This window comes from Janthinobacterium sp. NFX145, assembly GCF_049810325.1.
Lineage (GTDB): Bacteria > Pseudomonadota > Gammaproteobacteria > Burkholderiales > Burkholderiaceae_D > Janthinobacterium > Janthinobacterium rivuli.
Map to the genome: position 1 here is coordinate 2,283,008 of NZ_CP187360.1, position 56,609 is coordinate 2,339,616.

52 protein-coding genes (2 of these 52 running past the window's edge) are annotated in these 56,609 nt (G+C 62.7%); 28 read left to right on the forward strand and 24 right to left on the reverse strand.

Annotated features, from left to right (window positions below; genetic code table 11):
- Nucleotides 1–1,438 carry the 3' portion of a hypothetical protein gene (locus tag ACPJXG_RS10185; RefSeq protein WP_425254803.1) on the forward strand. It extends 452 nt beyond the left edge of the window, so 1,438 of the gene's 1,890 nt are visible here — the last part of the coding sequence; its start codon lies beyond the left edge, outside the window; the stop codon is at nt 1,436–1,438.
- A gap of 51 nt (nt 1,439–1,489) precedes the next feature.
- Here the strand turns inward: ACPJXG_RS10185 and ACPJXG_RS10190 are convergent, their stop codons facing one another.
- Nucleotides 1,490–2,380: a helix-turn-helix transcriptional regulator gene (locus ACPJXG_RS10190; RefSeq protein ID WP_402718721.1), complete on the reverse strand. Its 891-nt coding sequence runs from the start codon at nt 2,378–2,380 to the stop codon at nt 1,490–1,492.
- A 261-nt stretch (nt 2,381–2,641) separates the two neighbouring features.
- Between ACPJXG_RS10190 and ACPJXG_RS10195 the strand changes: the two genes are divergently transcribed.
- Entirely contained in the window at nt 2,642–4,774 is a 2,133-nt protein-coding gene (locus ACPJXG_RS10195) for a TonB-dependent receptor (protein WP_425254147.1), read from the forward strand.
- Nucleotides 4,775–4,790: 16 nt separating this feature from the next.
- On the opposite strand, the gene ACPJXG_RS10200 is transcribed toward ACPJXG_RS10195, so the two are convergent.
- The 3 genes from ACPJXG_RS10200 to ACPJXG_RS10210 are packed head-to-tail and all read right to left on the reverse strand — an operon-like array spanning nt 4,791 to nt 7,173.
- Nucleotides 4,791–5,246, reverse strand: a complete 456-nt coding sequence (locus tag ACPJXG_RS10200; RefSeq protein WP_425254148.1) for a hypothetical protein — start codon at nt 5,244–5,246, stop codon at nt 4,791–4,793.
- The gene (locus ACPJXG_RS10205; protein ID WP_425254149.1) at nt 5,243–6,214 is read right to left on the reverse strand and encodes a D-2-hydroxyacid dehydrogenase; all 972 of its coding nucleotides are present in this window, start codon (nt 6,212–6,214) and stop codon (nt 5,243–5,245) included. The genes ACPJXG_RS10200 and ACPJXG_RS10205 overlap by 4 nt, the downstream gene beginning before the upstream one ends.
- The gene (locus ACPJXG_RS10210; protein ID WP_425254150.1) at nt 6,211–7,173 is read right to left on the reverse strand and encodes a LysR substrate-binding domain-containing protein; all 963 of its coding nucleotides are present in this window, start codon (nt 7,171–7,173) and stop codon (nt 6,211–6,213) included. Before ACPJXG_RS10210 ends, ACPJXG_RS10205 begins: the two co-directional genes overlap by 4 nt.
- 148 nt (nt 7,174–7,321) lie before the next feature.
- Between ACPJXG_RS10210 and ACPJXG_RS10215 the strand changes: the two genes are divergently transcribed.
- The 6 genes from ACPJXG_RS10215 to ACPJXG_RS10240 all read left to right on the forward strand — a co-directional run bounded on the left by ACPJXG_RS10215 (nt 7,322) and on the right by ACPJXG_RS10240 (nt 15,308).
- Nucleotides 7,322–7,534, forward strand: coding sequence for a hypothetical protein (locus ACPJXG_RS10215; RefSeq protein WP_425254151.1), 213 nt, complete (start codon nt 7,322–7,324; stop codon nt 7,532–7,534).
- Nucleotides 7,531–8,391, forward strand: a complete 861-nt coding sequence (locus ACPJXG_RS10220) for an alpha/beta hydrolase (RefSeq protein WP_051958765.1) — start codon at nt 7,531–7,533, stop codon at nt 8,389–8,391. The genes ACPJXG_RS10215 and ACPJXG_RS10220 overlap by 4 nt, the downstream gene beginning before the upstream one ends.
- Nucleotides 8,392–8,662: 271 nt before the next feature.
- Nucleotides 8,663–9,907, forward strand: coding sequence for an efflux RND transporter periplasmic adaptor subunit (locus ACPJXG_RS10225; protein ID WP_035820026.1), 1,245 nt, complete (start codon nt 8,663–8,665; stop codon nt 9,905–9,907).
- A 2-nt stretch (nt 9,908–9,909) separates the two neighbouring features.
- Nucleotides 9,910–13,110, forward strand: coding sequence for an efflux RND transporter permease subunit (locus ACPJXG_RS10230; protein ID WP_425254152.1), 3,201 nt, complete (start codon nt 9,910–9,912; stop codon nt 13,108–13,110).
- A gap of 44 nt (nt 13,111–13,154) precedes the next feature.
- Nucleotides 13,155–14,600 (forward strand): efflux transporter outer membrane subunit, encoded by a 1,446-nt coding sequence (locus tag ACPJXG_RS10235; protein WP_425254732.1) that lies wholly within the window; start codon nt 13,155–13,157, stop codon nt 14,598–14,600.
- Nucleotides 14,601–14,750: 150 nt separating this feature from the next.
- Nucleotides 14,751–15,308, forward strand: a complete 558-nt coding sequence (locus ACPJXG_RS10240) for a fasciclin domain-containing protein (RefSeq protein ID WP_219306891.1) — start codon at nt 14,751–14,753, stop codon at nt 15,306–15,308.
- Between the two features lie 61 nt (nt 15,309–15,369).
- Here the strand turns inward: ACPJXG_RS10240 and ACPJXG_RS10245 are convergent, their stop codons facing one another.
- From ACPJXG_RS10245 to ACPJXG_RS10270, 6 genes are all read right to left on the reverse strand, one after another.
- Nucleotides 15,370–15,624, reverse strand: coding sequence for a hypothetical protein (locus ACPJXG_RS10245; RefSeq protein ID WP_219306890.1), 255 nt, complete (start codon nt 15,622–15,624; stop codon nt 15,370–15,372).
- A 45-nt stretch (nt 15,625–15,669) separates the two neighbouring features.
- Nucleotides 15,670–16,011 (reverse strand): hypothetical protein, encoded by a 342-nt coding sequence (locus ACPJXG_RS10250; RefSeq protein ID WP_035820017.1) that lies wholly within the window; start codon nt 16,009–16,011, stop codon nt 15,670–15,672.
- Between the two features lie 115 nt (nt 16,012–16,126).
- Nucleotides 16,127–17,146, reverse strand: a complete 1,020-nt coding sequence (locus ACPJXG_RS10255; protein WP_425254153.1) for a serine hydrolase domain-containing protein — start codon at nt 17,144–17,146, stop codon at nt 16,127–16,129.
- Between the two features lie 207 nt (nt 17,147–17,353).
- Nucleotides 17,354–17,686, reverse strand: coding sequence for a hypothetical protein (locus tag ACPJXG_RS10260; RefSeq protein ID WP_425254154.1), 333 nt, complete (start codon nt 17,684–17,686; stop codon nt 17,354–17,356).
- 38 nt (nt 17,687–17,724) lie between these two features.
- Nucleotides 17,725–18,102, reverse strand: a complete 378-nt coding sequence (locus tag ACPJXG_RS10265; RefSeq protein WP_425254155.1) for a hypothetical protein — start codon at nt 18,100–18,102, stop codon at nt 17,725–17,727.
- A gap of 223 nt (nt 18,103–18,325) precedes the next feature.
- On the reverse strand, nt 18,326–18,649 hold the full coding sequence (locus ACPJXG_RS10270; protein ID WP_425254156.1) for a hypothetical protein: 324 nt from the start codon (nt 18,647–18,649) through the stop codon (nt 18,326–18,328).
- 213 nt (nt 18,650–18,862) lie between these two features.
- On the opposite strand from ACPJXG_RS10270, the gene ligD reads away from it, so the two are divergent.
- Nucleotides 18,863–21,352 carry a DNA ligase D gene (ligD, locus tag ACPJXG_RS10275; protein WP_425254157.1) on the forward strand — a complete coding sequence of 830 codons (2,490 nt, stop codon included), beginning with the start codon at nt 18,863–18,865 and terminating at the stop codon, nt 21,350–21,352.
- Here the strand turns inward: ligD and ACPJXG_RS10280 are convergent.
- The 3 genes from ACPJXG_RS10280 to ACPJXG_RS10290 all read right to left on the reverse strand — a co-directional run bounded on the left by ACPJXG_RS10280 (nt 21,336) and on the right by ACPJXG_RS10290 (nt 25,622).
- Nucleotides 21,336–23,645, reverse strand: a complete 2,310-nt coding sequence (locus tag ACPJXG_RS10280) for a PAS domain S-box protein (RefSeq protein ID WP_425254158.1) — start codon at nt 23,643–23,645, stop codon at nt 21,336–21,338. The genes ligD and ACPJXG_RS10280 overlap by 17 nt on opposite strands.
- Before the next feature lie 120 nt (nt 23,646–23,765).
- Nucleotides 23,766–24,641, reverse strand: a complete 876-nt coding sequence (locus tag ACPJXG_RS10285; protein WP_425254159.1) for a Ku protein — start codon at nt 24,639–24,641, stop codon at nt 23,766–23,768.
- Between the two features lie 3 nt (nt 24,642–24,644).
- On the reverse strand, nt 24,645–25,622 hold the full coding sequence (locus ACPJXG_RS10290) for an SDR family oxidoreductase (RefSeq protein ID WP_425254160.1): 978 nt from the start codon (nt 25,620–25,622) through the stop codon (nt 24,645–24,647).
- 127 nt (nt 25,623–25,749) lie between these two features.
- On the opposite strand from ACPJXG_RS10290, the gene ACPJXG_RS10295 reads away from it, so the two are divergent.
- The 6 genes from ACPJXG_RS10295 (at nt 25,750) to ACPJXG_RS10320 (ending at nt 29,228) form a co-directional block, all read left to right on the forward strand.
- Nucleotides 25,750–26,319 carry a TetR/AcrR family transcriptional regulator gene (locus ACPJXG_RS10295; RefSeq protein WP_425254161.1) on the forward strand — a complete coding sequence of 190 codons (570 nt, stop codon included), beginning with the start codon at nt 25,750–25,752 and terminating at the stop codon, nt 26,317–26,319.
- A 66-nt stretch (nt 26,320–26,385) separates the two neighbouring features.
- Nucleotides 26,386–28,026, forward strand: a complete 1,641-nt coding sequence (locus ACPJXG_RS10300; RefSeq protein ID WP_176388514.1) for a SulP family inorganic anion transporter — start codon at nt 26,386–26,388, stop codon at nt 28,024–28,026.
- Entirely contained in the window at nt 28,023–28,412 is a 390-nt protein-coding gene (locus ACPJXG_RS10305) for an Imm1 family immunity protein (protein ID WP_099400593.1), read from the forward strand. Before ACPJXG_RS10300 ends, ACPJXG_RS10305 begins: the two co-directional genes overlap by 4 nt.
- A gap of 1 nt (nt 28,413) precedes the next feature.
- Complete coding sequence (locus tag ACPJXG_RS10310) at nt 28,414–28,695, forward strand: hypothetical protein (protein ID WP_099400594.1); 282 nt, start codon at nt 28,414–28,416, stop codon at nt 28,693–28,695.
- Complete coding sequence (locus ACPJXG_RS10315) at nt 28,685–29,062, forward strand: DUF2750 domain-containing protein (protein ID WP_425254162.1); 378 nt, start codon at nt 28,685–28,687, stop codon at nt 29,060–29,062. The genes ACPJXG_RS10310 and ACPJXG_RS10315 overlap by 11 nt, the downstream gene beginning before the upstream one ends.
- On the forward strand, nt 29,040–29,228 hold the full coding sequence (locus ACPJXG_RS10320) for a hypothetical protein (RefSeq protein WP_158300013.1): 189 nt from the start codon (nt 29,040–29,042) through the stop codon (nt 29,226–29,228). Before ACPJXG_RS10315 ends, ACPJXG_RS10320 begins: the two co-directional genes overlap by 23 nt.
- 4 nt (nt 29,229–29,232) lie before the next feature.
- On the opposite strand, the gene ACPJXG_RS10325 is transcribed toward ACPJXG_RS10320, so the two are convergent.
- From ACPJXG_RS10325 to tssF, 7 genes are all read right to left on the reverse strand, one after another.
- Nucleotides 29,233–29,712 (reverse strand): GNAT family N-acetyltransferase, encoded by a 480-nt coding sequence (locus ACPJXG_RS10325; protein WP_099400596.1) that lies wholly within the window; start codon nt 29,710–29,712, stop codon nt 29,233–29,235.
- A gap of 72 nt (nt 29,713–29,784) precedes the next feature.
- Nucleotides 29,785–30,804: a T6SS immunity protein Tli4 family protein gene (locus ACPJXG_RS10330; protein WP_425254163.1), complete on the reverse strand. Its 1,020-nt coding sequence runs from the start codon at nt 30,802–30,804 to the stop codon at nt 29,785–29,787.
- A gap of 89 nt (nt 30,805–30,893) precedes the next feature.
- Nucleotides 30,894–32,816 (reverse strand): esterase/lipase family protein, encoded by a 1,923-nt coding sequence (locus ACPJXG_RS10335; protein ID WP_425254164.1) that lies wholly within the window; start codon nt 32,814–32,816, stop codon nt 30,894–30,896.
- Nucleotides 32,813–35,410, reverse strand: coding sequence for a type VI secretion system Vgr family protein (locus ACPJXG_RS10340; RefSeq protein WP_425254165.1), 2,598 nt, complete (start codon nt 35,408–35,410; stop codon nt 32,813–32,815). Before ACPJXG_RS10340 ends, ACPJXG_RS10335 begins: the two co-directional genes overlap by 4 nt.
- Nucleotides 35,411–35,422: 12 nt before the next feature.
- Entirely contained in the window at nt 35,423–35,710 is a 288-nt protein-coding gene (locus ACPJXG_RS10345; RefSeq protein WP_425254166.1) for a PAAR domain-containing protein, read from the reverse strand.
- The gene (gene tssG / locus ACPJXG_RS10350) at nt 35,707–36,696 is read right to left on the reverse strand and encodes a type VI secretion system baseplate subunit TssG (RefSeq protein ID WP_425254167.1); all 990 of its coding nucleotides are present in this window, start codon (nt 36,694–36,696) and stop codon (nt 35,707–35,709) included. Before tssG ends, ACPJXG_RS10345 begins: the two co-directional genes overlap by 4 nt.
- Complete coding sequence (tssF, locus tag ACPJXG_RS10355) at nt 36,696–38,501, reverse strand: type VI secretion system baseplate subunit TssF (RefSeq protein ID WP_425254168.1); 1,806 nt, start codon at nt 38,499–38,501, stop codon at nt 36,696–36,698. The genes tssG and tssF overlap by 1 nt, the downstream gene beginning before the upstream one ends.
- Between tssF and tssK the strand changes: the two genes are divergently transcribed.
- The 12 genes from tssK (at nt 38,448) to ACPJXG_RS10415 (ending at nt 53,625) form a co-directional block, all read left to right on the forward strand.
- Entirely contained in the window at nt 38,448–40,025 is a 1,578-nt protein-coding gene (gene tssK / locus ACPJXG_RS10360) for a type VI secretion system baseplate subunit TssK (protein ID WP_425254169.1), read from the forward strand. The genes tssF and tssK overlap by 54 nt on opposite strands.
- A gap of 158 nt (nt 40,026–40,183) precedes the next feature.
- A complete protein-coding gene (locus tag ACPJXG_RS10365; protein WP_425254170.1) occupies nt 40,184–43,261 on the forward strand; it encodes an ATP-binding protein in 3,078 nt (1,025 codons plus the stop codon).
- A 2-nt stretch (nt 43,262–43,263) separates the two neighbouring features.
- Nucleotides 43,264–45,423, forward strand: a complete 2,160-nt coding sequence (locus ACPJXG_RS10370; protein ID WP_425254171.1) for a sensor histidine kinase — start codon at nt 43,264–43,266, stop codon at nt 45,421–45,423.
- A 175-nt stretch (nt 45,424–45,598) separates the two neighbouring features.
- The gene (locus ACPJXG_RS10375; RefSeq protein ID WP_425254172.1) at nt 45,599–47,803 is read left to right on the forward strand and encodes a two-component system response regulator; all 2,205 of its coding nucleotides are present in this window, start codon (nt 45,599–45,601) and stop codon (nt 47,801–47,803) included.
- A 137-nt stretch (nt 47,804–47,940) separates the two neighbouring features.
- Nucleotides 47,941–48,807, forward strand: a complete 867-nt coding sequence (locus ACPJXG_RS10380; RefSeq protein WP_425254173.1) for an urease accessory protein UreD — start codon at nt 47,941–47,943, stop codon at nt 48,805–48,807.
- Between the two features lie 25 nt (nt 48,808–48,832).
- Complete coding sequence (locus ACPJXG_RS10385) at nt 48,833–49,135, forward strand: urease subunit gamma (RefSeq protein WP_034751936.1); 303 nt, start codon at nt 48,833–48,835, stop codon at nt 49,133–49,135.
- Between the two features lie 21 nt (nt 49,136–49,156).
- Complete coding sequence (locus ACPJXG_RS10390; protein ID WP_425254174.1) at nt 49,157–49,486, forward strand: urease subunit beta; 330 nt, start codon at nt 49,157–49,159, stop codon at nt 49,484–49,486.
- Between the two features lies 1 nt (nt 49,487).
- On the forward strand, nt 49,488–51,188 hold the full coding sequence (ureC, locus tag ACPJXG_RS10395; protein WP_425254175.1) for an urease subunit alpha: 1,701 nt from the start codon (nt 49,488–49,490) through the stop codon (nt 51,186–51,188).
- Nucleotides 51,189–51,201: 13 nt separating this feature from the next.
- On the forward strand, nt 51,202–51,726 hold the full coding sequence (ureE, locus tag ACPJXG_RS10400; RefSeq protein WP_425254176.1) for an urease accessory protein UreE: 525 nt from the start codon (nt 51,202–51,204) through the stop codon (nt 51,724–51,726).
- The gene (locus ACPJXG_RS10405) at nt 51,726–52,406 is read left to right on the forward strand and encodes an urease accessory protein UreF (protein WP_425254733.1); all 681 of its coding nucleotides are present in this window, start codon (nt 51,726–51,728) and stop codon (nt 52,404–52,406) included. Before ureE ends, ACPJXG_RS10405 begins: the two co-directional genes overlap by 1 nt.
- Before the next feature lie 23 nt (nt 52,407–52,429).
- Nucleotides 52,430–53,068 carry an urease accessory protein UreG gene (gene ureG / locus ACPJXG_RS10410; RefSeq protein ID WP_034783159.1) on the forward strand — a complete coding sequence of 213 codons (639 nt, stop codon included), beginning with the start codon at nt 52,430–52,432 and terminating at the stop codon, nt 53,066–53,068.
- Nucleotides 53,065–53,625, forward strand: a complete 561-nt coding sequence (locus tag ACPJXG_RS10415; protein ID WP_425254177.1) for a HupE/UreJ family protein — start codon at nt 53,065–53,067, stop codon at nt 53,623–53,625. The genes ureG and ACPJXG_RS10415 overlap by 4 nt, the downstream gene beginning before the upstream one ends.
- A gap of 4 nt (nt 53,626–53,629) precedes the next feature.
- Here the strand turns inward: ACPJXG_RS10415 and ACPJXG_RS10420 are convergent, their stop codons facing one another.
- Complete coding sequence (locus ACPJXG_RS10420; RefSeq protein WP_425254178.1) at nt 53,630–54,241, reverse strand: 1-acyl-sn-glycerol-3-phosphate acyltransferase; 612 nt, start codon at nt 54,239–54,241, stop codon at nt 53,630–53,632.
- Between the two features lie 249 nt (nt 54,242–54,490).
- On the opposite strand from ACPJXG_RS10420, the gene ACPJXG_RS10425 reads away from it, so the two are divergent.
- Complete coding sequence (locus ACPJXG_RS10425; protein WP_425254179.1) at nt 54,491–54,712, forward strand: hypothetical protein; 222 nt, start codon at nt 54,491–54,493, stop codon at nt 54,710–54,712.
- Nucleotides 54,713–54,848: 136 nt separating this feature from the next.
- Here ACPJXG_RS10425 and ACPJXG_RS10430 read toward each other — a convergent pair whose 3' ends face one another.
- The 3 genes from ACPJXG_RS10430 to ACPJXG_RS10440 all read right to left on the reverse strand — a co-directional run.
- The gene (locus ACPJXG_RS10430) at nt 54,849–55,913 is read right to left on the reverse strand and encodes an alkene reductase (protein ID WP_425254180.1); all 1,065 of its coding nucleotides are present in this window, start codon (nt 55,911–55,913) and stop codon (nt 54,849–54,851) included.
- 50 nt (nt 55,914–55,963) lie between these two features.
- Nucleotides 55,964–56,260, reverse strand: a complete 297-nt coding sequence (locus ACPJXG_RS10435; protein ID WP_035819965.1) for an ArsR/SmtB family transcription factor — start codon at nt 56,258–56,260, stop codon at nt 55,964–55,966.
- 123 nt (nt 56,261–56,383) lie between these two features.
- Nucleotides 56,384–56,609 carry the 3' end of a helix-turn-helix transcriptional regulator gene (locus tag ACPJXG_RS10440; protein ID WP_425254181.1) on the reverse strand. The gene runs 947 nt beyond the window's last position, so 226 of the gene's 1,173 nt are visible here — the last part of the coding sequence; its start codon lies off the right edge, out of view — the gene reads right to left on this strand; its stop codon occupies nt 56,384–56,386.

Genomic DNA, 56,609 nt, shown 5'->3' on the forward strand with positions numbered 1-56,609 from the left:
GGCTTCGCCGGCCGGCGTGTACCGCAGCCGCTTCTATGCGGGCGCCGCGTACGGCGGCGGCGAAACAAGTCCGTACGCGATACTCGACAGCTTCAAGCCCGATATCGAGGTGCTGCGGCAGGGCAAGTGCCGGCACGAGGCAGCGCCATGGCACGACGGCCACGCCAGCTTCCACTTTCCCGGCCAGGCCAAGGCGGCGCCATTGATCGCCTATTCCGCGCCGGAAGTGGCCGCGCTGGCCGCGCCGCGGGGCCGCAGCGGCGTTGCGGCCCAGGTGATGACGTTCGACCCGCGCTACCACATCCAGTTCCTGACGCCGGGCGCGGCGCGCTTCTTTGGCCGCATCGGCCGCTGGAAGGGCATGCGCCAGCGCCTGGCGCGCATGTTCTTCAACAGCGGCCAGTCCGTGAAGAAACGCAAGAACGCCGACGCCGACTGCAGCCTGTGGGTGTATCCCGACGACCGGCCGGAAGACGGCTGGCTGCTGCACGGCGCCATGTCGTCCTACGATTTTACGGCGCTGATGGCCTGCGCGGCCACCGAAACGCTGCTGGCCGGCGCGCTGGACACGCAGGCCGGCGTGTACAGCGTCGAGCACCTGGCGCCGGCCGGCCATGACGCGCTGGAAGCGGCGCTGCGGCGCTATGGCGTCACCTGCCGGCGCGCCGGCGCCCTGCGCCACCAGGAAGACCCGCTGCACTTCGGCTGGTGCCAGCCGGTCGAGGGCGGCGCGGCCAGCCTGGCCCATTACGGCGCCTGCTGGTACGACATCGTCGTGCATCCGCGCATGACGGCGCTGCAGACGCGCTACCTGACCGATTCGGCGATCTGGGGCCTGCTGCGCAGCAAGGTGCGGGGCCTGGCGTTTGCCGGCTTCGTCTGCCGCGTGATGCTGCGCTGGCGCGCCCATTACGCGGCGCTGGCGCCGATGCGCGCTGCCCATGCCGCTCACGCGGCGCAGTGGGCGCGCATCACGCGCGACATCAGCATGTTTACCTCCGGCTACAGCCGGGCGCGCGAATTGCTGGGCCAGAACGAGGCGTTTGCGCTGTACCGCCGCATGTTCCTCGAGACGGGGCGCATGGAGATGCGCTGGCTGTGGCCCGTGCCCGAGGTCATCGCCGAGACGGCCGAACCGGCAACGGCCGTGCGCGATTACTGGCTGGCGTTTGTCGGGCGCTGCGAAGAGCTGGGCCTGCTGCGCGGACGCCGCAGCGGGCATGGCTATGCGATCGAGTATTGCGCCTATGCCGAGATGTTCTTCCTGCTCGGCTGCCCCGAGCTGGCCAATGTGGTGCGCGAGATGGAGCACGAGGCGCTCGCTTACATGGCGGGACGGGCCGGTGTCGAAGTGTGCTGGCGGCCGGGTGCGAATGGCAGCGCAAATGTCTCCATCGAGGCGCTCGCCGCGCCGGGTGCGGTGCGCGGCGCGGCCTGAGGCCAGGGCGGGAGGCGGCAGGTCCTGGCCGCCACCTGTCTTAGTCCAGCATCAGGCGGGCGCCCCGGCGATGCATGCGGCCAGGTGTTGCCGCGCATTGCTGGGCAGCATGCCGAACTGCTTGCGGAAGGCGGAGCTGAAATGGCTGACATTGCTGTAGCCGAGGATCATCGCCGTTTCCGTCACGTTGTAGCGCTGCAGCAGCAATTGCGCCTGCTTCATGCGCTCGCCCTGGAAGTAGGCGTAGATGCTGCTGTCAAATACCTGCTTGAATCCCTGTTTCAGCTTGCACTGGTTCAGGCCGACCTTGCGGGCGATGTCGGCGATGGTCGGCGGCGTGCTCAGATCCAGCAGCAGGTAGTCGCGCGCTTCCTGCAGCTTGCGGCGGTCGCGCAGGCCGATCTGTTGCTCGCAGCATTCGCCCTTGAAGGCGTCCAGATGCCAGTGCAGGAAGTCCAGGGTGGCCGAGTGCAGCAGCAACTGGGGGCAGGGCGTCTGGCTGAGGTGATGCAGCAATTGCGCCGCCGCCGCCTTGACCCGGCTGCCGGCGCGGCAGGTGCGCGTAAAAAAGGCATCGGGGGCGTGCCCCTTGAGCAGCTGGCAATCTTCGCCCGCCAACTCGTTCAGCAGTCCGGAATCGACCATCAGCTCGATGGTTGACAGGTCGCCGCTGTGTTCCGCGCTGAAATGCTCGTGCTGCGCATAGCCGACGTTCAGGTCGCCAGGGGCGAGGGCGATGTCGCGGTCCCTGACCGTCGCCTCGAAGCGCCCGCGCAGCAGGCAATTGAAGTGGATGTAGGCGCTGTCATGCTGATAGGAGACTTTGGTGGCGATATTGGCCTGCTCGTTGGCGCTGGTGAGGCTCACGATGAGTCCCGGTTGCAGCTCGACGTACCGGGTGGTGATGTGAAGTGTGTCATCCGTCAACTGTTTCTGCCCCATGGTGCCTGACTCCCTGAATATATACGCAATGGTGTAAATCTAAATGATTCTCATTTATATTATCAGAGCATGGGCTTCGCTTGTGAAATTTTTAATGTAATCCGTTTCGCAAGGCATTCCGGAAGCAATGCTGCCGATGCGGGGGGCCGCGCCACCGTTTCGGGGAGTGCCGCGCGGCGCTTCCGGTGATGATGCTAATGATTCTTATTATCATCAATCAGGGGCGGCACGGACCGCTCGCTACAGGGAGTGCACACAACCATGAAGATTTACCACAAGCGTATCGATCACCAGCCGGCATGCGCGCGGCCGCGGCTGCACCGCTGCGCGTGCGCGCTGGCCGCCGCCCATGTGCTGGCTGCCGCCTTGCCGGCGGCGGCGCAGCAGCAGCAGCGCAGCACCACCATGCCGGTCATCGAGGTGATGGCTGAAAAGCGCAGCGCCAGGCTGGCCGAGGTGCCGATGAGCATCTCGGCGAAGACGGGCGAGGAACTGGCGGACGCCGAAACGGCATCGGTGACGGAACTGTCGCGCAGCGTACCCAACTTGCATATCTTTTCCTGGGGCGGACGGCGCGACACGAATATCTTCATCCGCGGCATCGGTCCCGGCCTGTTTACCGAGCCGACGGTGGGCTTTTATGTCGATGGCGTGAATTATCTGGGCAATGGCATGTTCGACCTCGATTTCCTCGATATCGAACGCATCGAGGTCTTGCGCGGCCCACAGGGCGTGCTGTATGGCGGCAATTCGCTGGGCGGGGTGATCAATGTCGTCACGCGCAAGCCGGGCAATGCCAGCGAAGGCAAGGTGGCGCTGCAGTTCGACGACCGCGGCGCGGCCAGCCTGAAGGCGATGGCGGCCACGCCGCTGATCAAGGATGAGCTGTTCTGGAGCCTGGCGCTGGGCGGCAGCCACGCCGACGGCTATGTGCGCAGCGGGTTGACGGGCAACAAGCTCAATACACACGAAGACTATACGCTGCGCACCAAATTGTGCTGGGTGCCGAACAGCAAGCTGGAACTCAACTGGATCGTCGACGCCGAACATTTCAACGGCGGTTCATATACCTATGGCCCTCTGGACGAGATGCGGCGCGACCGCTACACGACGCAAACGGTGCTGGGCGGCGTCGACCGGCGCGAATCGGCCGGCACCTCGGTGCAGCTGAAATGGTCGGGCGACAGCGTCGACCTGACGTCGGTGACGGGCTGGCGCGACTGGCGCTCCGTCAACGGCATCCACCAGCAAAGCTCTTCCTACGGCTTCTACAAGAGCAATGCCCGCGAAAACCAGACCCAGCTGACCCAGGAAGTGCGCCTGGCGTCCAAGGGGCCGGGTCCGCTGGCGTGGCTCGCTGGCCTGTACGCCTACGATACGCGCGCTGAATCGGGCTCGCTCGGCGAGGTCGACTACACCGGCGCCGTGATGGGCGGCCCGTATTTCGACCGTCTGCGCTATCACAAGGACGGCTCCGGCTACGCGCTGTTCGGCCAGGCCAGCTACCAGCTGACGCCGGCGCTGAGCGTGACGGGGGGCTTGCGCATGGACGACGAAACGCGCAAGATCGACGCCTGGTCGCAGCGCGAGACGATGGGCGTGGCTTACCCCGTCAAGGAACAGATGTCCTTCCACCAATGGCTGCCGAAGGGCAGCGTGTCGTATGCGCCCGCGCCGGGCGCCTTGTGGTATGCCAGCGTGGCGCGCGGCTACCGGGCCGGCGGCTATGACACGATTTACCTGGACCGCGACAAACCCTCGTTCCAGTCCGAACAGAGCACCAGCTATGAAGCGGGCTACAAGGGCACGTTCTGGGAGCGGCGCGCCGACTTCAGCGTGGCCGTGTTCCGCATCGACTTGAGCAACCAGCAGGTGCAGCGCGTCATCCCCAGCGCGCGCGCCTTCAATATCGTGACGGACAATGCGGGCAAGGGGCGCAGCACGGGCGCGGAGGCGGAACTGAGAATGAGCCCGGCGCCAGGCTGGCTGGTCGGCGCGGGCGCCGGCTACACGCGCACCGAATTCATCGAGTACCAGTACGACCAGAGTACGGATTACGCGGGCCGGCACTTCCCGTTCGCGCCCACATTCAGCGGCAACCTGTCGCTGCAGAACCGCCGTCCGCTGGGCGGGAACCTGAGCCTGTTTACGCGCGCCGACCTGCAGTACACGGGCAAGCATTACTTCGATGCCGCGAACACCCTCAAGCAGGATGGTTATGCCCTGCTGAATCTGAAAATGGGCGTGGAAGCGGAAAAATGGGATGCCTACCTGTGGGTGAAAAATGCCGGGAACAAGTTCTATTCCAGCGCCATTACCCAGCAGGGCGTCACGCCGCTGGCCGAGGTGGGGCCGCCGCGGCTGGTCGGCGCGACATTGACCCTGCGGTTTTAAGGGGCTTTGCCGGCTGTTACAGGCCGGCTTCCTTCCAGGACGCCAAACTGAGCCGTTTCAATAATCGGCCCGACAGCCCACAGCTCCAGCAGCTCATCTGGATTTGGCGCTGCCGCGCCGGGTCCGCATGCCAGGCTTGCCCGGCGTAATCGAGCAGCGCGTCGCTGAGCGCAGAGGTGTCGGCCACGGGCGGCAGGCGCGACATCAGTTCGAACACACCGTACGGCGTCTCCTTGATCTGCAGCAAACCGGCCAGCAAGGCGCGCAGCACGGCGCCGTCGATGCTGGTGCTCGCTTGCGTGAACCGTTGCTGCCAGCTCAGGCCGCGCTGCTGCCACAGTTGCAGCAGCGCGGGCACGTCGTCCGTCCGCAACTGCCCGATCAGCTCGTCTGCTTCCTGAAACAGGTCGAGGCGGTCGTAGTCCTCGTCGTCGCCGCACAGCAGTTCATCGAGTTCCTGCAATACGCTCATGCCACCACGTTCGTTGGCGCACCGCGCTCGAATGCTTCCACGTTGCCGATCAGGATGTCCGCCAGCTTTTGCATGGCCTCGCCGCTGGCCCAGGCCGTGTGCGGCGTGAGGATGAAGTTGGGCAGGCGCAAATTCAACAGCGGGTTGTCGGGCAGCGGCGGCTCTTTTGATAACACGTCGAAACCGGCGCCGGCGATCACGCCGTTTTTCAATGCATCGGCCAGCGCCGCTTCATCGACGAGGCCGCCCCGCGCCGTGTTGATCAACAGCGACGTCGGCTGCATGCGCGCCAGCTCTTTTTCTCCGATGATGTTGCGCGTGGTGTCCGTCAAGGGCAGGTGCAGGCTGAGCACGTCGGACGTGGCCAGCAATTCGTCAAAACTCACTTGCGTCACGCCATCCTCCTCGATGGGCGAGCGGTTATGTACGATGACTTGCATGCCGAAGGCGCGTCCCAGCTGTGCCACGGACTTGCCCAGCGCGCCGTAGCCGAGCAAACCCAAACGGCTGCCGGCCAGGTCGCGGATCGGGTGGCCGAACAGGCAGAAGCGGTCCGATGCCTGCCACAGGCCCGCTTCCACATCAAAGCGGTAGGCCACCAGCTGGCGGCGCAGGGCCAGCATCAGGGCCAGGGTGTGTTCGGGCACGGTGGCGCGCGCATAGTCGCGGATATTCGCCACGACGATGCCCTGCTCGCGGCAGGCGGCCAGGTCGATGATATCCGTGCCGGTGGCGGCCACGGCGATCATTTTGAGGTCCGGCAATTGCGCCAGCTCGGCCGCGCGCAGCGGCACCTTGTTCGTGATGGCGATGCTGGCGCCTTGCAGGCGGGACACCGTCTGTTCGCTGCCCTTGGTGTGCGCATGCTCTTCCCAGCTGTGCGCGAAGGCGGGCGGGCGCACGGTGGCGATCAGGCTGTCGCGGTCGAGGAAGACGATGCGGTGGGGCGATGTGCTTGCTGCTGTCATGGCTGGGCCTCGGTCAGGGTGGCGCGCGCGCTCGCGGGACTGCTCTTGCCTTTGAGCTGCGTGGCCGGATGGTTGGTAAACATATCGGCGACCCATTCGACAAACACGCGCACCTTGGCGGACAGATGGCGGTTCGGCGGATAGATCACGTGGATGGGCAGCGGGTCGGATTCCCATTCGCCAAGCAATTCCACCATTTTGCCCTGTTCTATCAGCGGCGCAAGCATGAAATGCGTCATTTGCACGATGCCCAGGCCCGCCAGGCCGGCGGCCGTGTAGGCGTTCGAATCGTTCAGGGCGATATGGCTGGGCATGGCAACCTGGATGCGTTCGCCGGCGCGCGTGAAATCCCAGTCAAACGTTTTGCCGGTCTTGGCGGAGAAAAAATTCACGCCCCGGTGGCGGGACAGGTCGTCCGGATGCAGCGGCGTGCCGTGGTGCGCCAGGTAGCCGGGCGAGGCGCAGGTCATGAAATGCAGCACACCGACCCGGCGCGCGATCAGGTTCAGGTCGCCCAATTCGCCGCCGCGCACGGCGCAGTCGACGCCTTCCTCGATCAGGTCGACGGGGCGGTCGCTGCAACCGAGTTCCAGCGAGATATCCGGGTAGCGGGCAAAAAAATCGGGCAGGGCAGGGATGATCAGTTCGCTGGCCAGGGCCGTGGGCGCATCCACGCGCAGGCGTCCGCTGGGGCTCAATCGCGTGCGCGACAGCGATTCCTCGGCCTCGCGCACGTCCGACAGGATGCGCACGCAGCGTTCGTAATAGGCGGCGCCGTCGGACGTGATGCTGACGTGGCGCGTGGTGCGGTTGAGCAACTTGACCGACAGGCTCGCTTCCAGCGACTGGATCAGGGTCGATACGGTCGCTTTCGGCAGCTGCATGTTTTCCGCCGCGCGCGTAAAGCCGCCCGCATCGACGACTTGGATGAAAACTTCCATGGCTTGCAGCTTGTTCACTTGAATTCCTATCACTTTATTCGTGATTATTCAGAATCCTGAACAATCAATTCGTCATTGCACTCTTTATCAGATTGTAGATCAAGTCTATAGTTGTTGTACTGCAGCATAAATGTGATGCCGCAGGCAGTACAACAGGAGAAATATCATGGGTCATCGGAATGGACACTTTGCAGTACCCGCCTTGGTTGCGGTTGCGCTCGCTCTGGCCGCGATGGTATCGACGGATGCATACTCGATGGCGGCGCAAAGCGAAGCCAGCGGGTATAGCGCCCTGACCCATGAAGTGGGCGGCGCCGCCCTGTTGTGCCTGAACGACACGGTACTCGATGTTGCGGTGCAGCCGGTGGTGGCGCAATGAGCGTTGCCGACACCGCGGCCGAACTGGCACCTGGCCAGGCGCTGAAGATACGCGACATCCAGGTGCAGGGCGCGCAGGATGCGCTCGGCGCTCGCGTCTACACGGCCGGCGTGCCGGGCGCCAGGCAGTCGAGCCTGATCGTCTTCTTCCATGGCGGCGGCTTTGTCGCCGGCGACCTGGACGACGCGGACGACTTCCTGCGCTGCCTCGTGCTGAGCAACCCCGACCACGTGGTGCTGGCCGCGAACTACACCTTGGCGAAGGTGCGGCCATTCCCCGCCGCCGTGGAAGACGCGCATGCCGTGCTGCTGTGGGCAAAAAAGAACAAGTCCAAGCTGGGCTGGACGGGCAAGCAGATGGTGGTGTCGGGCATCGAAGCGGGCGCCAACCTGGCCGCCGTGTGCGCCATGATGTCGCGCGACCGGGGCGGACCGCCCCTCGCGGGCCAGGTGCTGATCATGCCCATGCTCGACCCCGGCCTGTCGACCTGCTCGATGCGCAACTTGCCGACCTGTCCTGACCTGGCGGAAGTGGCGGACCAGTGCGCCGCCGCCTACCGCGGCTACCTGCCGAATGCCGCTGACCGTACCCATCCGTACGCGTCGCCATTGCAGTCGAGCCGCCTGAAGAACCTGCCGCCGGCGCTCATCCTGTCCAGCGAAGACGACCCATTGCGCGACGAGGCTGAACAATACGGCAGCAAACTGATCGCTTGCGGCATCAAGACCACCGTGCGGCGCATGGCCGCCGCGCCGCTGCAAGACGCTACCGCCCGCAATGAGTGCGCCTGCAAGGTGCAGGTATTGAGTGAAATCGCCAGCTTTGTCGCTGGACTGGGGCAGGAGCCCGAGTCATGACGCCGCCATCTGCGGCACTGCAAAAAAACTTACACTAATCAGTTTACTTTTTGAGTTTCGGTTGCTACACTATGCAGTGTAGTTCCCATCTTGCCTGAGTTGTGCGCTCGCACAGCCAGCTTCGTCGTCCCCGTCCGCTTTTAAGCAGCTGGCGGCCTGTTTACCTTTGATCGAGCGCCGTCGGGCGCCATGGCACCACCATTCACTTTTTCAGTTGGGTTGCTTCCTGCCGCCCATACCATTAGAAATTTTCATAAAACAGGGAAATAAAATGAAAAACGTTCAACAATTTTCCACTCTGCTGAAGCCCCTGGCTGCCTCGCTCGCGCTGGCCGGACTGGTGGCCGTGAGCCTGGCTGGCTGCGATTCGGCCAATAGCAAGGTGCCCGACGCGCCAGCGGCCGGCGGCCCGCCCATCTCGGCCGCCGCCGTCGTTGAAAAACAGATCACGGAAACGCAGGAATTCTCGGGCCGTCTGGAAGCGATCGAGCGCGTGGAAATCCGCTCGCGAGTCGGCGGCTTCATCACGGCCGTCAACTTCAAGCCGGGCAGCGAAGTGAAAAAGGGCGACGTGCTGTTCGTCATCGATCCACGCCCATTCCAGGCTGAAGTGTCGCGCGCCGAAGGCACGGCTGCCTCGGCCCGCGCCAAGGCGGAACTGGCCAAGCTGGAACTGTCGCGCGCTGAAAAGCTGCTGGCCGAAAAAGCCATCGCCCAGCGCGAATTCGACGAAAAGGCGTCGGGCTTGAAAGAGCTGGACGCGAATGCACGCTCGGCGCAAGCCGCGTATGAAGCGGCCAGGCTGAACCTGTCGTACACGCAGGTGCAGGCGCCGATCAGCGGCCGCGTCAGCAAGGCGGAAATCACCGTCGGCAACCTGATCGACGCTTCCGCCATTTTGACCTCGGTGGTGTCGACGGACCGCATCTACGCCAGCTTCGACGGCGATGAAGATACGTATCTGCGCGTGGCCGGCACGGCGCAAAAGGGCACGCCCGTCACCGTCAAGGTCGGCCTGGCCAACGAAACGGGTTTCCCGCATGAAGGCAAGCTCGAATTCGTCGACAACCAGCTCGACCCGGCCACGGGCAGCGTGCGCATGCGCGCCACCTTCGCCAACGCCGAGCGCCAGCTGGTGCCTGGCCTGTTCGCGCGCATCCAGCTTGACGGCGGCAACGGCCCGCAGGCGCAAAGCACGGCGCTGCTGATCAGCGACCGCGCCGTCGGCACGGATCAAAGCCGCAAATACGTCTACGTGGTGGGCGCCGACAACAAGGCCGAATACCGCGCCGTCAAGCTGGGCCCGACCTCGGACGGCTTGCGCGTGGTGCGCGAAGGCTTGAAAGCGGGCGAGAAAATCGTCGTCAACGGCTTGCAGCGCGTGCGCCCTGGCGCCCCGGTGACGCCGCAGATGGTGGCCATGGATTTCGATCCGACCGCGCCTGCCGCCCCCGCGAAACCTGAAGCAAAAGATGCCAAGATCGCCGCGAAAGCAGCATCGACTTCCAAGGAATAAACATGAACTTTTCCCGCTTTTTCATCGACAAGCCGATTTTCGCGGCGGTGCTGTCGATCGTCATATTCGTGGCCGGGCTGCTGTCGATTTTCGGCCTGCCCATCTCCGAATATCCCGACGTCGTGCCGCCATCCGTGGTGGTGCGCGCGCAATACCCGGGCGCCAACCCGAAAGTGATCGCCGAAACCGTGGCCGCGCCGCTCGAAGAGCAGATCAACGGTGTCGAGAACATGCTCTACATGTCCTCGCAAAACACGTCCGATGGCGCGATGATGCTGACCGTGACCTTCAAGATCGGCACCAACGTCGAGCAGGCCGAAACGCAGGTGCAGAACCGCGTGCAGCGCGCCTTGCCGCGCCTGCCCGAGGAAGTGCGCCAGATCGGCGTGACGACGGTCAAATCGTCGCCGAATCTGACCATGGTGGTGCACCTGGTTTCGCCCAACAAGCGCTATGACGATATGTACCTGCGTAACTACGCGGTGCTGAACGTCAAGGACCAGCTGGCCCGCTTGCCCGGCATGGGCGACATCCAGATCTTCGGTGCCGGCGACTACGCCATGCGCATCTGGCTCGATCCGCAAAAGGTGGCGGCGCGCGGCATGACGGCCAATGACGTCGTCGACGCGATTCGCGAGCAGAACGTGCAGGTGGCCGCCGGCGTGATCGGCGCCTCGCCAGCGAAGAACTCGGACTTCCAGCTGACCGTCAATACCCAGGGCCGTCTGCAGACGCCCGAGGAATTTGGCGCCATCATCGTGCGCACGAATGCCGACGGCGCCGTGACGCACCTCAAAGACGTGGCGCGCGTGGAAATGGGCGCCAACAGCTACTCGCTGCGTTCGCTGCTGAACAATAATCCGGCCGTCGGCATGGGTATTTTCGAAGCGCCGAACGCCAACGCGCTGCAACTGTCTTCCGACGTGCGCTCCAAGATGGACGAACTGAAAAAAGACTTCCCGCAAGGCGTGGAATACCGCATCGAGTACGACCCGACGCAGTTCGTGCGCTCGTCCATCGAAGCCGTGATCCATACCCTGCTCGAAGCCATCGCCCTGGTGGTGCTGGTGGTGATCATCTTCCTGCAAACCTGGCGCGCATCGATCATCCCGCTGCTGGCCGTTCCCGTCTCCATCGTCGGCACTTTTGCCGTGATGCTGGGCTTTGGCTTCTCGATCAACACGCTGTCGCTGTTCGGCCTCGTGCTGGCCATCGGTATCGTCGTCGATGACGCCATCGTGGTGGTGGAAAACGTCGAGCGCAATATCGAGGAAGGCTTGTCGCCGCGCGACGCCACCATCCAGGCCATGAAAGAGGTCAGCGGTCCTATCGTCGCCATCGCCCTGGTGCTGTGCGCCGTGTTCGTGCCGATCGCCTTCGTGCCAGGTTTGTCGGGCGAGTTCTATCGCCAGTTCGCGCTGACCATCGCCATTTCGACGGTGATTTCGGCTTTCAGCTCGCTGACCCTGGCGCCAGCCCTGTCGGCCGCGCTGCTCAAACCGCACGACGCGCCGAAAGACGCACTGACGCGCGGCATGGACATGGTCTTCGGCCGCTTCTTTGCCTGGTTCAACCGCTTCTTCGGCCGCGCTTCGCACCGCTATGAAGCTGGCGTAAAAGGCGTATTGGGCCGCAAGAGCGCCTCGCTGGGCGTGTATGCGCTGCTGGTCGTTGCCGCCATCTTCACCTTCAAGTCCGTGCCGGCCGGTTTCGTGCCAGCGCAGGACAAGCAATACCTGGTGGGCTTTGCGCAATTGCCTGACGCCGCTTCGCTGGACCGCACGGAAGATGTCGTGCGCCGCATGTCCGGCGTGATCAAGTCGGTGCCTGGCGTCGAATCGACCATCGCCTTCCCCGGCCTGTCGATCAACGACTTTACCAATGCGCCAAACGCCGGTATCGTCTTCGCCACCCTGAAACCGTTCGACGAACGCACCAGCAAGGAATTGTCGGGCGGCGCCATCGCGGCCGAGATCAACAAGCGCCTGGGCGGTATTCAGGACGCCTTCATCATGGTCTTCCCGCCACCGCCGGTCAACGGCCTCGGCACCATCGGCGGCTTCAAGATGATGATCGAAGACCGCGGCAATCTCGGTTACGACGCGCTGTACAACGCCACCCAGGCACTGGCCGCGAAAGCGTACCAGACACCGGAACTGGCGGGCGTGTTCTCGGGCTACCAGATCAACGTGCCGCAGCTGTTCGCCGACGTCGACCGCGTGAAAGCCAAGCAGATGGGCGTGCAGCTGCAAACGATTTACCAGACCTTGCAGATCAACCTCGGTTCGCTGTACGTCAACGACTTCAATCAGTTTGGCCGTACCTACCAGGTGCGCGTGCAGGCCGATGCGGCGTTCCGTTCGCATGCGCAGGATATCGCGCAACTGAAGGTACGCAATGACAAGGGCGAGATGATTCCTTTGTCGTCCCTGATGCGCGTCAAGGACAGCTATGGTCCGGACCGCGTGCAGCGCTACAACGCGTATGCCGCAGCCGACTTCAATGGCGGCGCAGCCCCTGGCGTATCGAGCGGCCAGGCGCAAGCCGCGCTGGAACGCATCGCCAAGGAAGTGCTGCCGCAGGGGATTTCGTATGAATGGACGGAACTGACCTACCAGGACATCTTGTCCGGCAATACGATGATCTACGTCTTCCCGCTGTGCGTGCTGCTGGTATTCCTGGTGCTGGCCGCCCAGTACGAAAGCTGGACATTGCCGCTGGCCGTGATCCTGATCGTACCGATGTCGATCCTGTGTGCTCTGTTGGGCGTGAAACTGACGGGCGGCGACAACAACGTGTTTACCCAGATCGCGCTGTTCGTGCTGGTGGGGCTGGCGTCGAAGAATGCGATTCTGATCGTGGAATTTGCCCGCGAACTGGAAGAGCATGGCCGCACCGTCGTGCAAGCGGCGCTGGAAGCGTGCCGTCTGCGTCTGCGTCCGATTTTGATGACGTCGATCGCCTTCATCATGGGCGTGGTGCCCCTGGTGTTCTCGAACGGCGCCGGTTCGGAAATGCGCCATGCCATGGGCGTGGCGGTCTTCGCCGGCATGCTGGGCGTGACTTTCTTCGGCCTGTTCCTGACGCCCGTGTTCTACGTACTGTTGCGCACCCTGGCGCAGCGTTTTGAGAAAAAACCAGCCGCCGCTGCCGCCAAGCCTGTCGCCGCGCCAGCGCTGGATCTGGAAGGAGATATATATTGAAAACCAAGGAAATCATCTGGCGCGTCAAGCCCGTCTTGAGCGCCATGGCCGCCGCAGTCCTGCTGGCCGCCTGCGCGGCGCCGGAGTTCAAGCAGCCGCAGATCGAGACGCCGGCCGCGTTCAAGGAAGCGCAAACCTTGCCCGCCGTGCAGACGGCGGCCGATGGCACGCGCTGGAAACAGGGTGTGCCAGCCGAGCGCCAGGCGCGCGGCGAGTGGTGGCTGGCCTTCAGTGATCCGGCCTTGACTACCCTGATCAACGAAGCCACGCAAGCCAATGCCAACCTGGCCGTCGCCGCCGCCCGCGTCAAGCAGGCGAGGGCGATTGCCGGCATCGCCGAAGCGGACCGCATTCCGCAAGTGGGCGTGAACGTGGGCGGCCAGCGCAACCGCGCTTCCGCCGTGTCGCTCGGCTTGCCGAACGGCGCGCCGGTGGCGGCCACGAATGTCTACCAGGCCAACCTGACGGCCAGCTACGAAGTCGACCTGTTCGGCAGGGTGGCGTCCAACGTCAGCGCCTCGCGCAGCGATGCGCTGGCCGTGGAAGCGACTTACCGCTCGGTGCTGCTGTCCTTGCAGGCCGACGTGGCGCAAACGTACTTCCAGCTGCGCGCCACGGATGCCGAACTGGCGACACTGGAACAGACGGTGCGCCTGCGCGAGGAAAGCGTGCATGTGAACCAGCGCCGCTATGACCTGGGCGACATCGGCGAGTTCGACCTGTCCCGTGCCCGCACGGAGCTGTCGACCACGCGCGCCGAAGCCATCGGCCTGCAGCGCCAGCGCGCCACCAGCGAGCATGCGCTGGCTGTTCTGCTGGGCAAACCGGCCGCCAGCTTCACGGCGACCGTCAACCCGCTGCAGGATAGCGGTTTCCTGCCCGTGATCCCGGCCGGCATGCCGTCGTCCCTGCTGGAGCGCCGTCCCGACATCGCGTCGGCGCAGCGCACCATGGAAGCGTCGAATGCGCGCATCGGCGTGGCGAAATCGGCCATGTTCCCTGCCTTAAGCCTGAACGCTTCCGGCGGCGGCGCATCCGATACCTTCTCGGACATCTTCAAATGGAGCAGCCGCTCCTGGCTGCTGGGCGCTTTGATGTCGATGCCGATCATCGACGGTGGCCGCAACAAGGCAGCCGTGAGCCGCAGCGAAGCGCAGCTGGAAGAATCGGTGGCGACGTATCGCCAGAGCGTGCTGGTGGCCTTCGCCGAGGTGGAAGACAACCTGGCCGGCTTGCGCATCCTGTCTGGCCAGACGCAGCAGATCGACGAAGCCGTCGTCTCGGCGCGCCGCTCGGCCGACCTGGCGCAAAAGCTGTACGATGCGGGCCGTTCCAGCTATCTGGACCTGCTCGACGCGCAGCGCAACCTGGCGGCCATCGAGCGTAATGCCGTGCAGCTGCGCGGCAACCGCGCCGTCACCACGGTGGCGCTGATTCGCGCCCTGGGCGGCGGCTGGGGCGAAACGGAGCCGCAGGTCGCGGCCAACTAGTTTCCTGCCTTCGGCGATAAGCCTGTCGAAAACGGCGTCGTGCTTTGCACGGCGCCGTTTTTTTGTTTTCAGCGAGTTGAATCCGTTTGCGGACCGGCTGCGTAAATACTCCTGCAATCACGCAAACGCCGTCATCCAGGAGATACCATCATGCGCACCTTCGTTCCCGCAGCACTGTTCATCACATCCATGCTGGCCGCCAGCGCCCCGTTTGCCGCCGACATGGCGACCATGGTCGGTGGCCAGAGCATGTATCCGTCCAAGGACATCGTCGATAACGCCGTCAATTCGGCCGACCACACGACACTGGTCGCCGCCGTCAAGGCGGCCGGCCTGGTCGATACCCTGAAAGGCAAGGGCCCCTTTACCGTGTTCGCGCCGACGAATGCGGCCTTCGGCAAGCTGCCGGCCGGCACCGTCGAGACCCTGGTCAAGCCGGAAAGCAAGGCGACCCTGACGAAAATCCTTACCTACCACGTGGTGCCCGGCAAATACGACTTCAAGGCGCTGGCCAGGGAAATCAAGATGCACGATGGTAAAGCCACCTTGCCCACGGCCAGCGGCGGCAAGCTGATGTTCGCCATGAACGGCATGCACAACATCGTGGTAATGGACGAGGGCGGCAACAGCGCCAACATCAGCACCTATGACGTGTACCAGTCGAATGGCGTGATCAATGTCATCGACTCGGTGCTGATGCCAAAATAAGCGAACACGGACGAAAAAAAAGACAGGGAAAACCCTGTCTTTTTCATGTATGCCGCCGTGATTACTTGGCTGGCGTTGCTGGTTCTGCAGGTGTGGCCGGTGCGGCTTTTTCTGCAGGAGCGGCTTTCTTCGCCTTGTGATGCTTGGCTTTCTTGTGCGCCGCCGGCTTGACTGCTGCCGCTGGCGCTTCGGCCTTGACGACAGGGGCGACGACAGGAATCGGTGCCACTGGAGCGACTGGCGCGACGGCTGGCGTCTGGGCGAAAGCGGCGGTGGCGAACAGGCTGGCGATCAGGGTGGCGATGACTTTTTTCATGATGATATCCTTGGTGTTTTTTCGGGTTGACGCAATGAGAGTGAATTACTTGGCTGCTGCAGGTGCGGCTTCAGCGGTGGCCGATGCCAGCTTTTCGTCAGCCTTGGCCTTGGTTTTCTTGGCCTTGTGATGTGCCTTGGCTTTTGTGGTGGCCGCTTCCGCTTTGGCGCTGGCGACTTCCGTTTTCGCGGCGACGACTGCTTTCGCTTCTTTGGCATCCGCTTTGACGACGGCTTGCGCTTCCTTGGCGTCCGCTTTCACGACGGCCTTGGTGTGGGCCGCTTCCACTTTGGCGGGTACCGAAGCTGCCGCAGGTGCTGCCGGGGTTTGGGCGAAGGCTGCGGTTGCGAACAGGCCGGCGATCAGGGTAGCAATTACTTTTTTCATGGTGCAGTCCTCAGTGGTGGTTTGTCTGGTATGTCTGTTGGTGCCGGGATGATTCCCGTATCACTGAGCATAAAACGCGCCCCGGGACGCATGCGTTGACGGCCATTACAAACGCTTACATCTGCGTGGCATCCGCTTTCAGAATCGCCTTCAGGATGTCTTCCGAACGGCGCTGTCCATAAGGCTTGCCATACGCTCTGGAGGCGATGCTCACGACCAGGCGGCGCGCGGGTATCACGTAGATCTTGTTGCCGCCATTGCCCGAGGCGAAATGCACGGCGATCTTTTGTCCTGCGATGTCCTGCGTCTTCGCATACCAGAAATAGCCGTAGCTGTCGGCATAGCGGTCGACGGCGCCGATGGCCACGCGCGGCGCCAGCGCGGCCTTGATCCAGGCACTGTCGATCACCCTCTTGCCGTCAACTACGCCGTCGTCAAGCACCATCTGGCCGATTTTCGCCGTGTCGCGCGCGCGCAGCGACAGATTGCCCTGTCCCTTCGGATGGTTGGCCACGTCGCGGCCCCAGCTCCAGCGCGTGATGCCCAGTGGCGCGAACAGCACCTTGGCGGCGACATCTTCCAGGTCGGCGCCGCTGGCGTTTTCCACCACGCGTCCGGCGATGTACGACCCCAGCGAGTTGTAGCGGTAGATGCTGCCCGGCTTTGTTGCAGCCGGCACGCCGCGCACGAAGGCGGCGGGGTCGGACGCTTCATCGAGCTTGTCTTCATTGCCCGGCGACTGCTCGTCCTCATCGAAGGCGGCCAGGCCCGAACGCATGGTCAGCAAGTCGTCGAGGACCACTTTGCCTGCAGGGCTGCCGGCGACTTCGGGCCAGTAATCTCCCACCGTCTTTGTCGTCGCCAGCTGGCCGCGCGCCACGGCCGCGCCCACCAGCAGGGCTGTGATGCTCTTGCCGGCCGAGCGGATGTCGTGCAGGGTATCGGCCGTCTCGCCGTTGTAATAGCGCTCGGCGACGACGGCGCCATCGCGCAGCACGACGACGGCGCGCAAGTCGCCATGGCTGTCGCCATCCTGGGCTTGCAGGACTTGCGCGATGGTGGCGGGGGTGTCTTGGGCACTGGCCGCGCAAGGCAGGCACAGGGCGGTAATCAGGAGCAAGGGCAGGTGGCGCATGGGATAGGCTTCGCGGCGATGGTCGGAGTGCCAGTGTCCCTCATGTGCATCGTTTTGTCGCGTGCAAGCTGGCCTGTTCGATGAAGTTTGCATGAAGGCGCGGTGGAAGAGCACCATGCAAAAAGGACAGCCGAAGCTGTCCCTGGTACTCAACGTGGTCACGCTAGCGCAGACCCGGCGGACGCGCTGGCGTGACGTCGTTCGGGCTTACTTTGCCGGCGTGGCAGCAACTGCCGCGTCTGCTTTGGCTGCATCCGCTTTCACCTTGGCCTTGCTTGCCTTGTGATGTGCTTTGGCCTTGGTGGCTTTGGCGTCGGCCTTGGCGCTGGCGACATCGGCTTTCGCATCGGCGGCGGCGACTGCTTCTTTCGCGTCGGCTTTCACGACAGCCTTGGTTTCCTTCGCTTCCGCCTTGGCCACGGCTTTCGTGTGGGCCGCTTCCGCTTTGGCAGGAGCCGATGCTGCCGGAGTCGCAGGGGTTTGAGCGAAGGCAGCGGTAGCGAACAGGCCGGCGATGAGGGTGGCGATAACTTTTTTCATTGTAGTTCCTGGCGAGTGGTAAGGGATGCTGTGGGGGATTACTTGGCTGCTGCTGGTGCCGCTACCGGTGCTGGAGCAGGTGTAGATGCTGCAGCGGTGGCCGAGGCCAGTTTTGCATCGGCCTTGGCCTTGGTGTGCTTGGCTTTGTGATGGGCCTTGGCTTTTGTGGTGGCCGCTTCCGCTTTGGCGCTGGCGACGTCCGTTTTGGCGGCAACAACGGCTTTCGCTTCTTTGGCATCGGCTTTGACGACGGCTTGCGCTTCTTTGGCGTCCGCTTTCACGACGGCCTTGGTGTGGGCCGCTTCCACTTTGGCGGGTACCGAAGCTGCCGGAGCGGCCGCAGGTGCTGCCGGGGTTTGGGCGAAGGCTGCAGTTGCGAACAGGCCGGCGATCAGGGTAGCGATTACTTTTTTCATGGTGCAGTCCTCAGTGGTGGTTTGTCTGGTATGTCTGTTGGTGCCGGGATGATTCCCGTGTCACTGAGCAGAAAACGCGGCCCGGAAGGTTACGGTTGACCTTGTTTACACTTTCTTACAATCAGATGATTTAAGCGACGTTAATGAAAGAAGAAAGCGTGAAAATGCAAAAAAGACAGCCGAAGCTGTCTTTTTTGTGTGGCGCAAAAAACGCGCTGGGGGATTATTTGGCTGCTGCTGGGGTCGCTTCAGCCTTGTCTTCGGCGGCTTTTGCCTTTGCTTTGCTGGCCTTGTGATGGGCTTTGGCTTTGGTGACTTTGGCGTCGGCCTTGGCGCTGGCGACATCGGCTTTCGCATCGGCGACGACGGCGGCTTCCTTGGCGTCGGCTTTGACTACGGCCTTGGTTTCCTTGGCTTCCGCTTTGGCCACTTCCTTGGTGTGCTTGGCTTCGGCCTTGACAGGCGCGGCTGGCGTTTGAGCAAAGGCTGCGGTAGCGAACAAGCCGGCGATCAGAGTAGCAGTCAGGTTGACAATGCGTTTTTTCATGATGCAGTTCCTCGAGAAGTGGGGTTGTAGTTCAGGAGATGTATTTCCCCTGTCACTGAGGCAAAAACGCGCCGTACGGCAATAGCGTTGACAGCGATTCGATCTAATTACAAACACTTACATTTGCCGGGGCAGGCACTCTGTTAGCTGGCGTACCGCGCCAGGGACCGCAGCGGCCTAGACTCAAGGCCATCGTTACCGCATGGGTCCGCCATGAAAGCCGCCTTGAAAACCTATCAAGCCAAGCGCAATTTCGCCGTCACGCCCGAGCCTGCGGATGGCGGCGAGGAAGCGGGCGAGGCGCTCACCTTCGTCATCCAGAAGCACTGGGCCAGCCGTCTGCACTATGATTTTCGCCTGGAACTCGATGGCACGATGAAAAGCTGGGCCGTGCCGAAAGGGCCCAGCTACGACCCGCGCGACAAGCGCATGGCCGTGCAGGTGGAAGACCATCCCATTGCATATGCGAGCTTTGAAGGCACCATCCCCGAAAAACAGTATGGCGCGGGCAAGGTCATCATCTGGGATAAAGGAACGTGGCAGCCCCAGCCGGCCACGCCCGATGCGCGCAAGGCGCTGGCGGCCGGCGAACTGAAATTCACCTTGCATGGCCACAAGATGCATGGCAACTGGGTGCTGGTGCGCATGAAGGGTAAGGGCGACAAACGCAGCGAAAAGCAGCCGGCCTGGCTGCTGATCAAGGAAAAAGACGACGATGCCCGTCCGGCAGCGGAGTTTTCTGTCGTGGACGAATTGCCCGACAGCGTCAAGCACAAGGCCATGCCCAAGCGCAAGGTGGCCGCCGCGCCGCCCGATGCCGATTTGCCCGCCGCCCTGTCGCCCCAGCTGGCCACCCTCGTCGATGCACCGCCGCCGGATGCGCAAGACTGGATTTTCGAGGTGAAATTCGACGGTTACCGCATCCTCGCGCGTTGCGATGGCGAGCAGGTCAGCTTGATGACGCGCAATGGCAACGACTGGACGGCGAAGCTGCCGAAGCTGCGGCGGGCGCTGGAAAAGCTGGGCTTGCCGCCAGGCTGGTATGACGGTGAAATCGTCGTCAACGACGCCGGCGGCCACCCGGATTTCGGCGCCTTGCAGCGCGCGTTCGATGCGGAAACGAGCAGCGAGATCGTGTATTACCTGTTTGACGTGCCGTATTTCGATGGCCACGATCTGCGGGGCCAGCCTGTCGAGGCGCGCAGGGCGCTGCTGCAACAGTTGCTGCAGAGCTTGCCCGCGTCGCCCCTGGTGCGCTTCAGCGACGCGCTCGACGCCGCACCGCAGCGGCTGCTGGCCCACGCCTGCCGGCTGGGACTGGAGGGGGTGATCGGCAAGCGGCGCGGTTCACCCTACGTCACGCGCCGCTCGGGCGACTGGATCAAGCTTAAATGCGGCTTGCGCCAGGAATTCGTCATCGGCGGCTATACGGCGCCGCAGGGCGCGCGCGAAGGGATCGGTTCGCTGTTGCTGGGCGTGCATGATGCGCAGGGCAAGCTGCGCTATGCGGGCAATGTGGGCAGCGGCTTTGACGATGCGGCCTTGCGCGACTTGCGGCGCCGCCTCGACGCGTTGGCCATTGAAACAAGTGCATTCGTCGGTAAGGCGGGCGGCGTGCGCCAGCCCATCTGGGTCCGGCCGCAACTGGTGGCCGAAGTGAGTTTTGCGCAATGGACCAGTGGCGGAGCCGTGCGCCATGCAGTATTTCACGGCTTGCGCGAGGATAAACAGCCGGCCGCCATCGTGCGCGAGCGGGCGCGGCACATCGACAGGGAGAAGACCATGGAGAGCAAATCCATGCCGGACAGCGTCTTGCCGGCCAGTTTCAAGGTCAGCCATGCGGACCGGGTGATCGACAAGGACAGCGGCGCAAGGAAGATCGACCTGGTGTGCTATTACGCGCTGGTGGGCAAGCTGATGCTCGTGCATTTGCGTGGGCGGCCCGTGTCGCTGGTGCGCGCGCCGGCCGGCGTCGGTGGCGAGCTGTTTTTCCAGAAGCATGCCGATACGTCGACCATGCCCGGCGTCAGACAGCTCGATGCACGACTGGACCCGGAACACCCGCCCATGCTGGAAGTGGCCAGCCAGCAGGGGCTGCTGTCGGCGGCGCAGTGGAATGTGGTGGAATTTCACACGCAAAACGCGCTGGCCCGCGCCTACGACACGCCGAACCGCCTGGTGTTCGACCTGGATCCGGGCAAGGGCGTGGCCTGGCCCGCCATCCGCGAGGCGGCCGTGCTGCTGCGCGCCTTTCTGACGGAGCTGGGCTTGCCCGCCTGGCTGAAAACCAGCGGCGGCAAGGGCTTGCACGTGGTCGTGCCGATCCGCCCCAAGCACGATTGGGATACGGTGAAAGCGTTTTCGCAAGCCATCGTGGCGCACATGGCGCAGCTCATTCCGCAGCGCTTCGTTTTGAAAAGCGGGCCGAGCAACCGCGTCGGCAAGATTTTCATCGATTATTTGCGCAATGGCCGGGGCGCCACCACCGTGTGCGCGTGGTCGGCCCGCACGCGTTCGGGGCTGGGCATTTCCGTCCCGCTGGCCTGGGAAGAGCTCGACGAACTGACGGCGGGCGACCAGTGGAATGTGGGCAATGTCCACAGCCGTCTCGATGTTGGCAACACACCGTGGGATGGCTATGCGCGCAGCGCGAAAGGACTCGACTCTGCCATGAAAAAGCTGGCTTTTACTCCTCCGGCTTGAACGGCAGGACGGCGCGCGCCAGTTGCAGCGCTTCCTCGATGGCCGCGTTGAGCAGGGTGATCTCGACGGGCTTGGTCAGGTAGCGGAAAAAGCCCGCGGCCAGGCCATGCCGGATATCGCCCTTCATGGCATTGGCCGTCAGGGCGATGACGGGGATGTGCGCGGTGCGCGCATCGTTGCGCAGGATGCGCTGCGCCTGGTTGCCATTCATGCCGGGCAAGTTGATGTCCATCAGGATGACATCGGGGCGGCGCTCCAGCGCCAGCGCGATGCCCTGGCGGGCGTCGGTGGCCGAGATCATGCGCAGGTGGGGCAGGAAGCTGACGATGTCTTCCACCAGCCGCAGGCTGGCCGGATTGTCTTCCACGTACAGCAGCAGTGCCTGCCCGCCGTCCTCGTCCCCAGCGTCGCCGGCGGGCTCGGGCAGGTATTCCGCTTCCGTCTGCCCGGCGGGCGGCGCGGCCATCGTATCGAGTTCGATCCAGAACACGCTGCCCACGCCGACGCAGCTGTGCACGCCCATATTGCCGCCCATCAGCTCGACCAGGCGCTGGGTGACGACCAGGCCGATGCCCGTGCCTTCCTCGCTGCCCGCCTCCTGTCCCAGGCGGTTAAACGGCTGGAACAGTTCCGCCAGTTGCTCCTCGTCCAATCCCTTGCCCGTGTCGCGGATGGCGATGCGCACGCGTTGCGGCCCGGGCTGCGAAATTTCCAGTTCCACCTTGCCGGCAGGGCGGTTGTACTTGATGGCGTTTGATAGCAGGTTCAGCAGCACTTGCTTGAGGCGCGTATGGTCGGCCCTGAGCGTCAGCGGCTCGCAGGCGGGAAAGACGAGGAGGATCTGGCGCTGCTGCGCCTGCTCTTCCACCATCACGCGCACTTCCTCGATCAGCGCGGGCAGCGTCACCGCTTCCATCGACAGGCTCAGGCTGCCCGATTCGATTTTTGCCAGGTCGAGGATTTCATTGATCAGAGTAAGCAGGTGGCGGCCCGAGGTGACGATGTTTTGCACGAAGGCGCGCTTTTGCTGCACGGTCGCGGGCAGGGCTTCGTTGGCCAGCAGCTGGGCAAAGCCGAGGATGGCGTTCAGCGGCGTGCGCAGTTCATGCGACATGCTGGTGAGAAAGCGGTCCTTCGCCTGGCTGGCCCGCTCGAGTTCGATTTTCTGTTCGTTGAGCGTGCGCTCGATGCGCTTGCGTTCCGTGATGTCGCGGATGGCAGACGAGACCAGCACGCCTTCGTCCGTTTCCAGCGGCGACAGGCTGATTTCGACGGGAAACTCGGTGCCATCGCGGCGCAAACCGTACAGTTCCAGGCCCGCGCCCATGGAGCGGGCGCGCGGCGCCGCGGAAAAGGACTGGCGGTGGTGCGGATGGTCGTGTGCATAGCGGGCCGGGATCAGCACTTCCACATTGCGCCCTAGCAACTCCGCGCGCGAGTAGCCGAACAGGCGTTCCGTCTGCGAATTGACGAGCACGATCTCGCCATCGCCGTTGACGATGACGATGGCGTCCGGCGCCGATTCGAGCAGGCCGCGGAACTTCTGCTCGGCCCGGCGGCGGTCGCTGACGTCGCGGATGGCGCTGATGACGAAGGTGCCGATCTCCGTCTGGATCGGCGACAGGCTGATTTCGACGGGGAACTCGACGTTGTCCTTGCGCAAGCCCAGCAATTCCAGGTCGGCGCCCATGGTGCGCGTGCGCGGCTGGTCGAAATAGCGCGAGCGGTGCGCCACATGCGAATGGCGCAGGCGTTGCGGCAGCAGGCTATCGATTTGCCTGCCGCTCAATTCGCCCTCCGCGTAGCCGAACAGGCGCTGCGCCTGCTGGTTGGCCAGCACGATGGCGCCCGTGGCATTGACCATGATGACGCTGTCCGGCGTCGATTCGAACAGCACGCGATAGCGCACGTCGACGAACTGGGCGTCGCGCGCCGCCTTCAGCAAGGTCGTGTCCTTCATGGTGGAAATCAGATAGCGGGGACGGTCCGGCGCCGCGTGGGCGACCTGGCATGCCACGTCGACATAGATGAGTTCACCATCCTTGCGTCGCCGCAGCGATTCGCGGTCGTAGCTGCCGTGCAGAGTCAGCTGCTCGTCGATCAGCGGGTCTGCCTCGGCCTGTCCTGGCAGCGAGATCAGTTCCCACAACTGGTGGCCCAGCGCTTCGTCGCTGGCATAGCCGAAAATGCGCTGCGCCCCGGCCGTCCAGCGCACGACGGCATGCTCTTCGTTCGTGATGACAACGCCGCCAGGGGCGCCGTTGAGGATAAGCTGATCTAACTCGGCATCCATTTTTTCCCGCACGCATGACAGGGCTTGCCGGACGGCAGGCCTGTGCATAACGTAGCGAGAAGCTTGATCAAAGTCAATTCATTTATATGATGCAAGGTTCTCCTGGCTGCGAAGCGTGCTTCAGGCCGCTTTGCGCCTGGCGGGCGCCGGTTTGCGCGCGGTGGACGCGGCCGCACGCTTGCGGGGTGCAGCGGCCGGCGCTTTCTTGCCCAGGCTTTGCTGCAGCAGAGCCATCAGATCGATGACGTTGCTGTCTTGCTCTTCTGCCGGTTCGGGCGCGGGCGGCGTGATGGTCTTGGTCTGTTTCGCCTTGATTTTCTTTTTGACCAGCGCCAGCACGTCTTCGCGGTAGCTGTCGTGATATTGCCCGGGTTCCCACGCTTCGCTCATGCCTTCCACCAGCGACAGGGCCATCTTGAGTTCCTTGTCGGAAATCCCGGCCGCCTTCAGGCTGCTGCCGGGCAAGTCCAGGTCATCCGTGGGACGGAGCTCATCGGCGTAGCGCAGGGTGTTGAGCACGATGGCGTCGCCCACGCACACGAGCGCGCACAAATGCTGCTTGGTGCGCATGACCACGCTGGCGATCCCCACTTTATTCGCCTTGCGCAAGGTTTCGCGCAGCAAGGCATAGACCTTTTCGCCACCCTTGGCGGGCAGCAAATAATACGGGTGCTCGTAAAAGGTCAGCGGCACCTCAAGCGCATCGACAAAGGCCAGTATGTCGATGGTTTGTGTGGCCTTCACATTGGCTTGCCGTAAATCTTCCTCGGACAGCACCACGTACTCGTCCGTCTTGTATTCATAGCCCTTGATGATGTCGTCCCACTCGACTTCCTTGCCCGTCTGCTTGTTGTAGCGCTTGTAGCCGATGGGGGCGAAGTCGCGCCGGTCCAGCATGGACAAGTCCAGTTCATGGTCGAGGCTGGCGGAAATCAGCTCGACGGGGATGTGCACGAGGCCGAAGCTGATGGCGCCTTTCCACAGTGCGCGCGCCATCGCTTATTCCCCCACGCTGCCGGTGACGGGCAGGACGATGCCGCTGATGTAGCTGGAACAGGCGGGCGAGGCCAGGAAAACATAGGCGGGCGACAGTTCTTCCGGCTGGGCCGGACGGCGCATGTCCGTGTCCGCGCCGAATTTCTGGATGTCCTCGGGAGACTTGTCGGCCGGATTGAGCGGCGTCCAGACGGGGCCGGGTGCGATGGCGTTCACGCGGATGCCCTTGTCGAGCAGGTTGCCGGCCAGCGCCATGGTAAACGCATGGATGGCGCCCTTGGTGGTGGAATAGTCGAGCAAGTGCTTCGAGCCTTGCAAGCCCGTCACGGAGCCCGTATTGATGATGGACGCGCCACGCTGCAAATGGGGCAGCACGGCCTTGGCCATGTGAAAGTAGCCGTAGACATTGGTTTTCATGGTCAGGTCGAAGCGCTCCTCGCTCAGGTCGAGCAAGGATTCGGCATGTTCCTGGAAGGCGGCGTTGTTGACCAGTACGTCGATGTGGGTGAATTTATCGAGCACCTGGCTGACGGCTTGCTGGCAAAATCCCTGGTCGCGCACGTCGCCGGCAATCAAGAGGCAGCTCTGGCCTTCCGCTTCCACATAGCGCTTGGTTTCGTGGGCGTCCGCGTGTTCGTTCAGGTAAATGATGGCGACATCGGCCCCTTCGCGCGCGTACAGCACGGCCACGGCGCGGCCGATGCCGGAATCGCCGCCCGTGATGATGGCCACCATGCCGGCCAGCTTGCCGCTGCCGCAATAGTCGGGCGCCAGGAAGCGTGGTTGCAACTGCATCTGCCCTTCGATGCCAGGCTTGTCCAGATGCTGGGCGGGCAGGGGCGGGGCAGGCTGGCTGCGGTGGCCCGTCTGCACGGGCTGCTGGCTTTTCTGCTCGGCGGGTTTGGCGGTATCACGTTGATCCTGCTCTTGCTGGATGCTGCGCTGCAAGTTACCGGCGGACTGGTCCTTGTTCTCGTTCATGCTGGCCTCCCTGGAAACGAAGGTTCAGTATCGACGCGGCATGCGCATCAAACGGTGCGCTTGCTAACAGAGTGGCGCAAACGGATGCAAAGTTATATGATGATTGACATAAATATGGGAGGGCAGCATGAAGGTAAGCAGGGAACAGGCGGCGCTGAACCGCGAGCGCATCGTCGAGGTGGCGGCCAGATTGTTCCGCGAAAAGGGCTATGACGGCATCGGCGTGGCCGACCTGATGAAGAACGCGGGCCTCACGCACGGCGGCTTCTATGGCCATTTCGCGTCCAAGGAAGACTTGATGATCGAGGCGTGCCAGCATGCCCTGGAGAAATCGCTGGAAGGCTGGCGGACAAAGGTCGCCAGCGATCCGCAGCAGGCGCTGCCCGCCATCGTCGGCAGCTATCTGACCACCCGGCACCGCGACCAGCCCGGCGGTGGTTGCCCGGCGGCGGCCATGGGCGTCGACGTGGCGCGCATGTCGCCCGGCGCGCGTCCCGCGTTTACGAAGGCGACGCGGCAGCAGTTCGCGCTGCTGGAAGGATTGCTGCCCGAGGGGACGCCGGAAGAGCGGCGCCAGCAGGCCATTTCGACGTTTGCCGCCATGGTGGGCGCCATGGTGCTGGCCCGTTCCATCGATGACGAAGCCTTGTCTACGGAAATCCTCGACGCCGTGAAGGCGCAATTGCTGCAAGCGTAAGCACGTCCCCCTGTCAGCCGGCCTCGTCGCATGATAGGCTTCGGTTTTCAGATTTTGGGATCATCCATGCTGCTCTGGCTCAGGCAATACCGGCGTCCTCTGTTGGCCGGAGACATTACTGCCGGTATCGTCGTCGCCATGATGATGGTGCCGCAAGGCATGGCTTACGCCCTGGTGGCGGGCTTGCCGCCCGTGGTGGGCATCTACGCCAGCATCCTGCCGCCTGTGCTGTACGCCTTGTTCGGCAGCAGCATGACGCAATCGGTGGGCCCGATGGCCATCGTTTCCCTGATGACGGCCGCCGCCCTGGCGCCGCTGGCCGACCCCGGCTCCTCTTTATATATCGTCCTGGCCGCCCAGCTGGCCTTCATCAGCGGCCTCGTCCTGCTGCTGTGCGGCGTGCTGCGCCTGGGCTTCATGGCCAGTTTTTTATCGCGCCCCGTGATCAGCGGTTTCAGCAATGGCGCCGCGATCCTGATCATCTGGGGCCAGATCACGCCGCTCCTGGGCGCGACGCTTCCCCACTGGCACACGCCCAGCCTCGTGCTGGGACTGTCCGGCCTGCTGTTCCTGTGGCTGGCCAAGCGCTATCTGTCGCGCCTGCTGCAACGCTGCGGCTTGAACCAGGTGGCGGCCGACGTGGGTGCGCGCCTGGCGCCGATGGCGCTGGTGCTGGCCGGCATCGCGTTGGTCGCCTATGGCGGCCTGGAAGCGATGGGCGTGCAGACGACGGGCCACGTGCCCAGCGGCTTGCCCGGCCTGAACCTGGCTACCTCTGGCGCCCATTGGCGCACCCTGCTGTCGCCGGCGCTGCTGATCGCCTTCATCATCTTCCTGATGAGCATGTCCGCCGCCCAGACCCTGGCGCAAAAACGGGGAGAAAAGCTGCACACGAACCGCGAACTGCTGGGCCTGGGCGCGGCCAATGTGGCCAGCGCGCTGTCGGGCGGCTTCCCCGTCACGGGCTCCATTTCGCGCTCGGCCGTCAACTTCCAGGCGGGCGCCAACACGCCGCTGGCCAGTATCATCACGGCTGGGTTACTGGCGCTGGCGCTGGTGGCGCCCACGGGCTGGCTGGCCTTGCTGCCGCTGCCCGTGCTGGCGGCTACCATCATCTTTGCCGTGTCCAGCCTGCTGGACTGGGATACCTTGAAACTGTCGTGGCGCTACGACCGCAGCGATGCGCTGGCCCTGCTGGCGACGACGGCCGGCGTGCTGGTGCTGGGTGTGGAAGCGGGCGTGGTGATCGGCGTGCTGTTGTCGATGGGTACCCTGATCTGGCGCGCCAGCCGCCCGCATATCGCCGTGCTGGGCCGCATCCCGAATAGCGAGCACTTCCGCAACGTGGAGCGCTATGAAGCACAAACCTTGCCGGACGTCTTGCTGCTGCGCATCGATGCGGGCCTGTTCTTCGGCAACGTCGAAGCCGTCACGGAGAGGGTGGAAGACGAGTTGCGCGGCCACCCGACGGCGCGCCACCTGGTGCTGGTGCTGTCGGCCGTCAACCAGATCGACAGCACGGCCTTGCTGGGCTTGATCGAACTCAACAGCACGCTGAGCAAGCGCGGCATCAGCCTGAACCTGGCCGAAGTGAAGGGCCCCGTGATGGACCGCCTGCGCCAGAGCAGCCTGCTGCACGACCTCAGCGGCAAGCTGTATCTGAGCACGGCGCTGGCCATGGATGACTTGAACGGAGAAAAAGCATGACGATGGAATTGAATCTGCATGGCGAGCCACGTGTGGTCGATAGCGTGCCCGCGCTGGAGCAGGCGCTGCTGGACGCGCGTGCGCTGGCCCAGTGCGAACTGTGGCTGACCATGGCCACGGATGCCGAGCAGGGTGCGGCCCTGTGCATGCTGCGCAATGGCGGCAATGCCTGGCTGATGTATCTGTCGGGTCAGGACGAGCTGAGCTTTCATTCCTTGGGCGACGAGGAGGAAACGGGGGAATGCAGCTACCTGCTGTCCAATGGCCAGGTGGATGTGTATCCGGACGCGTGGTGCGTGGATGTGGAACAATGCCAGCAGGCTTTCATCGCGTTCTTCAAGACAGGCGGCGCGCGGCCGGCCGGCATCGCGTGGGAAGCGGATTGAGATGCTGCAAACCACGCAAACCATCATCGCCGAGATCGACAAGGATTTGCTGGCCGCGCTGGACGCCAGGGCAGGTTTGCTCACGCTGCGCGCCATCTTGCTGCGCTACAAGGCCAGCGGCGTGACGGCGGATCAGGTGGCCGCCTTGCTGCAGGAATTGCGCCCAGCCACGCAGGAGGGGCCGCTGGAAGACGTGATACTGGATGCCCTCGACATGGTGACGGGCTGGTGTACGCCGCAGCTGCGGGTATGGGACGGGGTAGGGGAAAACCGTGCATCCTGAAAAGTTCAAGCAGGTGATGGGCCTGCCGTCCGGCGAACGCCATGCGTACTTTGTGCGCAAGGTGGCCGATACGCAAGAAGTGTGGGGCTTGTATCATGCAGGCTGGGCCACGGCGCAAGCCCATGGCCACGTCGCCATCCCATTCTGGCCGGAAGCCGCATTCGCGCAAGCGTGCGCCAGCGGCGACTGGGAACATTTCCAGCCACGCGCCATCGCGCTTGGTGATTTCCTGAGCAAGTGGCTGCCTGGCATGGCAAGCAATGGCCAGCTGGCTTCCGTGTTTCCCGTGCCGCAAGGCGGTGCCAGCATCGCGGCACCGGTTGATTTACTGAGAGATATGCGACATGAGTCAGAGCAATATGAATGAGGGCAAGGAACGCCTCGACGCCTGGTACGACGGCTCGGCCATCTGCCTGATCGCCGTCGGCGCGCAGGGCGACCCGGTGGACCTGGGCGACGACGAAGTGCGCGCCCTGATCGCGAAGCTGCAGCAATGCCTGGCCGAGTCCGAAGCTGCGGCTACAAAAGATTGACGGCTCAGGCGGCCTCCAGCGCCTTTTCCATCGCCACGCTGGCCAGGCTGATGCCGCTGGGGTGCGCATACGCTTCCTTGCGCAAGGCCGTAAAGCCGGTCGCCGCGTAAAACGGCACGGCGTTCAGCGACGCGGACAGGTGCAGGCGCGCAATGCCGCGCCCGCACGCCAGGTCTTCCAGCGCCGCCAGCAGGCGCTTGCCGATGCCGAGTCCCGCGCGCGCGGGATCGACAAAGACAGCGTCTACTTCATGTTTATCCACATTCAGCATGGCGTAGCCGGCAATGGCCTCGTCCTGCATCGCCACGATGCCGCCACCCGCAGCCAGCATGGCGGCATACGCTGGCGGTACAGGCGAGGCCGTCCACACAGTAATTTGCTCCGGCGCATAATGCGTGGCGCAACCGACGCGCACGGCCACCGTGCGCAGAGCCCACAGGGCGTCGATGTCAAGGGGCAGGGCGGGGCGCAGGGTGATGGGCATGGACGCTTTCGGGGCAAAAGGATCATGCTAGCGCAATGGCCGGCATGGCGCCAGCATGAGCTGATCCAGCCGTCACTGCGCCGGCTTGTCGGGATCGATATAGTACGAACCCGGCGGCGCACCCGGCACTTTCACCCGGAACTTCAAGCCGGACAGCAGCTTGTCCCACAAGGCGATGGCTTCTTCGTCGGTCAGTGACGCGGCTTCGGCGGCGCCGACCATGTTGTGGGCGACTTTGGTGTACATCTTGACTTCCAGTACAGATGGATTTGCGATGTCTTTCGGCTTGCCTACCAATGCCCATTCAAAATCATGTACTCCATCAGGGCGCAGGATGAGTGACTCTTCCCCCTTCCAATGCTGAACGTCCCGCTTCCCTTCGCGTAACAAGTTCCGCTTGGGATAAGTCGCCCCCTGTATGTCTTTTGCACTCTGTATGCGGTTGAGCAAGGATAATTCGCCACGCAGTCGCTTCTCAAATTCTTCTGAAGAGTAATCGCCGTATGCATCCTTATTGGAACTCACCGAAAAAGTTATATCAGGGATACTTGGAAAATGAATTCCGACGTTGTCAATCTCTTGCTCTTTATATAAATTTTCTGCCAGGAAGCCATGTTCGAAGCAAACCCCAGGGTCTGAAGGAATTTCGTCCGTATCACGCAGCCGTATGTTTTTTGCGAGAAGCAGCTGTCGACGAGCAATTTCTTCTTCTCGTTCCCCGATATCCACATCTACAGCATCTCCAGCAATAAATGTAAAATCTCCTTTTGTAATATAAGTTTTAAAAAATAGAAATTTCATTTCCTTTGCATGAATGCTGTTGTAATAGCGTAATTGCCAACTATTTTTAATTGGGCCTTCAAGGTTGTATGTGATTTCTGCGCTCTTGTTTTTTTTAAGAATTTCTTCTATGTCTTTTTCTATTTTAAAATGCAAATTATTTGTTGTTATTTTTTCCACGTCAATAGTATTGCTTCCAATAATAAGTTTCGATTCGACTGGAACTTCCAAGGCATAGCGGCCGAAACATAATAATTTAGTTTTTGAAAACATTTTTTCCAATCGCTCATTCAATTTCGTTTTTTCAGGCATAATTTCCTCCTTAATCATAGAATTTTTTGTGCAAGCAATTATGGGGAGAGATATGAAAATTATTAAAATATATTTAATAAAAATCGATTTCATTTTTTATCCCAATTTGCTAATTTTGCAATTTGAATTATGGAGTAAAGCATAGATGCAAGCACGTTTTTGTTCAAGTAACTATTTTGGTGTTCATAGCCGCTACCATCTGCTAATCCATGACGAAAAATATTTCCTGTAATATGGCGGGCAGACCGGATTGCTGGAACTGTTTCATCTCCAAGCTCTTTTGCAGGCTGCAACTTGAGTTTTAGTATGCGTGATCCAGTTTGAACGGTCAGGATTCCTTTTGCATCATCGTTGATTAGTTTCCATTTCTCTGCATGAGGAGGAGTAAATTTCTTAAAAAAATCTGTCAGTCCACCACCCATGCCATCAGTAACTTTGAAGATTACCTCGCCATAAGACAGGTAGTCTTTTGATTCGCAGTAACTAGCGTATGTTTGTTTGTGGAAGTATTTTTCGATGGAGTGTGAAAATGCAAAAGCATCTTTTATTCGCTGGGTTACATTTTTTAGTCCGCCACCTTTTTCATGGGAAATGTTTGCTGGATTTACCCACATTGGATTAATTAGACGCCACCAATTACTGCTTGGTCGTAGATAAATGCTATCGAGTGCGTTCTGACCTTCTTGCGGCCAGCTCCATAAAATTCGATCTTTGTCGTCCACGACTTTGAGCCAATTCGCGCCGTAGGCAACGCTCGGCATCATTTCCAATGCAGCTGGAGCATTTGCTACCATTGCAGTTGCATGCTCTCCGTTAATTCCCAAAACTTGTGCCGTCTTTTTATTGAATGGGTCAGATTTTTCCAGAAAACCGAAGCGCATACGTTTATAGGCGCTTGCCGCACCTATCGACGGCATGACGTTATGATAGACGCCAAGTACTTTTACTTCCTTGTCGTTAACAAGATTTCCATAACTTGGATGCATTAAGGTGCGTGCAAGCAGACCTCCCATGCTATGTGTGACGAGAATGACCTCTTCGCATTTGAATCCGCAGCCCACATAGCCTTTGACAAGTCCACGTATCCGCTCAGCGATGACACCGGCGGAGATAGCATTGCTCTGCAAGAAGTTGTAGCCCATGGCGTGAACAGGATACCAGCATGGAGATATTTTTTTTAGATCAGCCTCGGTAATTGCAGCGCCGGATGTGGCACCGAAGGCGCTGGGTGCTTGTAGCACTAATTTTGAAATTTCAGGATATGGACCTTGATTTTTCTTGGTATGAATATCTCTTATCTGCCAATGCGGAAGAATATTTTTTTCTCTGATAATGTTATTCATGAAAAATTCGGCAGTCTTTAGCATTTCACCATAAGCCCCAATAAAAAGTATCTCGCTCCAGCCGCGCCAACGTGCAATTTGTGCCGGTGTTTCACGCAAGGCTGGGGGTAAGCTGGTATCTACTATTCCTGGAATGTTGTACTTTGCATTCTCTTTTATTTTTCTTGGACTAATAGCAATCAATGGCGGCACTCCAGCAAAATCATGCGGAATGTTAGTGTGACGAAAATCGGAAAGTCCTGTGAGGCTGCCACTAGGTTCAAATCTTCCTTGACTTGTGCTGTAAATATAATATTCGACCTCGGTTTCATTTGGGTCAAGGGCCATCTGTCGATCTCTCGGTGATGCATTTTTATACCATCCACCTATGCCATAACCTTCTACGACACTCCATTTTCCGGCCACGCTCATCATGTCATCTGGCCGCCAAGAGATGTTATCGCTTTTGTCCAGCTCTTTCTGGCGTACCTTGCTCATGCGTAAATTACTACCCATCACGCCTGGTAAAAAGATGATAGGAATTATTTTTCCTGGGGGAATAGTTACGTCATGACGGATCGTGTCGTTGATTTCTGTCATATTGACGGTGTATTCAGCCCACCCACCAACAGTCTGCCGAAACTCGCCTTGATGATTGCCATGCTCATTCAAATCCGTATCGTCATTCATGGAAGTTCTCCCTTATAGCGTATTGTGTAGCTATCCATACCGTCTCCTTTCTGTACTGGGGTGTGCCCGTCACTGCTACTCTTTTCACAGATTCTGTGGCCATCTTCGCGTATTAACTCAAAAGCTATATCGGGAGCTGGTGTACCATCGACTTGCAGCAGTCGAACGGCCTGATCAAAACGCGCTACTGGCCTCTCATTAAATTCCTGCGACACGCTCTTCGGCGCCAGGGTTTCCAGGTTGCCGTTGAAGAGCACAGGGGAAGAGGTGAAGAATTGCACCTTGTCGCTGATTTCCAGCATGTGGTTGGCGCCGTGCAGGCGTATGCCTTTCTTGCCCTTGATGTTGACCCAGTCCGCTTCGCTGATCAGTGACAGCACTTTCTGGGCGAGGATTTCCACTTCGTCGCTGTGGGCCTGGATGGACACCTTGCCGCTGGCCGCGATCAGTTTCATGCCGGCCTTGTGCACGAACAGGCTGAAGGTGTTGGCGATGCTGGCAAACATGCTGTCGCCGCTGGCGAGTGAAATATGCTTGCTGCTGCTGAGCGCCACATGCTCGCTGGCGGCCAGGTGCATGGACTGGGCCGTGCTCAGCTCGATCCCGGCCGGACTGGCCAGCAGCAAATGCGCTTCGGACAGCTCGGGAAAATCGCCGCCGGCGCCCTTGATCGCGGCGTTTTGCCGCTGGATGGACTCGGCGACGGCGCCCTGTTGTGCTGCGCTGTCTTGCGCACCCGCGTCAACTGCCATGCCGGCCAGGTCTTGCTGCAGCTGGCGTGCCTGCGCCAGGCGGGCCTGTGTTTCGTCGAGCTGCTTGACTGATCCCGTTCCTGTTGATGTTTCTGTGGTGATCAGCATGCCCTTGGCTGCGCGCAGGGCGCCCCAGGCGTTGCTGGCCAATTCAAAACCGACGCCGCGCGCTTCCTTGCGGCCGGCGTTGTCGTCGATGCGGGTGATGTTGCCCAATGAAAGGCGGCTATCCTGGTGCTCGCTGCGCAGCTGTGCCTGGATCGCGCCCTTGGTATCGTCGAGCACCAGGTGGTTGGCGCTGCGGGCGCCCAGTTCGCGGCTGCGCAAGCCGGACAGGGCGCGCTGCTGCGGCAGCTGCCACGGCGGCGGATTGGCGCTGTTGTAGACCACGCCGATGACGATGGGATGGTCGATATTGCCGTCCTGGAATTGCACGACGACTTCCTGGCCCACGCGCGGCAGGGCGATCTGTCCCATTTGCGGCCCCGCCATCGGCATCATGACTCGTATCCATGGCGAGCTGCGCTCATCGAATTCGCCCAGGCGGTCCCAGTGAAATTGCAGGCGGATGCGTCCCAGCGCATCGGTATGGATTTCCTCCCCGGCTGGCCCGACCACCAGCGCCGTCTGCACCCCGGCAACCACGCACGGCGTGCTGTTGTAGCCGCGTCCCGGGCGCCAGCGGATGTCCCGGCGCACGCACACCAGTTTGTTCGCATAGTGCGAGGGCGCGCTGGGGCCAATCTGATAGTTATTGCTGGCGCTATGCTCGGCTGACAAAATCAGGTATTCGCGTTCGGCAATACTGTCCGGACGCTCCTGGCCAGGCTGATAGCGTTTTTCCTCGGCGCTGAAATGGCCATCGAGCCGGAAACAAAGACCGGGTTGCGCGCCACGGTGATTGCCGGCCGCCTCGAAATACTGGCGCAAATGGTCGCTTTCTTCCATGCGGCGCTGTGCCAGAGACTCCCCATCATCGACATTCTTATAACCATAGGCACCCGTGTTTTCGTACAGTTCGTGGGCAAATACATCACCCTGGCGATTCAGGGAGTAGCCGCTGGCAAGGCGTGGCTGGGGATTTTTATAGTCGAAACTGGCCAGTGTCATTTGCCCGGAGCCGATCCGGCGCACGGCTTGCCACTGTTGCAAACCATCGTCTTCCATGGAGCCCGATTCGGAGTGAAAACGCATGGCGCCGTCGCCCGACACCGTGGCGATCATGTCCGCCAGGGTGCTGTTGTCTGCGAGCCACAAGGTATGGCCATCGGCGCGGTGTTCGTACCAGTAATGCCAGCCCAGCGCCTCCCAGCGCCGGTGCAGGTGGTTGTAGTCGGTTTCATTGTGCTGATTGGCGCAGGTGATTTGCGGGTCGTCGCCGTGGATGCTGGTTTTCCAGTCGCGCTGCTCGTAGTGGGCAAAGGTCGTTTCGGTCAACTGCATCACGCTTTGGCCATGAAAGGACACATTGTCCTGGCGCAGCCGGGCGAAGGCCAGCCATGGTTGCAGCACCATGCGGTACCACGCAAAGCCGCCATCGGCGCGCAGCAGGCAAAACTCGCCCACATAGCCGTTAAAGTAGCGCAGCGTGCCATCGTCGCGCACCATGGAAATGGTCGCCATGCGGCCCAGCATGGCCTTGAGCGCGATGTGCGCATCATCGGACAGCAGTTCGGCCTCGAAACGGAAGTCGCGCGACACCTCTTCCGTGCCGCTCAGCGAATTTACCAGCAGGATGGCGCCACCTGGTCCATCTGCATGGGGGAAGTCGATTTTCAGCAGGCGCCGTTCTTGCGCGGCGAGGTCGAAAGCCGACAGTGCCGCCTGGATGCTTGCATGCATGGCCTGCCTCCGTTAAAGCGATGTGATCAGATGGGCGCCACAGGCGGTGGCATCGCCGTCATAGGCGTAGGGCTTGCCCATGTGATTTGCGCCGGCGCCATCGGGCGTGATGGCAAAGCTGCCCTTGCACTTGGGGCAGAACGTGGTGTCATCGGCCAGCGCCGCCGTCTTCCCCATCACGGTAGTACCGGACGATGCGCTGGTGACCTTGCCGCCGTGATCGGTTGCGTCTCCAAGCCGGATGACGCCGCGTCCCGCATGTTTCATGCTTGCCTCGCTTTCCAGGGATGAACTGCTCAAGCCAGCTGCAGCAGATAACGCACTTCCGCGCCGCGGACCTTGTTTTGTGCTGTCTGCAAGAACGTCGTCCAGCCCAGGCGCCGTCTTTCTGACGGGGTGGCGCTCAGGAGCAGGGGGGTAATACATGGCGGACTCAGTATCAGCCGCACTTCATATTGCAAGTCCGGTACGCCAAACAGCGCCAGCATCTTTGCCAGCGCCGCCGCGCCTGCGCTGCGCGGCAGGAAGCGTTGCAGGCCAGCGGGATCGAGCGGGCCGATATGCAGGCATACGCGCATGTCCTGGCGCCACAGCCGCAGGCCAAGCGTTGCGCCGCGCGCCAGGGTAAAGTTGACGCTGCCGAGCAGGCTGCGGCGGTTTCTTTCCAGATAGTCCCAGCCACCGACAAATTGCTGCACGGTGACGGGGACGCCGCAGTATTCGGCCAGCACAGGGCCAATCGCCTGCGCGGAGACGGGGCGGCAGCGCAGCAGCCCCGCGTACCAGGCCGCGACGTCCTGCGTCACGGCATCAGCTTCGCCGCCCGGCGGCAGCGCAGCGCGCCGCACGCCGGCCAGTGCCATCAGCAAAGGCAGTTGTACATCCGTGGCCTGGGTCTGCAGCGTGGATTCCAGTCGATACTTTTCCCACGCCTGGTAATACAGCGTGAGCATGCGGTGCGAAAAGATATCGAGAAAGGCCGAGACGCCAGCGTCTTTGCTCGACAAGCGGTAGGCGGCGATGCGGTCCGAGTGGTGCAAGGGCAAGGTACCACCGACGCCCAGAAAACGCATGAACGTCGGTATCAAGGCCAGCTGTTCATTCTCGTCGAGCGAGAGCTGTTCGATTTCACTGGCGGGAAAACTCAAGGATACGCTGTTCTTGAAGCGTAACTCCTGACTGAAGGCTTGCGCATGGGACACGTTCTGACTACGTAGCCAGCACAGCAGAATGCGCACCGCCTGCACGAACTGGTAGCGGTAGGGCTCGGTCAGCAAGTGGTGCATTACACCAGATTCTGCAGGCCGCTTCTTGGTTTGCATCGGATCAGCTCCTCTCCGCTTTGCCCTGACAGCACCACCAGTTCGATGAAACTGTTGATTTGCACATACAGCCCAAGGAAGTGATCGATCACCTGCACAAACAGGTGCATGCTGGTGCCGACGAACGCCTCCTCGTCCAGCGTGATGCGCACCTCCACGCCATGCGCCAGCGAGGTGCCGCGCTTGTGCCGCAGCCATATCGTGGTCGGCGAGTGCGCCAGCGCGACGATGCCGCCGATCTGGCGTTGCGAGCTTGCCGATTGAGACTGGTCATACAGCGTCAGCATTTCACGCAGCGCCGGCAGGCCATCCTGGACCAGCGCGTGATGATTCAGCGTCAGGTGCGAAATCAGGCGCCAGTGCAGGCCCGCGCCCTGTGAAAAGCGCCGCGGCTGGCTGGAGCGTCGCAGCATGTGCAGTGCGGGTCCGCCGCCGCACGGTTGCAAGTCTCCTTGCGGCTGGCCATACTTGAGCGACAGCGGAAGGTCACGGTTGCTGCACGTCAGCGACAGCGACAAGCTGGCTTTTTCGTTGATCAAGGGATTGAAGTCGCTGTCGACCAGCGTGATTTTCTTTTCGTGGCCAGGACTGTTGATGGCCAAAGCCATGTCGTGGCGCACGACCCAGTAGTGTCCTTGTTGCGCCGTACCTTCGCCATGGCGCAGGCTGTACAGTGGGCGAAATTCGGTCAGCGTGCTTTCGCCTCCACGTTGGCGCAGCAAACGCACCGCATCGACAGTGACGACTTCGTAGCCATGGGCATGGGTCGCATGGGCCAGCACGGAGTAGTCGGTTTTCTGCTGGGTGACGGCGATTGGCACGCCTTCCTGGCGGAAGAGATTGACGGCAGGACTGCAGCCCAGCCTCAAGTTGTCGCTGGAAATGCTCGACAGCATGCGCGCCGCAGCGCAATCGGGCCGCAAACCGGCCATGCACAGATGCAGGGTAAAGCGCTGGCAACCAGGCGGCAGGGCCGCACTCAGCGCCGCGATATCGATGTCGAAGAAATTGAATTTTTCCGGATACGCAAAATATTCGCTCAGGATGCGGTAGGCCGGCTGCGAGCGGGCACCGAACGGTATCAAGGCATCCGTGTCGGCGAAGCCGACGGGCGTCAACGGCACGGCGGGTAACGCCATCCATTGCACCGCGTCGATGGACACAAAAGCGCAGACTGCATGCAAGAACAAGGCATCGCGCAAGGCGGCGGAAAAAGAAGCCTCGCCATCGATGAAGACGCGCAGTGACGCGGGCGCCGCGTCGAGATGCCGGATGCCAATGTTCAGCGAGGAACTGGCTGATACGGGCAGGCGCACGCCTGGCGGCGGCTTGATCATCGCATCGAAAACCGTGCTTTCCAGTACCGATGCGCCTGTCGTCATGGCGTAGACCGTCTTGAAGCGGCAGCGCACGCCGCGCACAGGCGTGGCGTCCATTTCGCTGCCGGCCGGCAGGTGCGCTACACCCGTTCCAGCCGCCGGGGCGCACTGGTGCACGATGGTGCACGATGGAAATGGACGTAGATAATGCGGGAACAGGGCTTCGAACAAGGCTTCGGTAAATTGCGGATAGTCGTCATCGAGCCGTTTCGAGATGCGTGCCGCCAGCATGGCCACCGATTCGATCAAGTGTTCGACGTGCGGATCTTCGCAAGACTCGCCGGACATGTGCAATTTGCCGGCGATTCTCGGATAGCGTTCGGCAAATTCACGGCAATGTCGCCGCAGCATCACCAGCTCGCGTTCGAAATACGGCAGCAAGTCCTCCATCTCGATCTTTCCTGTGTCTTCACGCGGAATGGCCAGTATCCGAGCGTTTGCTCCAAGGTAAATTGCGTTTGCGCAATAATTGAGCAGGGTTGCTGCGCAACATCAAGGACTTTCAAGCTGGCAACATCAGACTGGCAAGGCAGCATGATTCCAACGGTCAATATGGAGAACGCCATGACATTGCCATCCAAATTACTGTGGTCCGAGGGGCTGGCCATCGGCCCCCAGCAATTCCAGCAGCTGGACCGCTACCATGAAGCGCGCCTGCAACGTCTGGCCTCACTCATCAATCCACATTTATGGGGCGTGCATGGCGTCAGCTGGAATGCGGATGCACTGGCCAACAATAGCCTGCGGGCGGACGCCATGTCGCTCGTCTTTCAGGATGGCGAACTGTTTGACGCGCCGCTTGGCGATGTCTTGCCCGGTGCCGTTGACCTGTCCAAGCTGCCTTCCAGCGAACATAGTTTTACGTTTTATGCCGCGCTGCCCGCGCTGCAGGCACACGGCGGCAATGTGAGCGCTGCCGGCGCGCGCTATGTCCAGGCGGATATCGAAACCCCGGATTTGTACAGCGAGGCAGTCAGCATCGACGTGGCTTACCTGAAGAAACGCGTGTATCTGCTGTCGCAACTGGATCCCCTGAACGATTACCTTGCCATTCCGGTGATCCGTTTGTACCGCGCCGGCAATGGCGGCTTTGAAATCGATGCCTCCTTCATTGCGCCGGGCCTGACCATCAGCGCCGAGCCTTCGCTGCAGAAAATGCTCGAGTCGCTGATCGACCGCATGGGCGCGAAAATCGAGGCGCTATACAGCCGCCACCGTCAGCCCGGCAAAAATACGGTGGAATTTCATGGCGGTGATGTCTCCTCGTTCTGGATGCTCAACACCTTGAGCACGGCCAGCGCCACGCTCAGTCATTGCGCCAGTTACCGGCGCCACCACCCCGTATATTTGTTTGAAAAACTGATGGCGTTGGCCGGTGGCTTGATGACGTTTTCGAAAAAATACACATTGAGCGACTTGCCGGCGTATTGTCACGACGACGCGGCTCCCGGTTTCGGCAAGCTCGATGGCATCATTCGCGACCTGATCGATACGGTGCTGCTGTCGCGTTACTTCCCGATTGCATTGTCCAACGACACGCAACAGAACACCCACTATCACGGCTTGCTCGATGCCAAGCGGATTGACCGCCAGACCGAACTCTGTCTTGCTGTCAACGCCGATATGCCGGCGCTGGAACTGGTTGCCACGGTGCCGTTGCAGTTCAAAATATCCTCTCCGGACAATATCGAACTATTGCTTGGCCGGGCACTTCCGGGCGCCGAGTTGCGCCATATGGCCCAGGTTCCTTCAGAAGTGCCGGTGCGGCCCAATACGTATTACTTTTCGATCGACAACAAAGGCAGTATTTATGACAGCATGATCAAGGCCCAGGCGATTGCGATTTATGTGCCATCCGGGATAAAAGGGCTGAAGCTGGAACTGTTCGGTATCAGTGGCGCCGCCGCGCAATGATGGTGGGTGTTGCGAGCGGGTTTCTTGTCAAAAGATTGCCCTAAGCAATAGACTTGCCCCTGCAGTTGACGTTATCATGTTTTTGTAAGTGTCGGTGGCTGAGCAGTCGGCGCCTGGTTGAAACATGGTGACAGCGAGAGTGAGCATGGGCATGGCGAATGATGCGTGATGTGCCTGGCGGCGCGATGGGCAGGGCAGCGGTGCGCCGCTGTGGCCGCGCATTGCTGCTGGCGTTGTGTGTTGCCGCGGCCCCTGCCGCCGTGCCGGCTGCGACGCCGGCCACGGCCACGATCGCTGCGGCGCCGCACCAGGGTCAGCGCGTGCTGTTTCTCAACGCTTACGATTACGGCCGCGCTGGCGTGGAATCGTACACGCGCACCTATGTGGCCGCCATGGCCGCCGCGGGCCTGGCCAGCGAAGACATCATGGTCGAGCACCTGAACCTCAATACCCAGGGCGACCCGGCGCTGCGCAACGAGATGCGGGATTTGTTGCTTTTAAGATACACACAGATGATGGGGCGCAAGGCCGACCTGATCATCGCCATGCAGCAGCCGGCGCTCGATTTTTTGCTGTCCGACCTGGCGCCGCTGGCGCGCGGCGTGCCTGTGCTGGCGATTAACACCTCTGGCAAGGCTTTGCCGGCCGGCAGCCCGCTGGCCATCTGGCAGCAAAAGGCAAACGTCGATTTTCCCGGTACCCTGGCGCAAGCGATGGCGCTGTTCCCGGAAACGAAAACCATCGTCATGGCCGTCGGCGCCAGCGAGGCCGACCAGGCCTTGAAGCGCGGCATGCAGCAGGCGGCGCAGGCGTGGCAGGGCAAGGTGGCCATGCGCTATCTCGATGACCTGACCCTGGCGCAGATGCGCGCGACCGTGGCGCACCTGCCCGCCGATACGCTGCTGGTGGCGGGTAACGTCAACCGCGACGTGGACGGCGCCATCGCCACGCCGGTGCAGTTTGCCGGCGAACTGGCGCGGCTGGCGAATGTGCCCGCCTTCGGCATGTACAACACGAACGTGGGAAAAGGCATCATCGGCGGCTCCATCCTGCACATCGAAGGCGCTGCGCAGCAGGTGGCGCAGATGTCGCTGGCCGTGTTGGCCGGCAAGGCGCCTGCCGCGCCGGGCGCCTTGCTGCCGCCGGTCCGTCCGGTGCCCATGTATGACTGGGAACAGCTGCAGCGCTGGGATGCGGACTTCAGCCGGCTGCCGCCGCACACCCTGTTCTTCAACCGCCCGCCGCAGCTGTGGCACGAACACCGCGTCGCCGTGCTGTCGGTTGGCGCCGTGTTTCTCGCCATGGCGTGCATGCTGAGCGCCCTGCTGCTGCAGCGCCGCCGTCTGCGCCGCGCCGAGAGCGACGCGCGCGAAAGCGAGCAGCGCTTCCGCATTCTCGTCGAACATGCGCCGGAAGCCATCGTCGTGTACGACCTGGACCTGGACCGCTTCATCGATGCCAACAGCAGCGCGCAGCGCATGCTGGGCATGTCGCGCGAAGCGCTGCTGGCGCGCGGGCCGTTCGACCTGTACACGGGCGAACAGCCCGATGGCCTGCCGCTGGGACTGATGATGGAAGAGCATCTGCGCCGCGTCATGCTGGGTGAACCGATCCTCGTTGAACGCAATGTGCGGCGCGCCGACGGCAGCATCTTCCCCTGCGAAGTGCGGCTGGTGCGCTTGCCGATGGAAGGGCGGCGCCTGGTGCGCAGCGGCATCGTCGACATTTCCGAGCGCAAGCACAGCGAGCAGGAGCTGCTCGGCTACCGAGATCACCTGGAAGAGCTGGTGCAGCAGCGCACGGCGGCTCTGTCGGTGGCCGTCACCGAGGCCGAATCGGCGAACCGCGCAAAAAGCGTTTTCCTCGCCAACATGAGCCACGAATTGCGCACGCCCTTGAATTCCGTGATCGGCTTTTCGCAGATGATGGCCGATTCGAGCAGCATGTTCGAGGAAGAAAAGCATAACCTGGCCATCATCAACCGCGCCGGCCACCATTTGCTGACCTTGATCAACGATATCCTGGAATTGTCGAAAATCGAGGCGGGCCGCATGCAGCTGCAGGCGGGTCCCGTGGACTTGAACGGCTTGCTCGACGAGGTGCTCGAAATGGTGCGTATGCGCTCCGGCGACCAGGGCATCGCGCTGCGGCTCGAACGTTCCGGCGTGCCGCCGCTGGTGCGCCTCGATGGCGCCAAGCTGCGTCAGGTGCTGCTCAATTTGCTGTCGAACGCGCTCAAGTTCATCGAGCAGGGCAGCGTGACCCTGTCGCTGGCGTGCCAGGCGGACGGCGATGGGCAAGTGGCGCTGGCGTTTGCCGTGCGCGATACGGGCAGCGGCATCGCGCAAGACGACCTGGAACGCATCTTTGAACCGTTCGTGCAGGCCGACAGCGCCGTGGCGCAGGCCGGCACGGGACTGGGGCTGACCATTTCGCGCGAATTCGTGCGTCTGATGGGCGGCGAGCTGCGCGTCGAATCGGCCCTGGGGAACGGCTCCGTGTTCCACTTCGACTTGCGCGCGCCCTGCGTGCAATGCCCTGCCGCCGCGCCGCTGGCGCCGGGCCGCGTGGCGCGCCTGCCGCCGGGCCAGCGCGGGCGCACGGTGCTGCTGGTCGACGATGACGACAACTGCCGCAAGCTGCTGGCCGGCTTGCTGGCGCCGCTGGGCTTCCAGCTGCAGGAAGCGGCGGGTGGCGTGCAGGCGCAAGCCATGCTGGCGGCGCAGCGCTACGACATCGTGCTCAGCGACTGGCGCATGCCGGACATGGACGGCCTGGCGCTGACGCGCTGGCTGCGCGCGCAGCCGGCGCTGGTGCAGCCGCGCCTGGTGATCATGACCGCTTCCGCCTTCGAGGAAGAAAAGCAGGAGGCGCTGGCGGCCGGCGCCGACGGCTTCCTGCGCAAGCCGATCGAGCAGGAACACCTGTTCGCCATACTGGAGCAGCAACTGGGCGTGCGCTTTCAGCGCACCGGCGCCATGCCGCCGCGCGTGCCGTCCGTCGCCTTTGACCTGCAGCAGTCGCTGGGCCAGCTGGGCGCGGACGAGCGTCAGGCGCTGCTCGAATCCGTGCAAGCCCTCGACTTGCGACGCAGCGCCATCGTGCTGGCCGGCGTGGCGACCAGCCTGCCGCAGCTGGCCGCGCATGTCGGCGCCATGCTGGAACAGCATCAGTATCAGCCGCTGTGCGCCTTGCTGGCGCAGCTGGCCAGTGAGCCGCAGGGCGAAGACGCATGACGATGCAGGCATCCAGAGGCGCGCGCCTGGGCGGCGTGTCCATCGTGCTGGCCGTCAGCGTGGCCTTGACCTTCGTCGTCACCGCGCTGCTGCTGGTGTTTGCCGTGCTGTTTTACCAGTCCGAACGCGAGCAGCGCTGGCAGCAGCTGCATCGCAGCCTGGCCGTGAGCGCGGACCAGCTGGCCGTGGCCATCGAACTACCCTTGTGGAATCTCGATGAAAAGCAGATGCAGGCCATCATGCGCAGCATGCTGGGCAAGCGCGACCTGGTGGCCAGTTCCCTGACGCCGGGCATCGGCAAGGAGGCGCTGGTCCTGCGCCGCACCGCGAGCGGCGCCATCGACAGTTTTTCCTCGCTGTCCGCGGAGCCGGGCTGGCTGGTGCAGCGGCGCCCCGTGACGATGGGCGGACAAGTCATCGGCAGCGTGGCCGTGTATGCGACGCCGGCGCTGCTGCACGCGCAGCTGCGGCAGCGCGCGCTGGGCATTGGCGCCATGATCGTGGCGCTCGACGTGATCCTGGTGGCCAGCATCTGGCTGCTCATGTGGTGTCTGATGCTCAAGCCCCTGAAGGCGATCGGCCAGTATGCGGCCGGCGTCCAGGCGGGGCAGGGAGAAGCATTCGGCACGCCGCCGAAAGCGTGGTTCCTGGGCGAACTGCGCACACTGTACCGCTCCATCCGCGACATGGTGGCGCTGCTCGACAGCCGTTACCGCGCCTTGCAGCGCAGCGAGGAGCGCGTGCAGATGGCCACCGGCGCGGCCAGCATCGGCATCTGGGACTGGAACGTCATCAACGATGCCTTGCAGTGGGACGAACAGATGTACGCGCAGTTCAAGGCCGATGCCGACAGCACGGTGGCGCCGGCGGCGATCTGGCGCGCGGCGCTGGTGCCGGACGACGTGCCGGCCGCGAAAGAGGCCCTGCGCGCCGCGCTGGACGCCGGCCAGGCTTTCACGCACGAGTACCGCATCCTGTGGCCCGATGGCGCCATCCGCTACATCAAGGCCGATGCCGTGATCTTCCGCGACGGGCGGGGCCAGCCCATGCGCCTGGTGGGCTCGAACTACGACATCACGGCGCATCGCGAGGCCGAACTGGAACTGCTGCGCCACCGCCATCACCTGGAAGAACTGGTGGCCGAGCGCACCAGCGCCCTGTCGGTGGCCGTCAGCCAGGCGCAGGCGGCGAACCGCGCCAAGAGCACCTTCCTGGCGAACATGAGCCACGAACTGCGCACGCCCTTGAATTCCGTGATCGGCTTTTCGCGCCTGATGGCCGCCTCGCCCAATATGCAGGACGATGAAAAGCGCAACCTGGCCATCATCCACCGCTCCGGCAATCATTTGCTTACCCTGATCAATGAAATCCTCGACCTGTCGAAAGGCGAGGCGGGGCGCCTGCATGCGCAAACGGCCGTGGTGGCGCTGGCGCCCCTGCTGCAGGAAGTGATGGACATGCTGGGCATGCGCGCCGAGCAGCAGGGGCTGGCCCTGCGCCTCGATTGCGCGGGCTTGCCGGCGGCCGTGGTGCTCGATGCGACGCGCCTGCGCCAGGTGCTGCTGAACCTGATGTCGAACGCCGTCAAGTTCGCCGGCGGCGGCGAGATCGCCTTGCGCGTGCGCGGCGAGCGGCGCGATGGCGGGCTATGGATGCTGTCGTTCGCCGTCAGTGACACGGGCATCGGCATCGCCCCGGAAGACCAGCAGCGCATTTTCGAACCCTTCGTGCAGGCCGACAGCGCGGGACCGAAGGATGGCACGGGCCTGGGCCTGGCCATCTCGCGCGAATTCGTGCAATTGATGAAAGGCGAACTGACGGTCGAATCGATGCCGGGGCAGGGCGCCACCTTCCGTTTCAGCATACCCGCGCAGGCGGCCGAGGCGCCCGTGCAGGTGTCCGTGCCGTTGCCAGTAGCGCCGGCGCCCGAGGCGCCGCCGGCACTGCGGGCGCAGGACTTGCTGCTGCTGGCCGGGGACGAGCGCGCGGCCTTGCTGGTGGCGCTGCGCGAATTGAACCTGGCCAGGGTGGCCCTGCTGCTGGGCGCCTTGCCGCCTGCAGCGGCGCCCGTGCTGGCGCCGCTGCAGGCCATGCTTGACCAGCATCAGTACCGCCAGCTGTGCGACTTGCTGGAGAGTGAAGGCGCGCTGGCACCCGCTTGAAAAGTGTGGGCTGACAACATCGGATTCGCTGAAAAGACGGACTAAGTGGCGCCGATGGATGGTGCTAAATTGCAATAAAGATTATGATGATAGTACGTAGTTCATCGCAAAGAAATGTCTTGTCCAGCGCGGCAGCCGATCGCCGCGCCTCATCCAAAGCTGAGAGAACTGCTACATGCACCGCGATTTTTCGGAAGTGAACTCGAAGGGCGAAGTACTGATCGTTGAAGATACGCCGGCTTCACTGAAACTGTTGAGCGATTTGCTGGGCGGCGCCGGTTATGCCGTGCGCCAGGCGCCAAACGGCGAACTGGCCCTGTGGACGGCCCAGGCGCGTCCGCCGGAGCTGATCCTGCTCGACGTGCGCATGCCGGGCCTCGACGGCTTTGAAGTGTGTCGCCGCCTGAAGGAGATACCGTCCCTGCGCCAGGTGCCGGTGATCTTCCTGTCGGCCCAGTACGATACGGACGACAAGGTGCGCGGCTTCGCGCTGGGCGCCGTCGATTTCATCGCCAAGCCCTTCCAGGCCGAGGAAATCCTGGCCCGCACCGACGCCCACGTGCGCTTGGCGCGGGCGCAGCTGCAGCTGGCGCAGGAACGCGCCAACCTGGAACGCAGGGTGGCCGAACGCACGGCCGAACTGGAACAGGTGGCCAGCACCCTGGCGCGCGAAGTGCAGATCCGCCGCGCCAATGAAGAATTGTTGCGCCTGTCGGGCCAGGTCTTCGAAGCGACCCAGGACGCCATCCTGATCACCGATGCTGCCGGCGTCATCGTCACGGCCAATCCCGCTTTTACCCGCATCACCGGCTACGCGGCGCAGGAAGTGGTGGGCACGGACATCATGCGCCTGCACGCCGAATACACGGGCGAAGCGGTGCTGCTGGCCCTGCGCCAGGGCTTGCGCAGCAGCGGCTGCTGGTCGGGCGAGGTGCAGACGCGGCGCAAGAGCGGCGACACCTATCCCTGCCTGCTCAGCGTCTCCACCGTGCACAGCCCCGGTGGCGCCGTCGTCAACTACATCGGCGTCTTCCTCGACATCAGCGAGCGCAAGGCCGAGCAGCATCTGATCGATTTCCTCTCCTACCACGACGCGCTGACGGGTTTGCCGAACCGCGTGCTGCTGCGCGAGCGTTTCGAACAGGCGCGCGCGAACGCGCAGCGCGACGGCCAGCAGGTGGTGCTGATGTGCCTCGACCTGGACCGCTTCAAGAACATCAACGATTCGCACGGCCAGGCCGTGGGCGACAAGGCGCTGCAAGTGGTGGCGCGTTTCCTGTCAGGCTGCGTGCGCGAGGGCGACACGGTGGTGCGCCAGGGCGGCGACGAATTCCAGATCCTGCTGCAGGACGACGCCCTGCTGGGACGCACCCTGGGCCTGGCGCAAACCATCCTGGCCGGCTTGCGCGAAGAACTCAGCGTCGATGGCGAGCGCCTGGCGCTGACGACCAGCATCGGCATCGCCATGTGCCCGGCCGACGGCGACAGCCTCGACGACGTGCTGCGCCACGCCGACACGGCCCTCGTGCGCGCCAAGGAAATGGGGCGCGACCATTACGCCTTCTTCACGGAGCGCATGGGCAGCGATATCCGCGCCCGCCTGGCGATGCAGCAGCAGCTGCGCGGCGCCATCGGCCGCGATGAATTCGAAGTGCACTACCAGCCGCAGATGTGCTTGCGCACGGGCGCCTTGCTGGGCGCGGAAGCCTTGCTGCGCTGGGATAACCCGGTGCTGGGCAAGGTGCCGCCGGGCCTGTTCATCGCGCTGGCCGAGGAATACGGCTTGATCACGGCCATCGGCGAATGGGTGCTCGAAAGCGTGTGCGCGCAAATCCGCGCCTGGCACGACGCGGGCCTGGGCAGCGTCAAGGTGGCCGTCAACCTGTCCGGCAAGCAGTTCGCGCAGGACCGCACGGTGCCGTTCGTCGAGGCGGCCTTGCGCAAATACGGCATCGCGCCCGCCTGCCTCGGCATCGAGATCACGGAAAGCACGGTGATGGGCGACCCGGACAAGGCGGTGGCGGCCCTCACGCGCCTGAAGGATATCGGCGTGGGCATTTCGCTCGACGACTTCGGCACCGGCTATTCCAGTCTCGGTTATCTGAAGCGTTTTCCCATCGACGTGCTGAAGATCGACAAATCCTTCGTCGACGACGTCACCACCAGCAGCAGCGACGCGGCCATCGCCCGCTCCGTCATCTCGCTGGCGCACAACCTCGACATGCGCGTTATCGCCGAAGGCGTGGAAACGCGCGCACAGGTCGACTTCCTGACGGAACACGGCTGCGACGAAATGCAGGGTTATTACTTCAGCCGCCCCCTGGCCGCCGAAGCCTTCACGGCCTTGCTGCGCGAACGGCGCACCCTGGCCGTGGCGTAAGAGACAGGCACTGCGGTGCGGCCGATGCACCATGCCGGTGCGTCCGCTGCAGCGCGGTGCACGATTCTCACTTTTCCTTCCCCTGACGCTGGCATATATCCTGCTTAGGTAATCGCTTATTTACGCGATTGCCCCGCATGCCAGACAGCACCCGTCCCGTCACGCCTTTACCAGCCAGCGCCCACAGCGCCTGGCAGGCGCATTTGCGCCTGGGCTTTGCGCTGCACGATGGCGTCAGCCGCCTCGTCGAGCGCACGCACAGCGGCCCCCTGCGCGTGCAAAAGCCCCTGTATCCGGAAGGCGACGCCGTCTGCCACGCCATCATCATTCATCCACCGGGCGGCGTCGTGGGCGGCGACCAGCTGGCCGTCGACGCCACGCTGGGCGAGGGCGCACACGCCTTGCTCACGTCGCCGGGCGCCGCCAAATGGTACCGCGCCAACGGCCATGTCTCGGGCCAGCACATCGTGCTGCGCGCCGGCAGCGGCGCGGCCATCGAGTGGCTGCCGCAGGAAAGCATCTTCTTCGACCAGGCCTGCGTGCGCCTGCGCCACGAGGTGGAGCTGGCGCCGGACGCCAGCTACATCGGCTGCGACATCGTCTGCCTGGGCCGCAGCGCCTCGGGCGAAATCTTCAATACGGGCAGCATCAGCCAGCAGGTGCGGATCCGCCGCGGCGGCAAGCTGCTGTGGTGGGAGCAGGGCGTGCTGGCGGCCGGCGGCGCGCTGATGGCCAGCCCGCTGGGCCTGGGGGGACACACCGTGTGCGCCACCCTGATCGCCATCGGCACGCCCGTTTCTGCCGCCGTGCTGGCGGCCGTGCGCGAGATCGCCGTGCCGGCCGGCGCCGCGTTTGGCGCCACGCACATGAAGTCACTGGTGGTGGTGCGCCTGCTGTGCGGCGACAGCGAGGCGGCACGCCGCGTCATGCTGGCCGCCTGGCAGTTGCTGCGCCCCGCCATGCTGGGACGCGACGCCGTCGTGCCCCGCATCTGGAACACTTGAACAGGAAAGAAGCACAAGGAAAAACATGGACCTGACTCCCCGCGAAAAAGACAAGCTGCTCATTTTTACGGCCGCGCTGCTGGCCGAACGTCGCCTGGCGCGCGGCTTGAAGTTGAACTATCCGGAAGCGGTGGCCTTGATCAGCGCGGCCATCATGGAAGGCGCGCGCGATGGCAAGTCGGTGGCGCAGCTGATGTCGGACGGGACAAAAATTCTGTCGCGCGCCGACGTCATGGATGGCATCGCCGAGATGATCCCCGACATTCAGGTGGAAGCGACCTTCCCCGATGGCAGCAAGCTGGTGACCGTGCACCACCCGATACCGTAGTCTTTTGAGAAGGAGCCCCTCATGACCCCAGGCGAATACCAATTGGAAGAAGGCGAAATCAGCTTGAATGCCGGGCGCACCACGGCCACCGTGTTGGTGGCCAACCGGGGCGACCGGCCGATCCAGGTCGGCTCGCACTTCCACTTTTTTGAAGTCAACCCGGCGCTGGCCTTCGAGCGCTGGCGCGCCTACGGCATGCGCCTCAATATCACGGCCGGCACCGCCGTGCGCTTCGAGCCGGGCCAGCAGCGCACGGTGGAACTGGTGGCGCTGGCGGGCGAGCGCAAGGTCTACGGCTTCAATGGCGCAGTGATGGGCGAACTGCAAGACACTCCACCGGGAAAGGATTGAGATGGCCAGCATTCCCCGCAGCGCGTATGCCGAAATGTTCGGCCCCACCAGGGGCGACCGCATCCGCCTGGCCGACACGGAACTGTTCATCGAGATCGAGCATGACTATGCGATCTACGGCGAAGAAGTGAAATTCGGCGGCGGCAAGGTGATCCGCGACGGCATGGGCCAGTCGCAGCGCTGTGCGGCCGATGTGATGGACACCGTCATCACGAATGCCGTCATCCTCGACCACTGGGGCATCGTCAAAGCCGACATCGGTCTGAAAAACGGCCTGATCTTCGGCATCGGCAAGGCGGGCAATCCGGACATCCAGCCCGGCGTCACCCTGGCCATCGGCGGCGCCACGGAAATCATCGCCGGCGAAGGCCTGATCGTCACGGCCGGCGGCGTCGACACCCACATTCACTTCATCTGCCCGCAGCAGATCGAGGAAGCCCTGATGAGCGGCGTGACCACCATGCTGGGCGGCGGCACGGGACCGGCAGTGGGCACGGCCGCCACCACCTGCACGCCGGGGCCGTGGCACTTGCACGCCATGCTGGCGGCTGCCGACGCCTTCCCGATGAACCTGGGCTTCATGGGCAAGGGTAATGTGAGCCTGCCGCTGCCACTGGAAGAGCAGGTGCGCGCGGGCGCCATCGGCCTGAAACTGCACGAAGACTGGGGCAGCACACCGGCCGCCATCGACAATTGCCTGTCGGTGGCCGACCGCATGGATATCCAGGTGGCGCTGCACAGCGATACCCTCAACGAGGGCGGCTTCCTTGAGCACACGCTGGCCGCCTTCAAGGACCGCACCATCCACACGTTTCACACGGAAGGGGCGGGCGGCGGCCATGCGCCCGACATCATCGCCGCCGTGGGGCAAGCCAACGTGCTGCCCTCGTCGACCAACCCGACGCGACCATTCACCGTCAACACGCTCGACGAGCACCTGGACATGCTGATGGTGTGCCACCACCTGGACCCGGCCATTGCCGAGGACGTGGCGTTTGCCGAGTCGCGCATCCGCCGCGAAACCATCGCCGCGGAAGACATCCTGCACGACATCGGCGCCATCTCGATGATGTCGTCCGACTCGCAAGCGATGGGGAGAGTGGGCGAGGTGATCATGCGCACCTGGCAGACGGCGCACAAAATGAAGGTGCAGCGGGGACCGCTGGCGCCCGACACGGCGCGCAGCGACAATTTCCGCGCCAAGCGCTACATCGCCAAGTACACGATCAACCCGGCCATCACGCACGGGATTTCGCACGTGGTGGGCTCCATCGAGGCGGGCAAGATCGCCGACATCGTGCTGTGGAAGCCGGCCTTTTTCGGCGTCAAGCCGTCGATGATTTTAAAGGGCGGCATGATCGCGGCCGCGCAGATGGGCGACCCGAACGCGTCGATTCCCACGCCGCAGCCCGTGCACTACCGCATGATGTTCGGCGCCTTCGGCGGCGGCCTGAAAAAGTCGTTTACGTTTGTCTCGCAGGCGGCCTACGACCTCGATATCGGGCATCAGCTGAAACTGAATAAATCCGTCATCGCCGTGAAGAACATGCGCGGCTTGCGCAAGCACGACATGATCCACAACAGCGCCACGCCGCACATGGAAGTGGACCCGGAAACCTACGCCGTGCGCGCCGACGGCCAGCTGCTCGTGTGCGAGGCGGCCGCCGTGCTGCCGATGGCGCAGCGCTATTTTCTATTTTAAGCAGGAGACAAGCATGCTGACTTTGCATACCAAATTAGGTCCCGACGATAATCGCGCCGCCGTTGCCCAACTTGTGCTGCCCTATGACCAGCGCGAAAAATGCCGGCTGCGCGCCGTGCTGTCGAATGGCGACGACGTGGCCGTATTCACCGTGCGCGGCACGGTGCTGCGCGATGGCGAGCGCATGACGGGGCCGGAAGGACAGGTGGTGCAGATCGTCGCCGCGCGCGAGCCGACTTACCTGGTGCGCTGCCTTGACGCGCATACCCTGCTGCGCTGCGCTTTTCATCTGGGGAACCGCCACACGCAGGCGCAGGTGGGCGATGGCTTTTTGCGCATCCGCAAGGACGTGGTACTGAAGGAGATGCTGGAAGGCTTGCAGGCGAGCGTGACGGAAGAAAGCGCGCCGTTCGAGCCGGAGGCAGGCGCGTATGGCGGCGGCCATGGCCACCACGACGGCCACGGCCAGCACTTGCTGGCGCCCGTGCCGCTGCGGCAGAAAATCCACCGTCCCGGCGATGCGCCAGGCGCTGCATGATGCAGGCGTCGGCCCTGCTGCACCTGCTGCAGTTCGCCAGTCCGGCCCTGCCGATCGGCGCCTACAGTTATTCGCAGGGTCTGGAAGCGGCGCTCGAATCCGGCCTGGTGAGCGACGCGGCCACGGCGCGTAGCTGGATTGCCGAGCATCTGGCGCAGGTGGTGGCGCGCTGGGAAGCACCGCTGTGCTGGCGGCTGATGCAGGCATTCGAGGAACAGGACTTGTGCGCCGTGCAGCGCTGGAGCGAGCGTTTCATCGCGTCGCGCGACACGGCGGAATTTCGCGCCGAGACCATCCAGATGGGCTATTCCTTGACCAAGCTGCTGGCCGAACTGGGCGTGGCCGATGGCGTGCTGATCGACATGCTGCAGGGCCAGCCCGAAGTGGCCTTGCCTACCGCGTATGCCTGCGCCGTGGCGGCGCTGGCCATTCCCCGCGAAGAGGCGCTGCTGGCGATGCTGTTCGCCTGGGCGGAAAACCAGGTGCTCGTCTGCGTGAAATCCGTGCCGCTGGGACAGGTGGCGGGCCAGCGCCTGCTGCTGTCGCTGCGTCCGGATCTGGAGGCGGCGGCGCTGACGGCGCAAACCTTACCAGACGACGAGATGGGCAACTGGGCGCCGGGCCTGTCGCTGCTGTCGATGCGCCACGAAGTGCAGTACAGCCGCCTGTACCGTTCCTGAACACAACAACGAGAGACCATACTATGACTTCGATCACTTCCAATCCGCTGCGCGTGGGCATCGGCGGGCCCGTCGGCTCGGGCAAGACGGCCCTGTGCGAAATGCTGTGCAAGGGCATGCGCGAGCGCTACGACATGGCCGTCATCACGAACGACATCTATACCAAGGAAGACATGGAAATCCTGCTGCGCGCCGATGCCTTGCCGGCCGAGCGCCTGATGGGCGTAGAAACGGGCGGCTGCCCGCACACGGCGATCCGCGAAGACGCGTCGATCAACCTGGAAGCCATTGCGCGCATGCAGGCAGATTTTCCCAACCTTGATTTGATCCTCGTCGAATCGGGCGGAGATAATTTGGCCGCCACCTTCAGTCCGGAATTGTCGGACCTGACGATTTACGTGATTGACGTGGCCGGTGGCGAAAAAATCCCGCGCAAGGGCGGGCCCGGCATCACGCGCTCCGACTTGTTGATCATTAACAAGACGGACCTGGCGCCATACGTGGGCGCCAACCTGGACATCATGGCGCAGGACGCCAAACGCATGCGCGGCGAACGCCCCTTCGTATTTACCAACCTGCGCAGCGGCGACGGCGTGCAGGTCGTCATCGATTTTATCCGTGAGCAAGGTTTGCTCGATCAACCAGGCAAGGAGCTGCAATGACTGCAAGACTGATGACAAAAACGGCCGCCGTGGCGGCCCTGTGCCTGCTGGCCATGCCCGCCATGGCCCACCCCGGCCATGGCGAGAGCATGGGCTTCCTGGCCGGTTTCGCCCATCCGTTTACGGGCATCGACCATTTGCTGGCCATGCTGGGCGTGGGCATTTGGGGCGGCCAGCAGCGTCGCGGGCTTGCGCAGCCCGCCACTTTTCTCGGCATGATGCTGCTTGGCGCGCTGGCCGGCATGGTCGGATTGACGGTGCCGGGGCTGGAAACGGGCATCGCTGCCACGGTGGCGCTGGTGGGACTGGCCATCGCGCTGGCGCTGGCCTTGCCGAACTGGCTCGGCATGGGACTGGTGGGCCTGTTCGCCTTGGCGCATGGCAATGCGCATGGCCAGGAATTGCCGGCCGCCTCGGCCGCCTGCGGCTTCATGCTGGCTTCGGCTATTCTGCTGTGCGCGGGACGTTTCATCGGCCAGGTGCTGGCCGAGCGCATGCTGCGTGTGGCCGGCGTGGCCTTGACGGCCGCCGGCGTGGTGCTGATGGGAGTCGCTTAATCGTTTAAGCGCCGGGGCGCTTGTCGGACAGCACGATGGGCGCCGCTTTTTCAGGATGCAAGCCCTGGTGGCCCGCATACACGGCGGCGATGGCGGCCATGTCGGCCTCCTTGTCGCCCGTCAGATACAAATGGTCGACGACGCCCAGCACCTTGTTCGGGTAGTCGATGTAGACCAGCAGCAAGGGTACCTTGGCGGCTACGGCCAGGTGATAAAAGCCGCTCTTCCAGTTCGGGCGGTAGCTGCGCGTTGCTTCCGGCGTGATGGCCAGCCAGTACCAGTCGGCGGCCAGCATGCGTTCCGCCTGGCGCTGTATCGTGCCGCTGGTGGTGCTGCGGTCGACGGGTTCGCCGCCCAGATAGCGCAGCACCTTGCCCATGGGGCCGCGGAACAGGGTATCCTTGGCCAGCCAGCGGAAGGGCAGCGACAGCGCCCATTTACCGAACAGGCCCACCATGAAATCCCAGTTGGACGTGTGCGGGTAGACGACGGCGATGCCGCGCGGCCCCGGCAGGGGGCGAAAGCGCAGGCGCCAGCCAAACAGCTGCAGCACGCGCAGCGCACTACGCTGGCGCCAGGTCGGCAAGTCGCCCGCTTGTACAAATAAATCGTCCATTGATACCCTTCAGTGACACTGTTCTTGATCGGATGGCGCTGGTGGCCATTTTCCTTGAAGCAAAATTCTGCGCAGGCATTCTATACGGGGCTGGCGATGGCGACAAGCAGCCGAGGCCGCTATCCATGCGGTGTCGGGGCGCTTGCTGTCGCTATTTTAACGAGGCTTTGCCGCTGTGTCGGGCACTAAATGCGCGCGATGTGGTCAAAACTTGATGCAGTGTTGATCCACGCGACAGGGAGCCATGGCATGAAAAACAGTATCGACGATGTAAATGGAGAGAAGGTGCGAACGGACAAAGTGATGGCCGAGCTCGTCGAGCGGGGCGTTGCTTTCCATCACACCCTGGGGCGCACGGTGGCGACAGCCTATTTGCGCGAGCACTCGGTACCGGTCGAGGTGATACGCCGGGTCTTCAGCAGCGTAAAAGCGCGTCGTCCGGCCAGGCCGGCACGGCGCCGATGGCGCTGAAGGTTGGGAAGCGGCGGCGTCAATAAAGCGACGGGCGCTGCGATCATCACGCAGTCAGTGCGCTGGTGTCGTTGCGTCCGCCGCCAGTGGGGAGATGAGCAGCCCCATGCCGTTCACGGGGCTTTCAGGGTACCGGTCAGGCGAGTGCCGCCAGTGCCGGGTAGTCCGTGTAGCCAGCAGCATCGGGCGCGTACAGGGTGTCCGGGTTCAGCGGATTCAAGGGCGCGTCGCTGTGCAGGCGGATGGGCAGGTCGGGATTGGCGATGAACCACAAGCCAAAGGCCACGGCATCGGCTTCGCCTTTGGCCAGCAGGGTTTCGGCCGCTGCCTTGTCCATTTTCTCGTTGGCAATATAGACGCCGCCAAATTCCTGCTTCAGGTACGGACCCAGGCGGTCCTCGCCCAGCGCTTCACGGGCGCAGATGAAAGCGATGCCGCGCTTGCCCAGCTCGCGCGCCACATAGCCGAAGGTGGCGCGCGGATCGGAATCGCCCATGTCGTGCGCATCGCGGCGCGGTGCCAGGTGCATGCCGACCTTGTCCGCGCCCCATACTTCGATGCACGCGTCCGTCACTTCCAGCATCAAACGGGCGCGGTTTTCTATCGAGCCGCCGTAGTTGTCGGTGCGCAAGTTGGTGCTGTCTTGCAGGAACTGATCGAGCAGATAGCCATTCGCGCCGTGGATTTCCACGCCGTCGAAGCCGGCTTTTTTCGCATTTTCGGCGCCCAGGCGGTAGGCCGCGACGATGCCGGGAATCTCTTCCGTATCCAGCGCGCGCGGCGTGACGAATTCCTGTTTCGGGCGCAGCAGGCTCACATGACCGGCAGGCTTGACGGCGCTGGGCGCCACGGGCAAGTCGCCATCGAGGAAGACGGGCGCGGAAATGCGGCCCACATGCCACAGTTGCAGCACGATCAGGCCGCCCGCGTCATGCACGGCATCGGTGATGTGTTTCCAGCCTTCCACCTGTTCCTCGGACCAGATGCCCGGCGTGTCGGCGTAGCCCACGCCCTGCGGCGTGACGGCCGTCGCTTCCGAGATGATCATGCCGGCCGAAGCGCGCTGCGTGTAGTACTCGGCCATCAAGGCGTTGGGCACGCGGCCCGGATTGCCGGCGCGCGAACGCGTCAGCGGCGCCATGATGATGCGGTTTTTCAGGTGCAGGCTGCCGATGGTGATGGGGTCGAATAAAGTTGCCATGATTGTTGTCTTTCCTGTCGAGAGTGCCGCGCGCGGCGATGTGGATGCTGTTACAAACCTTGCTGCATGTGGTCGAGAAAGGCCTGGATAGTGTCTTCATTGCGGCTGAAGAAGCTCCATTGGCCCACCTTGGTGGCTGAAATCAGGCCCGCCTTCTGCAGGCTGGCCAGGTGCGCCGACACCGTCGATTGCGACAGGTTCAGGCGCCGGTCGATCAGGCCGGCGCACACGCCCAGGTGCAGTGGGTGGTCCTGCTCCTGGAAATACTGTTCCGGCTCCTTCAGCCATTGCAAAATCTGCCGGCGCACCGGATTGGCCAGCGCCTTGTGGATGGCGTCGATATCCATGTTGTTTCTCCTCAATACATAATTCGCTTTTCAGCGATGTATATATCGTTTTTCCTAAATTCTAATATCGTGATTCTACGATATAAATGAAAAGCGTGCTGGCGACGCGCGTTGTTGAAGGGTTCAGGCGGCAAGGGGGTTGCGCTGCAGCACGGCCGGGCCCGTCAACACGATGCGCACCAGGTCCACCTGGCGCTGGGCGCCGGCCTTGGCGGTGGCGCTCTTGATCTGCGTGCGCGCCGTGTGGATGGAAATACGCTGGCGCTCGGCGTATTCCTGCAGGGAGTAGCCGTTGACGAGCGCTTCCGTCAGGCGCGCCTCGGCCACCGTCATGCCATAGAAATTGCGC

Coding starts and splice junctions, on each gene's coding strand:
- ACPJXG_RS10375 (WP_425254172.1), top strand. CDS start 45,599: ATGCACCGCGATTTTTCGGAAGTGAACTCGAAGGGCGAAGTACTGATC.
- ACPJXG_RS10330 (WP_425254163.1), bottom strand. CDS start 30,804: ATGCCTGAAAAAACGAAATTGAATGAGCGATTGGAAAAAATGTTTTCA.
- ACPJXG_RS10405 (WP_425254733.1), top strand. CDS start 51,726: ATGCAGGCGTCGGCCCTGCTGCACCTGCTGCAGTTCGCCAGTCCGGCC.
- ACPJXG_RS10415 (WP_425254177.1), top strand. CDS start 53,065: ATGACTGCAAGACTGATGACAAAAACGGCCGCCGTGGCGGCCCTGTGC.
- ACPJXG_RS10295 (WP_425254161.1), top strand. CDS start 25,750: ATGAAGGTAAGCAGGGAACAGGCGGCGCTGAACCGCGAGCGCATCGTC.
- ACPJXG_RS10290 (WP_425254160.1), bottom strand. CDS start 25,622: ATGAACGAGAACAAGGACCAGTCCGCCGGTAACTTGCAGCGCAGCATC.
- ACPJXG_RS10260 (WP_425254154.1), bottom strand. CDS start 17,686: ATGAAAAAAGTTATCGCCACCCTCATCGCCGGCCTGTTCGCTACCGCT.
- ACPJXG_RS10390 (WP_425254174.1), top strand. CDS start 49,157: ATGACCCCAGGCGAATACCAATTGGAAGAAGGCGAAATCAGCTTGAAT.
- ACPJXG_RS10310 (WP_099400594.1), top strand. CDS start 28,414: ATGCTGCAAACCACGCAAACCATCATCGCCGAGATCGACAAGGATTTG.
- ACPJXG_RS10255 (WP_425254153.1), bottom strand. CDS start 17,146: ATGCGCCACCTGCCCTTGCTCCTGATTACCGCCCTGTGCCTGCCTTGC.
- ACPJXG_RS10380 (WP_425254173.1), top strand. CDS start 47,941: ATGCCAGACAGCACCCGTCCCGTCACGCCTTTACCAGCCAGCGCCCAC.
- ACPJXG_RS10435 (WP_035819965.1), bottom strand. CDS start 56,260: ATGGATATCGACGCCATCCACAAGGCGCTGGCCAATCCGGTGCGCCGG.
- tssK (WP_425254169.1), top strand. CDS start 38,448: ATGTCGCCGCAGCATCACCAGCTCGCGTTCGAAATACGGCAGCAAGTC.
- tssF (WP_425254168.1), bottom strand. CDS start 38,501: ATGGAGGACTTGCTGCCGTATTTCGAACGCGAGCTGGTGATGCTGCGG.
- ACPJXG_RS10340 (WP_425254165.1), bottom strand. CDS start 35,410: ATGCATGCAAGCATCCAGGCGGCACTGTCGGCTTTCGACCTCGCCGCG.
- ACPJXG_RS10200 (WP_425254148.1), bottom strand. CDS start 5,246: ATGAGCGTATTGCAGGAACTCGATGAACTGCTGTGCGGCGACGACGAG.
- ACPJXG_RS10205 (WP_425254149.1), bottom strand. CDS start 6,214: ATGACAGCAGCAAGCACATCGCCCCACCGCATCGTCTTCCTCGACCGC.
- ACPJXG_RS10245 (WP_219306890.1), bottom strand. CDS start 15,624: ATGAAAAAAGTCATCGCCACCCTGATCGCCAGCCTGTTCGCCACCGCC.
- ligD (WP_425254157.1), top strand. CDS start 18,863: ATGAAAGCCGCCTTGAAAACCTATCAAGCCAAGCGCAATTTCGCCGTC.
- ACPJXG_RS10235 (WP_425254732.1), top strand. CDS start 13,155: ATGGCCGCCGCAGTCCTGCTGGCCGCCTGCGCGGCGCCGGAGTTCAAG.
- ACPJXG_RS10265 (WP_425254155.1), bottom strand. CDS start 18,102: ATGAAAAAAGTAATCGCTACCCTGATCGCCGGCCTGTTCGCAACTGCA.
- ACPJXG_RS10325 (WP_099400596.1), bottom strand. CDS start 29,712: ATGCCCATCACCCTGCGCCCCGCCCTGCCCCTTGACATCGACGCCCTG.
- ureC (WP_425254175.1), top strand. CDS start 49,488: ATGGCCAGCATTCCCCGCAGCGCGTATGCCGAAATGTTCGGCCCCACC.
- ACPJXG_RS10300 (WP_176388514.1), top strand. CDS start 26,386: ATGCTGCTCTGGCTCAGGCAATACCGGCGTCCTCTGTTGGCCGGAGAC.
- ACPJXG_RS10190 (WP_402718721.1), bottom strand. CDS start 2,380: ATGGGGCAGAAACAGTTGACGGATGACACACTTCACATCACCACCCGG.
- ACPJXG_RS10195 (WP_425254147.1), top strand. CDS start 2,642: ATGAAGATTTACCACAAGCGTATCGATCACCAGCCGGCATGCGCGCGG.
- tssG (WP_425254167.1), bottom strand. CDS start 36,696: ATGCACCACTTGCTGACCGAGCCCTACCGCTACCAGTTCGTGCAGGCG.
- ACPJXG_RS10335 (WP_425254164.1), bottom strand. CDS start 32,816: ATGAATGACGATACGGATTTGAATGAGCATGGCAATCATCAAGGCGAG.
- ACPJXG_RS10285 (WP_425254159.1), bottom strand. CDS start 24,641: ATGGCGCGCGCACTGTGGAAAGGCGCCATCAGCTTCGGCCTCGTGCAC.
- ACPJXG_RS10230 (WP_425254152.1), top strand. CDS start 9,910: ATGAACTTTTCCCGCTTTTTCATCGACAAGCCGATTTTCGCGGCGGTG.
- ACPJXG_RS10270 (WP_425254156.1), bottom strand. CDS start 18,649: ATGAAAAAACGCATTGTCAACCTGACTGCTACTCTGATCGCCGGCTTG.
- ureE (WP_425254176.1), top strand. CDS start 51,202: ATGCTGACTTTGCATACCAAATTAGGTCCCGACGATAATCGCGCCGCC.
- ACPJXG_RS10305 (WP_099400593.1), top strand. CDS start 28,023: ATGACGATGGAATTGAATCTGCATGGCGAGCCACGTGTGGTCGATAGC.
- ACPJXG_RS10320 (WP_158300013.1), top strand. CDS start 29,040: ATGAGTCAGAGCAATATGAATGAGGGCAAGGAACGCCTCGACGCCTGG.
- ACPJXG_RS10215 (WP_425254151.1), top strand. CDS start 7,322: ATGGGTCATCGGAATGGACACTTTGCAGTACCCGCCTTGGTTGCGGTT.
- ACPJXG_RS10420 (WP_425254178.1), bottom strand. CDS start 54,241: ATGGACGATTTATTTGTACAAGCGGGCGACTTGCCGACCTGGCGCCAG.
- ACPJXG_RS10425 (WP_425254179.1), top strand. CDS start 54,491: ATGAAAAACAGTATCGACGATGTAAATGGAGAGAAGGTGCGAACGGAC.
- ACPJXG_RS10430 (WP_425254180.1), bottom strand. CDS start 55,913: ATGGCAACTTTATTCGACCCCATCACCATCGGCAGCCTGCACCTGAAA.
- ACPJXG_RS10220 (WP_051958765.1), top strand. CDS start 7,531: ATGAGCGTTGCCGACACCGCGGCCGAACTGGCACCTGGCCAGGCGCTG.
- ACPJXG_RS10385 (WP_034751936.1), top strand. CDS start 48,833: ATGGACCTGACTCCCCGCGAAAAAGACAAGCTGCTCATTTTTACGGCC.
- ACPJXG_RS10280 (WP_425254158.1), bottom strand. CDS start 23,645: ATGGATGCCGAGTTAGATCAGCTTATCCTCAACGGCGCCCCTGGCGGC.
- ACPJXG_RS10250 (WP_035820017.1), bottom strand. CDS start 16,011: ATGAAAAAAGTAATTGCTACCCTGATCGCCGGCCTGTTCGCAACCGCA.
- ACPJXG_RS10365 (WP_425254170.1), top strand. CDS start 40,184: ATGATGCGTGATGTGCCTGGCGGCGCGATGGGCAGGGCAGCGGTGCGC.
- ACPJXG_RS10240 (WP_219306891.1), top strand. CDS start 14,751: ATGCGCACCTTCGTTCCCGCAGCACTGTTCATCACATCCATGCTGGCC.
- ureG (WP_034783159.1), top strand. CDS start 52,430: ATGACTTCGATCACTTCCAATCCGCTGCGCGTGGGCATCGGCGGGCCC.
- ACPJXG_RS10225 (WP_035820026.1), top strand. CDS start 8,663: ATGAAAAACGTTCAACAATTTTCCACTCTGCTGAAGCCCCTGGCTGCC.
- ACPJXG_RS10370 (WP_425254171.1), top strand. CDS start 43,264: ATGCAGGCATCCAGAGGCGCGCGCCTGGGCGGCGTGTCCATCGTGCTG.